At 38.3% G+C, this 57671-nt stretch carries 58 protein-coding genes and 3 pseudogenes (1 of these 61 running past the window's edge); 33 read left to right on the top strand and 28 right to left on the bottom strand.

Translation table 11 applies throughout. The features are described 5' to 3' along the window. Positions 1-357 carry the start of an eIF2A-related protein gene (locus DSM106972_RS16365; RefSeq protein WP_127081695.1) on the bottom strand. It extends 3582 nt beyond the left edge of the window, so 357 of the gene's 3939 nt are visible here — the first part of the coding sequence; the start codon lies at positions 355-357; its stop codon lies off the left edge, out of view. Positions 358-799: 442 nt separating this feature from the next. Between DSM106972_RS16365 and DSM106972_RS16360 the strand changes: the two genes are divergently transcribed. From DSM106972_RS16360 to DSM106972_RS55355, 8 genes and pseudogenes are all read left to right on the top strand, one after another. Beyond that, the gene (locus DSM106972_RS16360; RefSeq protein ID WP_127081694.1) at positions 800-1147 is read left to right on the top strand and encodes a sigma factor; all 348 of its coding nucleotides are present in this window, start codon (positions 800-802) and stop codon (positions 1145-1147) included. Positions 1148-1491: 344 nt separating this feature from the next. After that, positions 1492-4551: a type 2 lanthipeptide synthetase LanM family protein gene (locus tag DSM106972_RS16355; RefSeq protein ID WP_158632829.1), complete on the top strand. Its 3060-nt coding sequence runs from the start codon at positions 1492-1494 to the stop codon at positions 4549-4551. 5 nt (positions 4552-4556) lie between these two features. Next, positions 4557-5882, top strand: a complete 1326-nt coding sequence (locus tag DSM106972_RS16350) for an MFS transporter (RefSeq protein WP_201800737.1) — start codon at positions 4557-4559, stop codon at positions 5880-5882. 272 nt (positions 5883-6154) lie between these two features. Then, positions 6155-6259: pseudogene (locus tag DSM106972_RS16345) on the top strand (transposase); the annotation flags it as partial. Positions 6260-6787: 528 nt separating this feature from the next. Beyond that, entirely contained in the window at positions 6788-7258 is a 471-nt protein-coding gene (locus tag DSM106972_RS16335) for a hypothetical protein (RefSeq protein WP_127081692.1), read from the top strand. Between the two features lie 26 nt (positions 7259-7284). Beyond that, positions 7285-7932: a hypothetical protein gene (locus DSM106972_RS16330; RefSeq protein WP_127081691.1), complete on the top strand. Its 648-nt coding sequence runs from the start codon at positions 7285-7287 to the stop codon at positions 7930-7932. Between the two features lie 94 nt (positions 7933-8026). Beyond that, positions 8027-8365 carry a DUF433 domain-containing protein gene (locus DSM106972_RS16325; RefSeq protein WP_127081690.1) on the top strand — a complete coding sequence of 113 codons (339 nt, stop codon included), beginning with the start codon at positions 8027-8029 and terminating at the stop codon, positions 8363-8365. 11 nt (positions 8366-8376) lie between these two features. Continuing rightward, positions 8377-8568 (top strand): DUF5615 family PIN-like protein, encoded by a 192-nt coding sequence (locus DSM106972_RS55355; RefSeq protein WP_325052189.1) that lies wholly within the window; start codon positions 8377-8379, stop codon positions 8566-8568. Positions 8569-8855: 287 nt separating this feature from the next. Here DSM106972_RS55355 and DSM106972_RS16315 read toward each other — a convergent pair whose 3' ends face one another. After that, the gene (locus tag DSM106972_RS16315) at positions 8856-9062 is read right to left on the bottom strand and encodes a hypothetical protein (RefSeq protein ID WP_127081689.1); all 207 of its coding nucleotides are present in this window, start codon (positions 9060-9062) and stop codon (positions 8856-8858) included. Between the two features lie 198 nt (positions 9063-9260). Here DSM106972_RS16315 and DSM106972_RS16310 point away from each other — a divergent pair, with 198 nt between their 5' ends. The 8 genes from DSM106972_RS16310 (at position 9261) to DSM106972_RS53505 (ending at position 15577) form a co-directional block, all read left to right on the top strand. Beyond that, positions 9261-11360: a RecQ family ATP-dependent DNA helicase gene (locus tag DSM106972_RS16310; RefSeq protein ID WP_127081688.1), complete on the top strand. Its 2100-nt coding sequence runs from the start codon at positions 9261-9263 to the stop codon at positions 11358-11360. A gap of 9 nt (positions 11361-11369) precedes the next feature. Beyond that, positions 11370-12536 carry a DNA-processing protein DprA gene (locus DSM106972_RS16305; RefSeq protein WP_127081687.1) on the top strand — a complete coding sequence of 389 codons (1167 nt, stop codon included), beginning with the start codon at positions 11370-11372 and terminating at the stop codon, positions 12534-12536. Between the two features lie 270 nt (positions 12537-12806). Then, entirely contained in the window at positions 12807-13622 is an 816-nt protein-coding gene (crtW, locus tag DSM106972_RS16300; RefSeq protein ID WP_127081686.1) for a beta-carotene ketolase CrtW, read from the top strand. A gap of 262 nt (positions 13623-13884) precedes the next feature. Then, on the top strand, positions 13885-14142 hold the full coding sequence (locus DSM106972_RS53525; protein ID WP_233787086.1) for a hypothetical protein: 258 nt from the start codon (positions 13885-13887) through the stop codon (positions 14140-14142). Between the two features lie 49 nt (positions 14143-14191). Continuing rightward, the gene (locus DSM106972_RS55790; RefSeq protein ID WP_411675314.1) at positions 14192-14332 is read left to right on the top strand and encodes a DEAD/DEAH box helicase family protein; all 141 of its coding nucleotides are present in this window, start codon (positions 14192-14194) and stop codon (positions 14330-14332) included. A 267-nt stretch (positions 14333-14599) separates the two neighbouring features. Then, a complete protein-coding gene (locus DSM106972_RS53515) occupies positions 14600-14890 on the top strand; it encodes a hypothetical protein (protein WP_233787087.1) in 291 nt (96 codons plus the stop codon). Further along, entirely contained in the window at positions 14880-15203 is a 324-nt protein-coding gene (locus DSM106972_RS53510; RefSeq protein ID WP_233787088.1) for a hypothetical protein, read from the top strand. Before DSM106972_RS53515 ends, DSM106972_RS53510 begins: the two co-directional genes overlap by 11 nt. Beyond that, positions 15170-15577 (top strand): type I restriction-modification enzyme R subunit C-terminal domain-containing protein, encoded by a 408-nt coding sequence (locus DSM106972_RS53505; protein ID WP_233787089.1) that lies wholly within the window; start codon positions 15170-15172, stop codon positions 15575-15577. Before DSM106972_RS53510 ends, DSM106972_RS53505 begins: the two co-directional genes overlap by 34 nt. A 56-nt stretch (positions 15578-15633) precedes the next feature. Here DSM106972_RS53505 and DSM106972_RS16285 read toward each other — a convergent pair whose 3' ends face one another. Then, the gene (locus tag DSM106972_RS16285) at positions 15634-16758 is read right to left on the bottom strand and encodes a DUF3800 domain-containing protein (RefSeq protein ID WP_127081685.1); all 1125 of its coding nucleotides are present in this window, start codon (positions 16756-16758) and stop codon (positions 15634-15636) included. A gap of 606 nt (positions 16759-17364) precedes the next feature. On the opposite strand from DSM106972_RS16285, the gene fosX reads away from it, so the two are divergent. Further along, on the top strand, positions 17365-17766 hold the full coding sequence (fosX, locus tag DSM106972_RS16280) for a FosX/FosE/FosI family fosfomycin resistance hydrolase (RefSeq protein WP_127081684.1): 402 nt from the start codon (positions 17365-17367) through the stop codon (positions 17764-17766). A gap of 61 nt (positions 17767-17827) precedes the next feature. Here the strand turns inward: fosX and DSM106972_RS16275 are convergent, their stop codons facing one another. The 5 genes and pseudogenes from DSM106972_RS16275 to DSM106972_RS55785 form a co-directional block, all read right to left on the bottom strand. After that, complete coding sequence (locus tag DSM106972_RS16275) at positions 17828-18679, bottom strand: HEAT repeat domain-containing protein (RefSeq protein WP_127081683.1); 852 nt, start codon at positions 18677-18679, stop codon at positions 17828-17830. A gap of 16 nt (positions 18680-18695) precedes the next feature. Further along, positions 18696-19328, bottom strand: a complete 633-nt coding sequence (locus tag DSM106972_RS16270) for a restriction endonuclease subunit R (protein ID WP_127081682.1) — start codon at positions 19326-19328, stop codon at positions 18696-18698. A gap of 133 nt (positions 19329-19461) precedes the next feature. Then, on the bottom strand, positions 19462-19740 hold the full coding sequence (locus DSM106972_RS53500) for a hypothetical protein (RefSeq protein ID WP_233787090.1): 279 nt from the start codon (positions 19738-19740) through the stop codon (positions 19462-19464). Continuing rightward, positions 19733-20056 (bottom strand): hypothetical protein, encoded by a 324-nt coding sequence (locus tag DSM106972_RS53495; RefSeq protein ID WP_233787091.1) that lies wholly within the window; start codon positions 20054-20056, stop codon positions 19733-19735. Before DSM106972_RS53495 ends, DSM106972_RS53500 begins: the two co-directional genes overlap by 8 nt. Before the next feature lie 5 nt (positions 20057-20061). Further along, positions 20062-21313: pseudogene (locus DSM106972_RS55785) on the bottom strand (AAA family ATPase); the annotation flags it as partial. A 225-nt stretch (positions 21314-21538) separates the two neighbouring features. On the opposite strand from DSM106972_RS55785, the gene DSM106972_RS16255 reads away from it, so the two are divergent. Beyond that, positions 21539-24751 carry a HEAT repeat domain-containing protein gene (locus DSM106972_RS16255; RefSeq protein WP_127081681.1) on the top strand — a complete coding sequence of 1071 codons (3213 nt, stop codon included), beginning with the start codon at positions 21539-21541 and terminating at the stop codon, positions 24749-24751. On the opposite strand, the gene DSM106972_RS16250 is transcribed toward DSM106972_RS16255, so the two are convergent. After that, entirely contained in the window at positions 24748-25062 is a 315-nt protein-coding gene (locus DSM106972_RS16250; protein WP_127081680.1) for a hypothetical protein, read from the bottom strand. The genes DSM106972_RS16255 and DSM106972_RS16250 overlap by 4 nt on opposite strands. Positions 25063-25529: 467 nt before the next feature. Here DSM106972_RS16250 and DSM106972_RS16245 point away from each other — a divergent pair, with 467 nt between their 5' ends. The 6 genes from DSM106972_RS16245 to minE all read left to right on the top strand — a co-directional run bounded on the left by DSM106972_RS16245 (position 25530) and on the right by minE (position 30568). Continuing rightward, positions 25530-26195, top strand: coding sequence for a hypothetical protein (locus tag DSM106972_RS16245; protein ID WP_127081679.1), 666 nt, complete (start codon positions 25530-25532; stop codon positions 26193-26195). Between the two features lie 7 nt (positions 26196-26202). Next, a complete protein-coding gene (locus DSM106972_RS16240) occupies positions 26203-27519 on the top strand; it encodes a four-carbon acid sugar kinase family protein (RefSeq protein ID WP_127081678.1) in 1317 nt (438 codons plus the stop codon). A 23-nt stretch (positions 27520-27542) separates the two neighbouring features. Next, complete coding sequence (locus tag DSM106972_RS16235) at positions 27543-27878, top strand: hypothetical protein (RefSeq protein WP_127081677.1); 336 nt, start codon at positions 27543-27545, stop codon at positions 27876-27878. A gap of 361 nt (positions 27879-28239) precedes the next feature. After that, a complete protein-coding gene (gene minC, locus DSM106972_RS16230; protein WP_127081908.1) occupies positions 28240-29301 on the top strand; it encodes a septum site-determining protein MinC in 1062 nt (353 codons plus the stop codon). Between the two features lie 130 nt (positions 29302-29431). Then, positions 29432-30238, top strand: coding sequence for a septum site-determining protein MinD (minD, locus tag DSM106972_RS16225; RefSeq protein WP_019491362.1), 807 nt, complete (start codon positions 29432-29434; stop codon positions 30236-30238). 30 nt (positions 30239-30268) lie between these two features. Next, positions 30269-30568: a cell division topological specificity factor MinE gene (minE, locus tag DSM106972_RS16220; protein WP_127081676.1), complete on the top strand. Its 300-nt coding sequence runs from the start codon at positions 30269-30271 to the stop codon at positions 30566-30568. Positions 30569-30633: 65 nt separating this feature from the next. On the opposite strand, the gene DSM106972_RS16215 is transcribed toward minE, so the two are convergent. Beyond that, complete coding sequence (locus DSM106972_RS16215; RefSeq protein ID WP_127081675.1) at positions 30634-30783, bottom strand: PsaJ protein; 150 nt, start codon at positions 30781-30783, stop codon at positions 30634-30636. 305 nt (positions 30784-31088) lie between these two features. On the opposite strand from DSM106972_RS16215, the gene DSM106972_RS16210 reads away from it, so the two are divergent. Together DSM106972_RS16210 and DSM106972_RS16205 are read left to right on the top strand one after the other, a co-directional pair. Beyond that, on the top strand, positions 31089-32336 hold the full coding sequence (locus DSM106972_RS16210) for a CheR family methyltransferase (RefSeq protein ID WP_186538411.1): 1248 nt from the start codon (positions 31089-31091) through the stop codon (positions 32334-32336). Positions 32337-32452: 116 nt separating this feature from the next. After that, complete coding sequence (locus tag DSM106972_RS16205; RefSeq protein WP_127081674.1) at positions 32453-33166, top strand: rubrerythrin family protein; 714 nt, start codon at positions 32453-32455, stop codon at positions 33164-33166. Positions 33167-33270: 104 nt separating this feature from the next. Here DSM106972_RS16205 and DSM106972_RS16200 read toward each other — a convergent pair whose 3' ends face one another. From DSM106972_RS16200 to DSM106972_RS16160, 9 genes are all read right to left on the bottom strand, one after another. Beyond that, a complete protein-coding gene (locus DSM106972_RS16200; RefSeq protein WP_233787892.1) occupies positions 33271-36777 on the bottom strand; it encodes an ATP-binding protein in 3507 nt (1168 codons plus the stop codon). Beyond that, positions 36747-37088: a type II toxin-antitoxin system PemK/MazF family toxin gene (locus tag DSM106972_RS16195; RefSeq protein WP_127081672.1), complete on the bottom strand. Its 342-nt coding sequence runs from the start codon at positions 37086-37088 to the stop codon at positions 36747-36749. The genes DSM106972_RS16200 and DSM106972_RS16195 overlap by 31 nt, the downstream gene beginning before the upstream one ends. Next, positions 37088-37345, bottom strand: coding sequence for a hypothetical protein (locus DSM106972_RS16190; protein WP_127081671.1), 258 nt, complete (start codon positions 37343-37345; stop codon positions 37088-37090). Before DSM106972_RS16190 ends, DSM106972_RS16195 begins: the two co-directional genes overlap by 1 nt. A 117-nt stretch (positions 37346-37462) precedes the next feature. After that, a complete protein-coding gene (locus DSM106972_RS16185; RefSeq protein WP_127081670.1) occupies positions 37463-38095 on the bottom strand; it encodes a class I SAM-dependent methyltransferase in 633 nt (210 codons plus the stop codon). A gap of 47 nt (positions 38096-38142) precedes the next feature. Then, positions 38143-38502, bottom strand: a complete 360-nt coding sequence (locus tag DSM106972_RS16180; protein WP_233787094.1) for a type II toxin-antitoxin system PemK/MazF family toxin — start codon at positions 38500-38502, stop codon at positions 38143-38145. After that, positions 38480-38728: a hypothetical protein gene (locus DSM106972_RS16175; RefSeq protein WP_127081669.1), complete on the bottom strand. Its 249-nt coding sequence runs from the start codon at positions 38726-38728 to the stop codon at positions 38480-38482. Before DSM106972_RS16175 ends, DSM106972_RS16180 begins: the two co-directional genes overlap by 23 nt. 51 nt (positions 38729-38779) lie before the next feature. Beyond that, positions 38780-39109 (bottom strand): YnfA family protein, encoded by a 330-nt coding sequence (locus DSM106972_RS16170; RefSeq protein ID WP_127081668.1) that lies wholly within the window; start codon positions 39107-39109, stop codon positions 38780-38782. 8 nt (positions 39110-39117) lie between these two features. Next, the gene (locus tag DSM106972_RS16165) at positions 39118-39729 is read right to left on the bottom strand and encodes a hypothetical protein (protein ID WP_127081667.1); all 612 of its coding nucleotides are present in this window, start codon (positions 39727-39729) and stop codon (positions 39118-39120) included. Positions 39730-39837: 108 nt separating this feature from the next. Beyond that, positions 39838-42420: a GAF domain-containing protein gene (locus DSM106972_RS16160; RefSeq protein ID WP_127081666.1), complete on the bottom strand. Its 2583-nt coding sequence runs from the start codon at positions 42418-42420 to the stop codon at positions 39838-39840. Positions 42421-43017: 597 nt separating this feature from the next. Here DSM106972_RS16160 and DSM106972_RS16155 point away from each other — a divergent pair. Next, positions 43018-44583 (top strand): HlyD family secretion protein, encoded by a 1566-nt coding sequence (locus DSM106972_RS16155; RefSeq protein ID WP_127081665.1) that lies wholly within the window; start codon positions 43018-43020, stop codon positions 44581-44583. A 75-nt stretch (positions 44584-44658) separates the two neighbouring features. On the opposite strand, the gene DSM106972_RS16150 is transcribed toward DSM106972_RS16155, so the two are convergent. Further along, the gene (locus tag DSM106972_RS16150) at positions 44659-46245 is read right to left on the bottom strand and encodes a tetratricopeptide repeat protein (protein ID WP_127081664.1); all 1587 of its coding nucleotides are present in this window, start codon (positions 46243-46245) and stop codon (positions 44659-44661) included. 316 nt (positions 46246-46561) lie between these two features. On the opposite strand from DSM106972_RS16150, the gene DSM106972_RS16145 reads away from it, so the two are divergent. Then, positions 46562-47086, top strand: coding sequence for an O-acetyl-ADP-ribose deacetylase (locus DSM106972_RS16145; protein WP_127081663.1), 525 nt, complete (start codon positions 46562-46564; stop codon positions 47084-47086). A gap of 175 nt (positions 47087-47261) precedes the next feature. Continuing rightward, positions 47262-48437 carry a formate-dependent phosphoribosylglycinamide formyltransferase gene (gene purT, locus DSM106972_RS16140; protein WP_127081662.1) on the top strand — a complete coding sequence of 392 codons (1176 nt, stop codon included), beginning with the start codon at positions 47262-47264 and terminating at the stop codon, positions 48435-48437. A gap of 287 nt (positions 48438-48724) precedes the next feature. On the opposite strand, the gene crtH is transcribed toward purT, so the two are convergent. Further along, the gene (crtH, locus tag DSM106972_RS16135; RefSeq protein ID WP_127081661.1) at positions 48725-50227 is read right to left on the bottom strand and encodes a carotenoid isomerase; all 1503 of its coding nucleotides are present in this window, start codon (positions 50225-50227) and stop codon (positions 48725-48727) included. Between the two features lie 332 nt (positions 50228-50559). Between crtH and upp the strand changes: the two genes are divergently transcribed. The 3 genes from upp to DSM106972_RS16120 all read left to right on the top strand — a co-directional run bounded on the left by upp (position 50560) and on the right by DSM106972_RS16120 (position 52028). Further along, the gene (upp, locus tag DSM106972_RS16130; RefSeq protein ID WP_073621743.1) at positions 50560-51210 is read left to right on the top strand and encodes a uracil phosphoribosyltransferase; all 651 of its coding nucleotides are present in this window, start codon (positions 50560-50562) and stop codon (positions 51208-51210) included. Positions 51211-51295: 85 nt separating this feature from the next. Further along, positions 51296-51631 (top strand): ssl2009 family thylakoid membrane protein, encoded by a 336-nt coding sequence (locus DSM106972_RS16125; RefSeq protein WP_127081660.1) that lies wholly within the window; start codon positions 51296-51298, stop codon positions 51629-51631. Positions 51632-51737: 106 nt separating this feature from the next. Then, positions 51738-52028: a YggT family protein gene (locus DSM106972_RS16120; RefSeq protein ID WP_411675313.1), complete on the top strand. Its 291-nt coding sequence runs from the start codon at positions 51738-51740 to the stop codon at positions 52026-52028. A 57-nt stretch (positions 52029-52085) separates the two neighbouring features. Here DSM106972_RS16120 and DSM106972_RS16115 read toward each other — a convergent pair whose 3' ends face one another. Next, positions 52086-52520: a biotin carboxylase gene (locus DSM106972_RS16115; RefSeq protein ID WP_186538468.1), complete on the bottom strand. Its 435-nt coding sequence runs from the start codon at positions 52518-52520 to the stop codon at positions 52086-52088. A gap of 139 nt (positions 52521-52659) precedes the next feature. Here DSM106972_RS16115 and DSM106972_RS16110 point away from each other — a divergent pair, with 139 nt between their 5' ends. Beyond that, on the top strand, positions 52660-53268 hold the full coding sequence (locus tag DSM106972_RS16110) for a hypothetical protein (RefSeq protein WP_127081659.1): 609 nt from the start codon (positions 52660-52662) through the stop codon (positions 53266-53268). Here DSM106972_RS16110 and DSM106972_RS16105 read toward each other — a convergent pair. The 6 genes and pseudogenes from DSM106972_RS16105 to DSM106972_RS16080 all read right to left on the bottom strand — a co-directional run. After that, positions 53263-54174 carry a glycine betaine ABC transporter substrate-binding protein gene (locus DSM106972_RS16105; RefSeq protein ID WP_127081658.1) on the bottom strand — a complete coding sequence of 304 codons (912 nt, stop codon included), beginning with the start codon at positions 54172-54174 and terminating at the stop codon, positions 53263-53265. The genes DSM106972_RS16110 and DSM106972_RS16105 overlap by 6 nt on opposite strands. 33 nt (positions 54175-54207) lie before the next feature. Continuing rightward, positions 54208-54627, bottom strand: a complete 420-nt coding sequence (locus DSM106972_RS16100) for a response regulator (protein WP_127081657.1) — start codon at positions 54625-54627, stop codon at positions 54208-54210. A 148-nt stretch (positions 54628-54775) separates the two neighbouring features. After that, a complete protein-coding gene (locus DSM106972_RS16095; protein WP_019490978.1) occupies positions 54776-55417 on the bottom strand; it encodes an ABC transporter permease in 642 nt (213 codons plus the stop codon). A gap of 172 nt (positions 55418-55589) precedes the next feature. Further along, the gene (locus DSM106972_RS16090) at positions 55590-55823 is read right to left on the bottom strand and encodes a Nif11-like leader peptide family natural product precursor (protein WP_127081656.1); all 234 of its coding nucleotides are present in this window, start codon (positions 55821-55823) and stop codon (positions 55590-55592) included. Positions 55824-56122: 299 nt separating this feature from the next. Then, a pseudogene (locus tag DSM106972_RS16085) lies at positions 56123-56251 on the bottom strand (RNA 2'-phosphotransferase); the annotation flags it as partial. Between the two features lie 121 nt (positions 56252-56372). Next, positions 56373-57671: IS200/IS605 family accessory protein TnpB-related protein (locus DSM106972_RS16080; RefSeq protein ID WP_201800736.1), on the bottom strand; the 1299-nt coding region annotated here is incomplete at its 5' end.

Below are 57671 nucleotides of genomic sequence, written 5' to 3'. Positions count from 1 at the left end.
CCGACCTGTATTTAGGTTAATAACTTCGGTATAGTCTGCCACTGCTGCTTTGTAATTACCAAGTTGCTGGTAAGAGTTTCCACGCTGATAATAAGCTTCTTCATTTTTAGGGTCAAGACGAATTGTTTGCGTTGCTTTGGAAACCCCATCAAGTGATGCTTTTTCACATTCCTGCTGAAAACGTTTTATGCTTGACAAATCTTCTGGTGTATTTTGACGTGCTAATTCAAGTGAACTACAAGCATCAATATTCTCAGAAGCGAAGATTGGTGTAACCATCGGCGCCGAGAAACCCAGCAGTAACATAGCAGCTAATGTATAAGCTCCAGAAGAAAATGTAGGTAAGGCTAATTTCATAACTATATATAATGAGTTTTAGTTTAAGCAGGGTTGGTTTGACCTCTGCTAAACTCATTCTTACGTGGCGCCTGTTGAGTTCACGCTTGAGTATATCGAGTTCGTATCGACTTTGTATTGAGATTAAAGCATGGCATTGCGGTCTTGTAGCATAGGCTTATAGCCTGTGCAGTCAAGTCTTTTTACCACAGGGGCGCAGAGGACATGGAGAAGAGAGGAATAAACCACTCTCGTCACAAAGGGCACAAAGAAAGAGAAATTAAGATCAATATAGGACATTTCTCCGTTTGAGAGAAAAGAAACTTCTTCAAAACTGGCGCCACGGGAAGCCTCCTCAAAAAGTCAGAATGTAAATTTTTGTAAACTTTGCCATACATTTAGATAAAAGCCACGATGACCATCCGATAGTTTTTAGAGAAATACAATTTTCATAAATGGATATATGAACGAGCAACAGCTTCAAGAGCTAGCTCTACAAGCAAAACAAGACTCGCTCTTGTCAGCTGCTAGAGGAATAACCTTATCAAAACTAATCGATGGGATATACCGCTCAGGCAAACTTTGTCACCCGTATAGAGGTCAATTCCAAGGAGCTTACGAACAAATTTATCAGGAGGCAGTACAAGACCTATTTTTGTATATCTGTAAGAATCTCGACAAGTACGACCCAGAACGGGGTGCATTTATGACTTGGGTTAATATGTTATTGAGTCAAACCCAACATACACAAGTTAAATGTTTGCTTTATAAATCAACTCTTACTGTGCTTATAAAGGGCAGAATTGCCTAATAATTATCAAAATAATTAACGAACTGTTCAATTAATAGCAAAATATAGTTAATTAGCAAACTCACTTTTACATAATATTATTTTGATTAGGAATTAGTCAGAGGCTTAATCAAAAAACCGATTATCTAAGAAGTAATATATGAAAAATAAATTTGCTATAATTTTCGCTGGTGCAACCTTAGTTGTAACAAGCACTGCTTTACCTGTGCTAGCAAATTCGTATACGGTGTTGCTAAATTTAGTAATGAATTATGTTTGCTCACAGATTTATCATTTTCACAATTTTTTCTATTAGACTGTAAATCACTTGATTATAAGAAGCTATCAAAAGCGGCACCCGATGGTTGCCGCTTTTTCTGTGGAATACACAAAAACTTGATCAAACTGAAACTTACGATTTACAAATTAAAACTCCCAATGACTCCGAAGAAGCACTAGCTTTTGAAGATTTATTTTTACCAATAATTCAAGTAGCAAGACAAAAATTATTAATTTACCTAAAATCGTCAAATTTGTCATGTTATCATTCACGTTTAGAATTGCTTTCCGAGTCAGCTTACTTAGCAATAGAACACCGTTTATTATCCCAGCTTGTAAATCTTTGTGAAAAAACTTTAGAATTTGAATTTTCTCATTTTCGCCCCTTTAAATATAATCTTTTAAATCTTTTGGGAGTAGAAGCTGATTTTTCAGATGAAAAAACTCATTACCAAGCATTTGTACAACAAAATTTGCAAGATGGTTTGCTAGCTTTCTTCCGAAAATATCCTGTTTTAGGTAGATTGATTGCTACTCAAATTGATTTTTGGGTAGAATCAACAGCAGAGTTTTTGCAACGTCTACAGAAGGATATAATTGATATAAGTAAACTATTTCAAGTACAGCAAAATAATAAGGAATTCACTAATTTTCTAGGGAAAGTGACTAAAGTTAGCCCAAACTTATCTGACCGTCACAATCAAGGAAGTTGTGTAATTGCACTGACATTTGAATCAGGATTAAAGCTTATTTATAAACCCAAAAATATGGGTTTACAAGTTGCCTATAATGAACTTTTAGATTGGTGCAATCAGCGAAAAGTATTTTTACCTTTCAAAATACTGAAGGTACTCGAACGTCAAGACTATGGTTGGATTGAATACGTTGAACAGACACCTTGCCTTTCAAAGGAAGCTGCCCAAAACTTTTACAAGAGAGCAGGAATGCTGCTATGCCTTATATATGCTTTGGGAGGAAACGATTGCCACTGTGAGAATTTAATTGCCAGTGGAGAATATCCGGTGTTAGTTGATGTAGAAACACTACTGCATCCGGATGTAAAACAGGTAGAAAATGATGTTGAAAAAGCAGATTTACCTCTAATTAGTCAACAGCTTTTTGATACAGTAGTTAATACTGGGCTTCTACCTTGCTGGGAACTCAGTCCAGATAAACGCACTGCTTATGATATTAGCGGCTTTGGTAATCTTGAGCAACAAGAATTGCTGTCACGTATACTGCAATGGAAAGACATCAATACAGATAAGATGCACCAACGCTATGAGAATGTGATGATGCCTGCCGAAAAAAATATCCCATTTTTGAAAGAAATGTCCCTGTCTCCAAACGATTATCTTGGGGAATTAGTTGAGGGTTTTCAGCAAATGTATCATTTTTTAGTTGAGCAGAGACAAAATCTCCTAGCAGATTCTGCTCCTTTAAGAAAACTGCAAGAGCAGCAAGTACGCTTTCTTTTTCGTAATACCAAAGTCTATAATACTATCTTAAAAAATACTTTTATACCAAAACTTCTCCAAAATGGGATTGATTGGAGTATTGAGCTAGATATTTTAGCTAGAGCTTTCCTTATAACTCAAAATAAACCCAAAGACTGGTCAATATATCATTCCGAGTTAGCTCAAATGTTACAGTTAGATATTCCTTATTTTATTGCTTGTTCTAATAGTGATGATTTGACCATCAAACTAGATAAGCCAATAAAAGGATATTTCAAAGAACCTAGCTATGGACAAGTAATTTCACGCTTGCAAAAGCTAAATAAAATTGATTTAAATTTGCAAGTATCAATCATTCAAGGGACTTTTAGTGCGATGATAGCTAACCTATCTGCAAATGAGTATTCCGAAACTGAAAAAAAATTAACTTTAGATTCAGTTGATTACTCAAATTGCAATGTTCAGGATCAGTTGCTCTCGAAAGCTCAAGATATTGCCTCTGAGATTTGCGCTAATGCGATACAGATAGAAAACTCTGGCATCACCTGGCTTGGTTTTAGTTATCTCCCCAGCGTTAATCGTTTCCAACTCAAATTCTCAGATAAAGATTTTTACGAGGGTAATTGCGGCATTGCTTTGTTTCTTGCAGCTTTAGATTATGTCAATAAAAAGAGTCAATTTCGCGATTTAGTTTTAGAAGCATTGCAGTATACGCGCAGAGTAGTACAAATTTGCGATAGCGAATTAGCGCACAAATTTGTAAAGATAATTGGGGTAGGAGGCGCCACCGGGATTGGTTCGATTATCTATTCCTTAGTGCGAATTAGTAATTTTATCCGAGAACCAGAACTTGTAGAAGATGCTTTAAAATTTTCTGCCCTGATAACACCAGAAATAATAGCTGCCGATAGAAAATTGGATGTAATTGACGGAACCGCAGGAACAATTTTGGCGTTATTAGCACTTTATCGTGAAACAAACAATATTACGGTACTTGAGAAAGCAATCGCATGTGGTAAGCATTTACTAAACCATCAAATTAGTATCGATGGACTTCCCAAAGCATGGAAAACTAACGAAAATCAGCCACTTACAGGATTCTCTCACGGCGCCGCTGGTATTTCCTATGCTCTTTTACGTCTTTATGCAGTAACTGACGATGTTGCCTATCTAGAGGCAGCCCAGGAGGGAATAGCCTATGAAAATAAATTCTTCTCGTCCGACTCTAAAAATTGGTCTGACTTACGCTCTATAGCTTTAGAAAATGGACAACCTGGATTTCCAGTTAGTTGGTGTCATGGAGCTGTTGGAATTGCTTTAGCCCGTTTAGGAGGAATATCAACTTTGGCAACAGATGAAATTTATCAAAATATTGAAATCGCATTAGAAACTATTCAAAAATCCACTTTACACTCTGTTGATCATCTTTGTTGTGGAAATTTAGGTCAGTGTGAAGCACTTTTGGTCGCAGCTCAAAAACTTTCTCGCCCTGAATTATTTAAGATGGCACAACAAAAAATTGCTGGGGTAATACATAGAGCGGAAAAAAATAGAGGATATAAACTTTTTGCTAACCTACCAACACAAGTATTAAATCCTGGTTTTTTTCAAGGAACTCCTGGTATTGGCTATGAATTTCTACGATTGGCATACCCAGAAGCACTACCCTCTGTGTTGCTGTGGGAGTAAAAAATATGACCAAAAATCTCACACATCTTGGAATGAGAGTTTTCATTCTCATCTGGTTTGGACAATTAGTATCCCTAATCGGTTCCTGTCTCACTGGTTTTGTTTTAGACATCTGGGTATACCAGCGCACTGGGTCAATTACCCAGTTTACCCTTGTTACTGTATCGAGTGTCCTACCTATGATTTTTATCTCCCCCTTGGCAGGTGTCTTGGTAGACCGATGGAATCACCGCTGGACTATGATTATCAGTGATTCAGGTACTGCTTTGGCAACTATCGCAATTGCTCTTTTGATTGTCACCAATCATCTTGAAATCTGGCACATTTACCTGGCAAATGCTATCAGTTCAACCTTCGGTTCTTTGCAGTGGCCAGCTTATAATGCTGCTACTATCCTGCTGGTTCCTAAACAATATCTTAGTCGTGCCAATGGCATGATGCAATTAGCGGGTTCTGCTAGTCAATTGATTTCACCGATACTAGGAGGCGTACTACTAGAAATTATCCAGATTGAAGGAATTATTCTATTAGACTTTGCTACATTTTTTGTTTCTTTAATAACTCTATTGTTCGTTAGATTTCCGGAAATTCATATTGTTAAGAATAATGATAAAAAACAAGTTGGAAAAAATTTGCTATTGCAAGATTTTACCTCTGGCTGGACTTACATTACTAACAGGCAAGGACTCCTAGCATTGCTGATTTTCATGGTTACTAACAACTTCTTCTTCAGTATCTTTAGTGTACTACTTACCCCCTTTGTACTGTCGCTGACCTCAACTCATGTCCTCGGTATTATAGTATCCATCGGTGGCATTGGTTCATTAGTAAGCGGTCTATTGATTAGTACTTGGGGAAGTTCACAAAAACTAATGTACAGCTTATTCGGCTTTCAACTACTGGCTGGACTGTCTATTTTATTTATGGGATTGTACACCCAAATTCCACTCATTACCCTTTCAATTTTCCTTTTCTCCTTTGGTTTACCAATCATTTATGGTTGTAATCAAGTTATTTGGCAAAGAAAAGTCCCACCTGATTTGCAGGGAAGGGCTTTTGCTCTAAGAAGTATGTTTTTTAGTGTGTTTCGTTTACTAGCTTATCTAATCTCTGGACTATTAGTAGAAAAAATCTTTCAACCCTTAATGATTTCCAATAATTTAATCGCAGCTAGTATCGGAAAAATTATCGGTACTGGTTCTCAAGCGGGTATGAGCTTGGTATTTGTTGTCTTGGGTTTTTGCACTATACTAATGACCATTGCTGCCTACCAGTATCGCCCCTTACGGTTGCTTGAGGATGAATTACCTGATTTATTACCGACGATATAATTACACCCATGAAAAGTCAGATTTTTGATAAATTATAACTAACTACAAATAATTAGTTATCACTTATATAAATACCTAAAAATAGTTAATTATTAATTTTGTCAACAAGTAATAGCATTAGTATTACTAAATGCGCGAAAAATTTGTTGTTTTTTGTTAAACCGTTCCGAGTCCAGGTTGATACCCAACGAGCAGAAAGTCTGGGAGGGAAATTAAAATTAATAAGTCAATCAGAAGAAGGTTGTCGAGTAACAGTATATTTCCTAGCAGGATACTTTGATAAAAAAACTACCAATGGAGTTGTAGAAGGAATTAATAATAAATTGAAGCTAATAAAAAGAAGTGAATTTGGCTTTACAAATTTTCGTAATTTTTAAATTAGAGCTTTACTTTCTTGGCATTATAATGTTAATTTAGCACGTTAATTCCGGAAGAACCGCTATTTCAGGGAAATCCTGAATATAGACAAAAGTGTTTTCAAGGGCTACAAGTAGTACAAGGTTGGATACCTAAAATTGTTGATGGAATTGACTTACTTGCCTCAGATTTTGATTTATCTAACACTCAAAGACTTTTTAAAGAACAACACGATTAAAGATATTTACTATTGTTCATCGTTTAACGCAATATCTAATTTGTATCTATAATTACTAGCTCCCTTCGCGTTTGTACTGAGTATAAGATTCTTCAGGGGAACGGCGCCCTCCACCACTCTAAACAAAATTCTTATGTAATAAGACTTTTAAGCGATTACCTCGTAAAGGAATGTCCTAATGTCATACCCCTAGTTTTTAAAAAATTCGTTGTTTTTTCGTTGTTTTACCGTCGGTTGTCATATAATATATTTATAAAGGTGTCTACAGAATGTCTATAAATGAAAAAACTCACTATTACTTAAGTATTTTATGAATTCACTGACAAAAAAAGAACACAAAGAGCTTGGATTTAAAGTTGGACTAACCTGGCGCTCGTTTGAAAAATTTCGTCAAGAGGGAGCAAAAGCATTAGAGTCTATCAAAGACGGTATTGTAGGTATTCTTCATACAAAAACAGGACAGTACCGTATTTTAGAGGAGAGAGATTTTCAGAAGCTTTACGGTCTTGCTCGTGATGTAGACCGCTTGCAAGGTGGGTTAAGAATAGTCGTTAGTGCTGCTCGTGCTTTAAAAAAAGACCCGGATAACCCAGATACGATGGATGTATTACTTCAAAGTATTACTTTCTTAGGCAGCTTACCCGAACTTCCAACACGTGAAAAGTTTGAACCTTTATTGGTTGAGACTACTGAGTTAGATGAAGATGATGAAGTAATACTGAACTCTAAGGAGTTAGAAAAGTTGATTAAATCCGAATCTCTTACCCAAGAAAAACACTAACACTAAAAAGCATAAATTTACATTCAATGCTGGAAAGACTAATAGAGCTTGAGGAAAAGCTTAAGCACCATTCACATGACCAAACAGCCATAGAAATTGTCCAAGAATTTGCTAAAAGTCTTGGTAAAACACGAAACAAGCAAATACTTTTTGGTTCAGATGGTGTTCTTTTACGTGAACCACCAATTACTTATCAAGAAGTAGTCGATAAGGGTCTTATAAGTCAAGACGAAGACCCTTTTTCTTTATTACAGGGTGATATTGTTAGTACAGATGCTGCTTACTTTTTTGGCGAGCGTCTTTTAGGGATGAAGTTTATTATAGCTAGTTCTACTTGTGATTTAGTGGAAAACCGTAGAGAAAACGCAGTGTTGTTTCGTATACAACCAATTACTGATGATGACAAGACTGCCGCATCCACAATTAGTGAGCTATTGAGATTTAAATCAACCAAATTAATGTACTTACCACGCTTAGAATCTGATAGTACAAATATAATTGCCAATTTGATATTACTGGATGGAGTTGTACAAATTCGCCTTGATGATTTGCACCTAGCGACCCGTCACGCTAGTCTTGGTTTAACTGGTTGGCGTATTTTTGGCGCCTTACTAAAAACCGTAATGGCTAGAACAGGAGAAAGTGAAGTAAAAATTAGAACTTCAATACCTTAACATTTTTCTGGCTAAAATTATTTGCAGATTCCTGTGAAGAGCGTTGCTTGTACTCTTGTAGCTCAATATAGCAAGTGATTATCAATTAATAATTATGACTTTGAAAGAGCTAGAAAAACAACTATTAGCATTAACAACGGCTGAAAAAGCCCAAGCCATACAAATATTAGTTCAAAGTTTAACCAATATGTGGCAGGGAATTGAGAAAACACCTGGCGTATGTGGTGGTGATGTTTGTATACAAAATACTCGTATTCCTGTTTGGTCGTTAGTAAATGACCGCAATTTGGGTATGAGCGATGCTGAGATATTAAAAGCTTTTCCTGATTTAAGTGCCGCTGATTTAGTAAATGCTTGGGCTTATGCACATGCTTATGCGGCTGAGATTGAGCAAGCAATAAAAGAGAATGATGAAGTAATGTTAGAAAATTAGGATGTTTGAATTTGATAAGCTTTTATACGGATGAAAACTTTCCATTTCCGGTAGTTGAGTTTCTACGTGCTTTTGGTTACGATGTTTTGACCGCTAAGGAAGCAGGAAATGCAAATCAAAAAATACCAGATGAAAATGTTTTAGCTTATGCCATATCAAAGGAACGCACAGTTTTAACACGTAATCGCCGAGACTTCATTTGATTGTACCGTATTAACCCTGAACATTTTGGTATTGTTATTTGCACCGAATGGTCTAACTTTGAGGGTCAGGCGACACTTATTCATCAAACTGTTTGTGCTGAGATAATTTGAAAGGTAAATTAATAAGGATTAATCGCCCCTCAGCATAAAGTGCCAATAAATACTAATGTATGCCTTAGATGTTTATAGGGAGCAGCTACACAATAAAAAGATCACAAACACTTAATATCAACTTTAGCGGCGCCACTTATTCTCGGTGATAAAACAGGGTTTTTTCTTGCCCCCTATTACTCCCCAAAATTATCATTACTCTGCCGTTGTTCTATATCTACCAGGATTTCATCCATTGTTAGAGAGTCGAGCCATTGATGACGCTCAGTTGTATAATCTCCACTCCCAGAGTCAAATTGACGAATAAACCGGATAGCATCGGCATATCCTAAAGCATCTACCAACGCCTTAAATCCTTTTCTGTATAATTCAATTGGAGTCATTTTCTTCTCCTTCTCCTTCTAAAATATATGATTCATGTTTCCACAACAGAGAGCAGGTTTTCTATATTACTGAGTAATTCGTCTAACTGCTTGTGTAAGTGTGGGGGAGCAAAAAGATTTACAAACACTTAATATTAACTTTAACGGCGCCACCTATCCCGGTGATAAAACAGAAAAATAACCGGGTGTTAACCATATATGGCAACAAATCTTAACAAACAGGCTTTATCACTTCTGCGTCAAGCACTCAATGACTCTACCGTAAACTTTCGCGCAGGACAATGGGAAGCTATTGACAAGCTAGTTAATACAAAAGCGCGTTTACTCGTAGTTCAGCGTACAGGTTGGGGAAAAAGCATAGTTTATTTTATAGCTACTCGTTTACTGCGAGATAATGGCGCCGGATGTACTCTCCTCATATCACCACTACTAGCTTTGATGCGAAACCAAATTGCTGCAGCGCAACGTATTGGCGTAAAAGCCGCTACGATTAATTCTAGTAATAAAGATGATTGGGAAGTTGTACAAAAACAATTGTTAGCAGGGCAAGTAGATATTTTACTCATTTCTCCTGAAAGATTGGGAAACGATGAATTTAGAGAAAAAATCCTTTTACCAATATCGCAACGTATCGGTTTATTTGTAGTTGATGAAGCTCATTGTATATCTGACTGGGGGCATGACTTTCGACCCGATTATCGGCGAATTGTCAGAATTTTACAAGCACTTCCCCAAAACATCCCAGTTTTAGCCACAACTGCTACAGCGAATAATCGAGTCGTTAATGATATAACTGCTCAAATTGGTTCTAATTTGCAGGTATTAACAGGCACTTTAACAAGAGAAAGTTTGCATTTGCAAAATATTCATCTTCCTAGTCCAGCCGAAAGAATGGCGTGGTTAGCTCTTCAAGTACCGAAGTTACACGGAAGCGGTATTGTATATACATTAACCGTTCGAGATGCAGACCGAATTGCGGGTTGGTTAACATCTCAAGGTATCAACGCAAAGCCTTATCATAGTGAATTAGAAAGCGCGCTTCGTGAGGAATTAGAAGAACAGCTTCTCAGAAACGAAATTAAAGCATTAGTTGCAACAACTGCTTTAGGAATGGGTTTTGATAAGCCAGATTTAGGATTTGTGATTCATTATCAGCGTCCTGGTTCGGTTGTACACTATTATCAGCAGGTAGGACGAGCAGGTCGAGCAGTCGATAAAGCTTATGGTATTCTTTTGAGCGGTAATGAGGATGATGATATTAGTAATTACTTTATTAATACAGCTTTTCCTCCCGAAGCTCATACACAAAGTGTATTAAATGCTCTCGAACAAGCTGCAAATGGTCTTTCTGTCCCTCAACTCGAACAAGAACTCAATATTTCACGTGGACAAATAGATAAAGTTTTAAAGCTATTATCTCTTAATTCCCCGGCGCCAGTAGTTAAACATGATTCAAAATGGTATCTTACCTCTGTAAATTATCAACCAGATACTGCCCGCATTGAGCAATTAACACAAATTCGGCACCAAGAGCAAGCTCGAATGCGGGACTATATGCAAAGCAAACAATGCTTGATGACTTTTCTCGCGACTGAATTAGACGAACCAAATCCAACTAACTGTGACAAATGCGCTGTATGCTTAAGTAAACCTTTATTACCACAAACTTATTCCTTGGAACTTGTTAACCAAGCAATTCAATATTTACGACGTAGCGACCAAATTATTGAACCGCGTAAAATGTGGGTTTCGCAGGCATTCCCAATTTACGGATTTTCTGGGAAGATTAAAGATGATTTAAAGGTCGAAACAGGAAAAGCCTTATCTTTATGGGGTGATGCTGGTTGGGGTGAGTTAGTCAAACATGGTAAATATCACGATAAATATTTTGACGATGCACTAGTAGATGGGGTTGTGGACATGATTAAGCGCTCTTCATTTCAACCTTACCCAACTTGGGTAACATGTGTTCCCTCATTAAATCGTACAGAACTAGTTCAAAATTTTGCTAAACGTTTAGCAGAACGGTTAAATTTACCGTTCATGCCAGTTGTGCAAAAAATCCGTCTTACTAATTTACAAAAGGAAATGAGCAACAGTTTTCAACAAGCTCGTAATTTAGACGGCGCCTTTGCTGTAGATTATTGGGATGGTATAAGTGGTTCTGTTTTCTTAGTTGATGATATGGTTGACTCTCGTTGGACTTTTACTGTTATAGGGGCACTTTTGCGTCGCGCGGGTTGTAAAGCAGTTTTTCCTATAGCGTTAGCACTAAATATATTAAGCCAAGGAGATTAATTAGATATTATGTTCAATCATGTGTTGGCGCCAGACACTCAAGCTATTTTACTTTTATGTGGGAGTTTTGGACAAAATCGTCTTTGTCAACCACAACCTTTGACTTTGAGCGAATATAACTCTTTGGCAGAATGGTTACGAGAAAACCAAATGCGTCCTGCAGATTTACTGGCGCCAACAACAGAAGAACATTTACAAACAACTTACAACGGCAAACTTGATATTAACAGGCTGTTAACTTTACTACAGCGAGGCGCCATGTTAAGTTTAGCCGTTGAAAAATGGACGAATCAAGGACTTTGGATACTTGGACGCAGTGACGCAAATTATCCCAAACGTCTCAAAATGCAACTCAAACAATCGGCACCTGCTATTCTTTATGGAGTTGGCAATATTGAACTACTATCGATGGGGGGACTAGCAATAGTTGGTTCTCGCGATATCGATGAAGAAGGATTGAACTATACACAAAAAATCGCACAAACCTGCTCTGCTCAAAGTATACAAGTTATTTCTGGTGGCGCCCGTGGAGTAGACCAAGCTGCCATGTTCGGTGCATTAAACGCAGGTGGAACAACTGTTGGTGTACTCGCAGATAGTTTAGCGAAAGCAGCAGTTAACAGTAAATATCGACCTTATATCAAAGACGGTAGACTTCTCTTAGTTTCGAGCTACGACCCTGAAGCTGGTTTTAATACTGGCAACGCGATGGGACGAAATAAATATATTTATGCTTTATCAGACTATGCACTTGTAGTAAACTCCACAGTCGGTAAAGGTGGTACTTGGGCAGGTGCAACAGAAGCTTTATCCAAATTCAAAGATATTCCCCTTTTTGTCAGGTTAGATAATACTGCACCAGAAGGTAATCAAGAATTATACAACAAAGGCGCCAAACCTTTTCCACCAGAACCTTGGAATTCTCTACACGAACTTTTATCTATTACTCAAGAACCATCTAATACTGAAGACATTTACGAAATAGTACTACCTGTTATCCTTCGTCACTTACAACAACCCAAAGACGCAAAAACCCTTGCTGAATCTCTAAATGTAAGACTACCACAAATGCAAGATTGGTTGAATCGAGCCGAGAAAGAAGGTACAGTCAGCAAAAGCAAGGCGCCTGTCACTTATGTAGTTAATCAAACCGCAACCCAATTATCACTACTATAAGTAAGAATTATTATTCCTAACACCGTATTATATCAGGTACGGAAAACCGAACCTTTTATTTCGGTTATATGTCATTAGTTACAATTCTTAACAAGAAGCCGATTATATGTTAATATTTGTAAAGTGGCATGTACGTCAGCGTATGTATAAACTCAAAAGTATATACAAGTTTATTGATAAACAATTTTTATAAGTTTCATTGTATTCAATTATCCAACGTTACTTTAATCACTGTTTTTATTTTTAAATCAGTGATTATTTTATTGTGTCATGGCTAAATTTTATGAATTATCGTCAGCTAAACTAGGTGTTCACGTGCTAGAAACTACAAAATATTCAAATTCCCAAATTGAACCTCTTCCAGACACAGGAACATTGACATATAAATCATTGTTAATTCCTATATCTATAATAATTACTTGGGCAGTGAGCTTAGTTTATTTATTATCGATAGATATACACACACTCAATCCTTTTAGTTTTGTCGCTGCTATTTTGTGGCAAACCTTTATTTATACAGGTTTATTTATTACGGCACATGATGCCATGCATGGGTCAGTTTTAACGAGCAACGTTAAAATCAATCACTTTATTGGTTCATTATGCTTAATACTCTACGGTTGTTTATCATATAAAAAACTTCTCAAAAAACATCATCAACACCATAAATACCCAGCAAGTGAGTTAGACCCAGACTTTCATGATGGTCAGCGCAAAAACTTTTTCGCTTGGTACTCATATTTCATGAAGCGCTACTGGAGTTGGCGCCAAATAATTATATTAATGGTCATCTTCAACGTTATTACTCGTACACTTCACATTCCAGAAGAAAACTTGAGATATTTTTGGGTTATTCCTCCCATTTTAAGTTCACTACAATTATTTTACTTTGGTACGTTTGAACCACATCGTGAACCAGTAAACGGTTACAAACAACCGCATCGTTCACATACTATTGGGCGCCCAGCATGGTTATCGTTTATTACCTGCTATCACTTTGGCTACCACGAAGAACATCACGAATATCCACAGTATCCTTGGTGGCGCCTGCCCAAAGTATATCAGTATAGACGCACAGTCGCGTAGGTTGGGTAAAGGCAATAGTAACCCAACATCAGGAAAATATACTTATGCTTGTGTAGCTTTTTTTAGATGCGATATGCAAATTAACTCTGGTTTCTGAGTTTTTTATAAGCATTAGCACAGTACGTTGTGAGGTTTTCATTTATCCGGGTTGTGGCAGTATAATCTACCCGCAACCCTTTTTGTAAGGGCGCCGTCAGGATTTAATCACAGCGTTTTTGGGACAACAAGCTTACACTAAGCTAACGCTCACGACAAAGTACTGATGTGTACGGCGCCATTGATCTTCGCGTTGCGTTATAGTCGCGGTTATATAGTTAGAGGTAATGAGATATTACCAGGTGCCCCGTGGGGTGAGTATAAAGTGCCGTTTGTATTTGCGACAAATGGGCGCCCGTTTTTAAGACAGTTGGAAACTAAAAGCGGTATATGGTTTTGTGATGTACGCAAACCGTCGAATATTCGCCGTTCCCTGAGTACATTGGTATTCACCACAGGGTTTACAAGATTTATTAGCTGTTGATACGGAAGCTGCACATCAGAAGTTACAGGAAGAAGGTTTTAATTATAATTTGACGCTGCGTGACTACCAAATTAAGGCTATACTCTTAGTAAAAGCTGCATTGTCAGATGATGCTAGAAAAATATTAATTGCAATGGCAACCGGGACGGGTAAAACTAAAACTACCATTTGCCCTTGTATAATATGGTAGCGTTGAAGATGATGCCGTTATTAAAATAACGGGCGCCGCAGATAAACCATTACAATTAATTAGACGCTTTAGAAACGAACAAAATCCTAAAATAGCCGTTACTGTAGACTTACTCACCACCGGGATAGATGTTCCAGCTATATGTAATGCGCGTGTTTATTCGTCGTGTTAATTCCCGGATATTGTACGAACAAATGTTTTGTTGGGCGACACGAAGATGTGATGATATAGGTAAAGAAGTATGCGCGAATATATGACGCTGTAAATTTGTACGAAGCATTGAAAGATGTTTCGACAATGAAACCTGTTGCGGTAAGACCGAATATTAGTTTTACTCAATTGGTAGAAGAGATTATTACTTTTGTTGATACTAATACTGTTGTTGACCAGCTTATTGCTAAATTGTGGCGCCGGATTAATGTTTCTAACCTCTCCCCTAACCCCTCTCCTGCGAGGAGAGGGGAAAATGCGAAGGTTGGTGAAGAAGGTGTAATATATCAAACTAATAATGATGATATTAAACGACGATTAGAAATATCGCTACTGAATGCCATTTGAGGAATTAATAAACTACTGGCGCCAATCTTCACCGCAGCAACTCAAAGAATGGTTTAACCAACGTAAAGGAATAGCGACTATATTAGACGCTAAGGATGGAGGTAGAAAGACTGTACTTATATCTCGACATGCTGATGAACTGAGACGGGTAAAAAGAGGTTATGGTGGCGCCCAAAAACCCGAAGATTATCTAGATAGCTTTACAGCATTCCTGCGGGATAACCTTAATGAAATACCAGCTTTAATAGTAGTTACAAGGGCGTCCACGGGAACTTACGCTTGGCACAACTTAAAGAACTACGCTTACTATTAGATGCATCTGGTTACACTGAACGTAACTTACAAGTAGCTTGGCGAGAAGCAACCAATGAGGATATAGCAGCAAGTATTATTGGTTTTATTCGCAAAGCTGCTATTGGTGATGCTTTAGTACCTTATGAAGAAAGAGTGGATAAGGCTCGGAGGAAGATTATGGGAATGCAAAGCTGGGCGGCGCCTCAGCGTAAATGGTTGGAGAGGATAGGTAAACAGTTGAAGAAAGAAACTATTGTTGATAGGGAAGCACTTGACCAAGGAGAGTTTAAAACCCAAGGTGGTGGTTTCCAAAGGTTGAATAAGACGTTTAATGGACAATTGGAGAATATATTGGTGCAGATAAATAAGGAGTTGTGGAAAGATGTTGGGTGATTATGTGTTTGTGTTGAGGGCGCCTGCCTTGGCTGGGTAAGCAGACCTCGAAATATCTATTTATTTCTCATTTGAGATAATAGTTTTAATTTTGACTTTTCTTCAAAACTGTCTATTGAGTGTAAAAAAGCAAAGTTTTTACTCTCAGATTTTTTGATTAAATCTAAGTATATATCAAGGGTTTCTAATTGATAAGTACTCAAATTTTGAATGCTGCTCTCAATATCTGCTGGTGAGTTTGTGTTAATGAAGAATGAAAATTTCCCTACCAAACCTATAAAAATATCTGAAGCTTGAATGTATAAATTATCTTTTGAGTTTTCAAAAGAATAAGATTGTAATACCTTATCTCCATCTTTAAAAACGAATTTGCTTAATAGACTTTCAATTGAATCTTCTTTGTCAAAGATATGAGTGGAGTTCTTAAACAAGTAAATAGGTCTTGAGTAGAAATCTGAGAAGTTCTTTAAGAGAATGTAATCTTCTTCGTCCATTATGAATGGCAAGGATTCTTCTTTTTTAGATTCCTTAAGAATTTGTTTTAATGATGTTAGCCCAATATGAAACTCAATTGTATCTTCATAGTCTTCAAATAGGTCAAGAAGTGCATCTATAAAAGGTAAGACAGACTCTTTTTTGATATTAGGATACTCAAAACTATAAAATAGATTTACAACCGAGTCTATTTCTAGTTTAGCAAGTTTGTAAAGATTATCTTTTAAAAAATTTGAAAAATCAAGCCCTAATTGTGTAGCAGCTTCCGAATTTACTAAGGCAGAATCCACTATGTCAACCATAGAATAATATAATAAATTAATGTTAGAGTAATGAATATAAATATTATTTTCTAATAAATATATTAAAAAATAATTCAGCTTCTGCGATTTTAGACAAGACAGAAAGTCTCCTTTGGCTAAATATTTTAATTTTACTTCCTGTATTGATCTTTGAAGATTTAGTGAACTAAATAATTTGCTAATATCCGGCTTAGACTCATGATAAACCACACCACCGAGGACAAAGTTTGATTTAAATGAAGAGTTGAAATCCCTTTCCTTTACATAAAATTTTCTAATGTTGTTTGTTTCATCATAGTAAAAGGTAAAGGCTGAGTCGAAATCAGCATTTGGTACTAGTAGTTTATGAAAATATCGGATTTGATTTACGTCAAAATGTGCCATATAAATAAAACCTCGTAATGTTACGCCTGACTAGTTTCTCTACGGAAAATTTTTGTTTATCATACTAATTGATTAAGATAGAGAAAGGATTACAAGCATTTTTATGATAATATCAATAATTTTTCCGCATATGGTCAATATTTAACTATAGTTATACATAATATCTCCGCATAACTACAGTTTGCTAAACATTACTTAATAATGAGAATCAATTTCTTAAGGGGAGGCGCAAGTTTTACTTACCACTCTCCTTGGTCTTTAGATTATTATTGTTCTAATACTGGTTTATTTATATAATTGGGTACATTGACATTCATTACAGTTACTTTTACCTGTCATGAATGCACGCTCAACAGGCACCGTTGTATATTAATTTTCGGTGGTGCTATTTCATGTCATACCCTTAAAGCATCAAGTTGCCTTAACATCATAGATATAGCATTCCTAGATGATATGTAAAAATTATATCCACGTAGAGACGCGATTAATCGCGTCTCTACAACGTGCGTAAACCGGAGGTTTTCCCGAAGGGAATTTTACAAATGATTTAGGACTGCTATATAATCAGTCAATCATGTTCAATTTTAATATTGATGGGATTTGGGAATGATTCAAGGAATTAGCCATTTAACATTTATTGTCAAAGATTTGCAGAAAATGACAAACTTCTTAAAGTATATATTTGACGCTGAAGAAGTTTATTCTAGTGAAGAGAAAACTTTTTCTATATCAAGAGAAAAGTTTTTTGTTATAAATGGCTTGTGGGTTGCCATTATGGAAGGAGAGCCTTTAACAGAAAGAACTTATAATCATATAGCATTTAAAATTAACGAAGAAGATTTTGAAATGTATGAAAAACGAATTAAAAATCTTGGAGTAGATGTTAATGTTGGTCGAAGTCGCGTTGAAGGTGAGGGAAATTCTTTATACTTTTACGACTATGATAATCATTTGTTTGAATTGCATACAGGAACTTTGAAACAGCGTTTACAAAAGTATTGTTTATAGAGGTTGGAGCAAGTTGGTTGAGGAAGTAGAGTAAAGAAAGTATGGGGTATATAAACTATTCTTAAATACTGACTATAGTTGCTTGGGTCATATCCAGAATAAATATTTCAAGTTCAGTTACAGAATATTGCGTTAACTTCTTGGTATACAAGTGATTTGTAAATGCACTCGATATACCAGTAAAACAAAATGCTGGTTTATACTGCCGTTCTAGGTCTTTACGTTTCTTTTTGCGCTCTGCTCTCTGTAAATTATATGTCGAGCTACGAAATTGTAATAATTGATACTCATACTCTGCCTCTGACTGAATAAGAATATTTGAATCTTGTCGCAGTTGCTCAGTAAACCTTAATTTGCTTTGAAATAATTCATCTTTTACCTGTGGATCATCACCAACAAACTCAGATAGCACAGCGAGAACCGCCCACCGAGTCATGTAAACTTGACTAGTCATCATTGAGTCAAGAAGTTCCCAGAAATTTTCGGCGCCAAGCCAACCCATCTCACCTATTAATCTAGGTAGTAGAATTGGGTCAGTGTCTCGATATATATTAAAGGCTTGATTCAATACTCTAGTACTGCTATAGCTACAAGCTTTGCCCAACGTATACACTACTTGCTTACGGGTAAAATGGTTTGGAGAAAAAAGAAGTTGTTCAAGATTTTTAACAATTAAAGACTCTGGATAACCTTTTACAAACTTCTCACGATTATGATGTCGAGAACCTAGAATTAGCAGTTCTCGAATGAAGAGACAAGTTGAGCCAATAATTTCATTATCCCCTGATTGTAAAAGTTTATTGATGATATCGCATAGCTCTGTGTCAGATACCGAGTTAACAATTGCAGCTAAATAATCTACATCTTGTAAGTGACTAAGGTAATGCAATATTTTACTTTCTATAGTTTCCATCGTTATATACTATTTGTTACACATCCGACGCTGTAAATAATTGACCAAAACGCTTTAATATTCTTAAAACCGTGTATAAGTCATCACCGCGTCTGATTGTAAATTCATCGGATAAAGCATAAACAGGCTGCTCTTGCTGTATCAATTTAATAAAAATAAAGTTACCACCATTTGTGACTAAACCAAGTAAATTTTTATCTGGTCTTAAATTAGCTAGCATATATAATAATGCTTGCGGGATACCTATTTCTAAAGAAAATCCTGCTTGTTTAGATTCAATAACTAAAACCCATAGTTGGTCTTGTAATACTAAGACATCGATTTTTCCTCGAATGGTTACTTCTCCATCTTCGGCAGTAATTTCAACTGATTCTTCGCTATCTGTATAAAAAGGTTCCAAGTAGAAACCTGCATAATTTAATAAGGGTGATAATATTGCCATCTTGACCATATTTTCAAGCATGGGACGTTTAACCAAGTTTAAATAACTTGCTTTTACTCTGTCTAATTCCTGTTTTTCGTAGTCTGTAAGTTCCGGTAAGTCCTGTTGCCATTCATTAAACCACTGTGGAGAATCTATGAACTTCAATTTAAACTTTTTCTCTAAGTCGTATAATTTGACTTTTTCAGCTTGAATTATTGTCACCATTTTCACGCCTCTTAATTATAATTATTCTACTTACTATACTTTATCGGCGCCACTTTCCATGCAATACCAACAAACCCAAGGTGCTATCGACCAACTCGACCAATCTATACTAGCGTAACCCGAAGCGCTAACGTTACGAAAAATATTGGCGCCACTTATGCTCCCTGCTGTTTTTTAATAGCACGGCAATAAGTGGCGCCCTTTTTTCTAAACCTTGCAAAGTAATATCTCCATCCAAATATAATTGATACCATGATTGACGCTGCCGCAATACCCGCTCATCATCCTGCAACCGTAACCGCTCTAGTGTAAATTGTGCCTTTTTACGTTGTTGGGGAGGAACTTTATCTGTTAACACTAATTGTAGAGAAGGCAATAAAACTTCAAACCAGTCTTCCCCTAAATCACGCATGGTCAAGTACTTGGTCGTCAAGAGTGCCTTTTGTACTATTAATCCAAGCAGAAGCAAAGCGTAAATTACTCCATTCATAAGCTAAACTACGATAATTGTCACGGCTTAAAAAATGGTCTACTGTACCAACTGGTTCATACATTACTGAATAGCCACAAAGATTTTTGAAACCATCGGCTAAAATACTTTTAAATGGCGACCAATAATCCTTAGTTCCTTTTTTTGGGTCTGGATTTTTTAATAGCCAAGCATTTCCTGGTTGCCGCACTTGTTTATCAAAATCAGGCGGTTCCGGTGGAGGGTTAAATGGTATCATCTACGTTATACCCCTGATAAATCAGAATTTTTTCTTTCTGATGTTACTATCCAACGAGGCCAAAATTGGTCGTGCCCAGGTAAAACTCTTAGCAGTTCTTGATGTATTTGTGCTTGTGTTCTCAAGTTTTCGGGGAAAGCGCTCATATCTGAGTCGCGCATCCACGCTTCTGCTGCTTCAATAGCAATTTCAGCTTCTTGAGAACGCGCTTGTTTTAACCCAAAAATTTCTGAGGTTAACCATCCTACTGTATCTCCTTGTTTTGACCAAGGTATTTCATCTAGGGTAACTTCTCTATTCTCTAATTTAAATAAAAATAATCTATCTTCTGATTCTTTAAAATTTGGTTCTAAGGAAGCAAGTACTAGTGGAGAATGGGTAGTTATTAAAGCTTGTATGTTAATATTGTTTTGTAAATCACATGCTACATCTAAAATAGCTGGTAAAATTACTCTTTGCCAGCGAGAATGCAGGTGAGATTCTACTTCATCTATTAGTAAAACTATGTGATTTAGTGGGTCTTGCTGTCGCAGTTCTGAAGCTTTTGTATGCTCGCTCCCTTGTCCAAACAAGTAAATAAGCAAGTCCCAAAATGCGTTTCATTCCGGCAGAAGCTTGAGTTACAGGTACATTACCATAAGGAAGGTTAACTGTAGGGATATCGCGTACATCTTCTACAGAAACCCGTGTTGGTTCTCCAATTTCTATCCATTCCGATGGATGAGGCGCCAGTTTTTTGATAACGTTAGAAAATAATTTAAATGGATATTTTGATGGCTGATTTTGCCATGTAATCCAATCTTGAATTAGACCGTTACAAACTACTTTACCTCTTAATCTCAAACCATTCCAAAGGGTATCTGGATTAAAGTTATAAGCATTATCCCGTTGACGTGCGGGGTCAAATACTGAAAATCCGCCATCAACGCGAACATAAATAACCAAACCTTTTGATAAGTGATCTGTTGACCAACTCCCCTGCCATTTTTGTTCAGAAAAATTAAAGTGACTGTCAAAGTCTATTTCTGGAAAAATTATTCCCCAATTTTTTGTATCAATCTTAGAGATAATTTTTGGCACTTCCGTAGTATGACTTTGTGGATAAGCAGGTTGGTCTAACCAATTTCCAGTTAGTACCCACCAAGCGACATCAAGTAAAAAGCTTTTGCCTAAACCGTTATCGCCCGTAAATATATTTAGTCTATCAGTAAATTCAACATCAAAGTGACTAGATAAACCAACTTGTTGGAGGTGAAGTTATTTTAACATTTAACTACTACCCTTACCTTCTGTTTTAATCAATATTAACTTAAAGTGGCAGTATCAATTTGCGTGCAACCCTTTTCTATGTCTTTTAAGACGGCGCCTTTATCGCAACGAAAAGCGCAACCCATCCCACAACAATACGAAAATTTACACTGTGCATTCAAGCATATAAAAGCTTATAACGGATAAGTAAGCACAAACTTACTCCATACAAATATGACTATTGAGCAACTTCTTCAGCAACTAGAACCTCTAACCTATCAAGACAGAGTGCGTCGTATGATAGAACTTGGGCGCCAATCAAAAACCGATGTTCAAGCAAACGATGTTTTAGACGCTTTAGAAAAAGGTGATTTTTCTGACCGTATTCTTGCTCTACACTCTTGTTATGGAAGTTATGATGGCGCCAGAGCGTTGCGTGCTTTTGGTGATGTTTCACAGGGAGTGCGTTCTCTAGCAATGCGGTTGCTGGTTTTAGTTGCCTCGGACACGCAAGTAGAAGTTGCTCTTAATAATGCTACATTCAAACAACGTCGTTGTTTACTCAAACGGTTATTAAGGCGCCGTCGTCAAAGTTGTATCGATACCTTTATCAACCAGCTAGCTAATACAGATAATGATGATAAGTTTGGTCGGTTATTGCCATATGCTTCATCTGAAGTTGTTGAACGTTATATAGAAGCAGCTATCGACCTTTACGGAATTCATGAATGGTACGTTTTGGCACGCTTGCATCCGCAAATTGTTAGTGAGTTGCTACGAAACCAAGCTCAGGCAAACAGTGGTTATGACCCCAGACTAGTAACCCATGTAAATGCAGTTTTACCCGTACTTTCTGAACTTTTCTCAGAAACAGCGCTTTCTATCTGTCGTGTGGTATCTCCTACTATTCCATTATCAAAGCTAAATTTACAACCTTTAGCCGAGCGTTGCCCAAAACTTGTTGCTGATTTAATTTTAAATTCAGACGATACAGCTAAAGTCAGCTTTGACAAAGTTGCTCACAAGTTAGAAACACAGCAACTTATTGCACTAATTAATACACGCAAAAATACAATAAACCAACAATATATATTACATTTACTGGCGCCGCAGCAGCGAGAAATCCTCTACAATACTTTTGCAAACAGTTGGCGTAACAGTGAAGGTTGTTTAACAGCAGAAATTATCTCATATTTACCCCGTCACATTCGTGATCTTGAAGCACGATATCATTTAAATTTACCAGCACTTATTACTGCTCCATATCAACGTCTACCGTATGCAGCTTTCCTACCCAGTGAGGATGCGCGTGCGTTTTTGGATGTGTTTATTCGTGACCCAGACTCTGAATTACGCAAACTCGCACTTTCTACACTAGTTTCCGCAACTCGTTATAATCGTTCCTATACTTCTGAGATTCTCAATATTGTAAAACAGAGGCGTAACGAACAAGACCCCATACGCGGCGCCATGATAGGAGAACTATCTGCTTTACCTCCAAGTATTTGGCATTCTCAGCATTTAGAAGATTTAAGTCAAATTATTAACGATGCTCTTAACGCTGCTGACTTATCTCACACTACAGCCCGCACAACCGAACGTTTGGTTATTCAAATTTTACCATTCCATCCAGCTTGGTCTGCACAGCAACTAGCTTTTTTCGTACAGCAACGGGGACAAGTTAGTTTTTATAACTTAGGTGAAAGGCTTGCTGATAACGATATATTAAGAATTGCTCCCTCTCTACTTCCGGTACTACAATCTTGGCAAACACGCGAACGTGAAAGTAATATTATTAGTGCTGCACGAAGTATTGGGCGCCGTTTAAAAGTATTTGATGGTTTAGTTGAAATATTAGAGCATATAATCAAGGATACGAAAAACAATTCGGTTGCATCCCAAGCACTTGATTTAATCGCAAAACATCGACGAGATAAGTTAAACGAACTTATTCCTGAACTATTACAGCAAGACCCCAGTTGGATAACTCAATACACAGTTTACGATTTTTTACATCGGCGCCGTCAAGATTTAATCACACCATTTTTAGGACAACAAGCTTACACTGGTCGTTTCAGCACTGGCAAAACTCGTTATATACTGCCTTTAACAAAGGGGTTTTATCGTTGGACAACACAACAGCAAGAAATTTTCCAAAAAACCCTTGAGGAAATAACTCAAGATAATGACCGCGATATTCCAACTTTAATACGTGTCGTCAATCAACTTGCTGCATTGCCAGCAGTACAACCCACAAGGTTACTAGAATTAACAAATCAAGATAATTCAAAAATAGCCGTTCGCGATGCTGCATTACAAGCACTTCCACATTTAGATATTCCTCACGGTATTCCCATACTTATCGAAGCAATGAACGATGACCGCGCGCGTATTGCTATTTATGCGCTGCGGAGTATACTTTTACAAATGCCAGAAAACCAAGCATTACAAACCCTACGCGCAATACCTTTAAATAAAGTCACCGTTGCCAAAGAAGTAGTACGCTTATTAGGTGAGTTATCTTCAGAAGAAGCATATACTGAATTACTTAGTTGGAATGAACGTAATTTACACCGTGACGTGCGCGTAGCGTTTTTACGAGCATTATGGAGTCATTTAGAACGCTCCGACACATGGTTAATATTATTTAGCGCCGCAACTTCATCGGATACAGCTATAGCAAAAGCAGTTGGGCGCCTTCCTACAGATAGACTCTCACAAAATGCTCAACGGCAACTATTAGAATTACTTTCAATACTATTAACCCACCCTGACCCCCTAGTTCGTATGAACGTACTTGAACGCTGTCGTGATTTACCTGTTAATGATAGTGAGCAAATACTTTTACCAACTCTACTACAAAAGATAAATTCGCCTTTATTTCAAGAATCATCGGCTGCAATACATGCAGTATTTACCACCTACAAAAATTCTGCTGATATAATTGGCACCACTGTTAAAAGCGTAATATCTAACCGTCGCACTTTACTAGATATAGGAAGGCATCTTTCACGCACACTATCATGGGAACGACAACAGATGTTACCAACAGCGCGCGCTATTATTAAAGCTATGCGAGAAGACCCGCTAACTGTGACTTTACAAGTTAGTTTAGCAGTATACGCTTTACCTTGGGAAGAACTAGCAACATTCTTTCAACAGCTAGCTCTGGAAGGGAAAATGCACTATGAAGTTTTATTTAGAGCAGTACAAGCTCTAGAAAAAATTACTAGTAGAAATGATATAAATGAGCTAGTAAATTTAGAAGAACTGTTGGCGCCAAGCGATGATGAAAAGTTACGTCGTATTGCACTTACAGCACTAATTACTCAATCAAAAGTTCAGGGTTGGAACGATGAACTGAAACAGAGATTATATGCATTTCGCAATGACCCTTCCACAATGGTTGCTGAAAAAGCACAATTTACTTTATTGTTTGATACTTAATTTATAACAACTCCTAATTCAATAAATTTGGCTTTCACATCCTCCTGATTATTACCACAATAGTAATATTTTTTATCAACGAGATTAGCCAGATAATACCCCAGCTTACCACCATTAATCCTAAATAGCTCTGTAACAACTGATGCTTTAGTGGCGCCAAACATACCTTCAATGTCTGAAATATCAGATATGGAAAAATTAGTAGGATTAAAGAAAACCTCTACTTTCTGAAAAAACCACATTAGTTTAGAATTTTTTACACCACGTCTAATTACTCTGTACCCAAGCGGATAAATTAAATGTGTTTTCATTTGCTACACTCCTAAAATTTTTATACCATGAATAATCCCCCCTAGCCCCCCCGCGATTTCGGGGGGGGACAAGAGGTACTTTTAGCATTAAAAATTTATCTAACTTTCCTCTCTGTGTTCTCTGTGACCTATGGTAAAAATATTTACCATAAAGTTGATGAAGATACAGGCAGGGATGCCTGTTCTACAAGATTACTGAAATTAATATATACAAGGATATTACTAACCATCCGTTACATCCGTTATATCCGTTGCCAATGTTCACGAAATAATGTTTTTGCTCTTGTAGTCTCTTAATAGATGCGACATGCTAACCAACGTATATCGCATTCCTACAGTACGTAAGTTGATTAAGGTGCATTTTCCTCATGCATCCAAGCATTCTACCTGGGTTGTGAATGGAGTTAACCTCTATACGCAACCTTTTTTCCATTTAGAATTAAGTGTGCTACATAAGGAAAATTATCGTGGAAACAGACTTACTTGGTTTAGAAATTAGTAAGGGGGAACTCAGACGTTTAACAGGGTTTGACCCAGATGAGGTGTTTCGACCCTCAATAATGCGCGATAAAAAGAAGCGCTTAGGATTTATTGGCAACGAGCTAATGGTAGCTTTAGCGTTAACCCCCCTAATAGTCGGATTTATTTATGCTTTTCTAATATTACCTACCATCGGTACATCTATACCGTTGGGATTGGCTTTGATAATTATTGTACCAATAGTTGTACTAATTACACGCTGGTTTTGGCGCCTAAAAACATGTCCAAAAGTGGTAACAGTGCTTTTAGATGAAGTCGATAGATACCATGCAGTAATCCAATCAATTTATATAAACGATCAACTAGCAACGTCAGGAAACAAAACTTCACATATCGAAGACCGGGAAAAAGTAATCTCAGGACTACAGCTAATTCGCGAAGATTTGGTACGGGCATTAAAAACTGAACGTATTTTGCGGGATAATAAAGAACTGCTTGCCAATAATCAAGAATTATCTATAAATAATTTATCTAACCTGCAAGCTTTGCAAGTTAGCACAGAAGCGAGCGAATATGCTCAAGTTCTTAATCAATCATTACAGATTGCTATCGACGTGCAAGCAGAAATTAGAAAACTACAGTCGCAGCGTTGAGTAAAAAATGACAACCTTACCTAAAATAATTGTTCTCGATGATGACCCAACGGGTTCGCAAACTGTCCACAGTTGCCTTCTTTTGATGCGCTGGGATGTGGGCACTTTACGTCTTGGTTTGCGCGATGATTCACCGATATTTTTTGTGTTAACGAATACTCGTTCTTTAACTCCCGAAGCTGCTGCTGAGGTTACAAAAGAAGTTTGTCATAATCTTAAAATTGCCATTGAGGCAGAAAATATTGAAGATTTTTTAGTCGTCAGTCGTTCTGATTCTACATTACGGGGACATTACCCTATCGAAACTGACGTTATTGCCTCTGAACTTGGCCCCTTTGATGCTCACTTTTTAGTGCCTGCGTTTTTTGAAGGTGGTCGCATTACTCGTGAAAGTATACATTATTTGATTATTGATGGAGTTCCGACTCCAGTACATGAAACCGAATTTGCGCGCGATTCGGTATTTGCTTATAGTTATAGTTATTTACCCAAGTATGCTGAAGAAAAAACCAAGGGTAAAATACCAGCAGATTCTGTAGAAAGGTTTTTACTATCTGATATTCGTGCGGGTAGTAAAGAGCGCTTAATGAATCTTCATAATAATCAATGCTGTGTTGTCGATGGTGAAACTCAAGCTGACTTAGACAAGTTTGCCCAAGATATTTTATCCGCAGCAAGTCAGGGAAAACGCTTTTTGTTTCGCAGTGCTGCCAGTATATTAACCGCACTCGCAGCTTTACCACCCCAACCAATCGGCGCCCAAGATATGGCACAGTATGTACGTGGAGGTAAACCCGGTGCTGTTATTGTCGGGTCACATGTAAAAAAAACAACTCAGCAATTAGAAAAATTATTACAAGCTGAAGGTATTACTGGGATTGAAATAGATGTCGCAAAGTTAATTAATAATGGAAACGAAGCGGCACTTTTGTCTGATACGCTCAAAACTATAGGCGCCGTACATTCAGAAGGCAAAACTCCTGTAATATATACTAGTCGTACTGAACTGACTTTCCCTGACGTTAAAACTCGATTAGACTTTGGCGCCAAAGTTTCCAATTTACTAATGGATATAGTCAGGGGGCTACCTTCCGATATAGGATTTTTAATTAGTAAAGGTGGAATTACGTCAAATGATGTTCTAAGTAATGGTTTAGCTTTAACATCCGCACGGTTACTTGGTCAAATATTGGCAGGTTGCTCAATGGTGACAACTCCAAACGACCATCCACGTTACCCAAATCTACCAGTTGTGTTGTTTCCTGGTAATGTTGGTGATGACTCAGCTTTGGCTACAGTTTATCAAAGACTTACCAAAATCTAAAGAAACCAGGTTTCTACGCCAAATTGTCATTTTTATTACAATACCTTAAAAAGAAACCTGGTTTCTCAGGCGCCTTTAAAAATCTACAGAAACCAGGTTTCTATGGCAAATTGTCATTTTTATTACAACACCTTAAAAAGAAACCTGGTTTCTCAGGCGCCTTTAAAAATCTCCAGAAACCAGGTTTCTATGGCAAATTGTCATTTTTATTACAATACCTCAAAAAGAAACCTGGTTTCTCAGGCGCCTTTAAAAATCTACAGAAACCAGGTTTCTATGGCAAATTGTCATTTTTATTACAATACCTCAAAAAGAAACCTGGTTTCTACTATGCTAGTAGCAGGATGCCTCGAAGTTAAATAGAAGTGTTTTTTGGCTGGTGTTAATATGACTTATGATTCTGCTACTCCTAATTTAGAATCAAATTCTAATAATTTTGAACCAGCACAAGTATATCAAAAGGAATTTGATGAAGATATAAATCCGGTTCTCCCAGAAGCAGAACTAAATACTGTGCTGCATTTTATTTCTAGTCCAACTATTGATGACGGTAATCACTTTATCTCTAGTTTGGCAAATCCTGAAACACTTGTAGCTTCTGACTACGAACAAAAGTTAGAAGATCAGGGCATTGTTGTGGAAACAAGTATTCCAACATACCTGTCTACCCCAGTTGCTGAGTATAAAGTAGATTCACTACTTGATGATAGAGAGGTAAGGATGACGAGCGACGTAAATTCTGATGTTGTTTATAATACACAAATACCATTAGAAACAGAACAACAACAATTAGATACTCCCTCTCAAAATATAACAATAGTAGAACCCGAATTACCTGCCGAAGACCTTCCTATTACAGTATTCGAGCAAAAACAATTACCTCCTCCTGGTAGTGAAGAAGTTGTGCAAGCAGATAGTACCGAAGAAAAATCGGAATTACCTGTTGAAAAGACTGCTGAAGAAAGTATTATTTCAAACTTGAATCTCGATGAAGATATTACATCGTTAGATTCGTTACCAAAACCTGTTCCCAATCGTAATGTTCAGGTACAGTTTAAAACCGAAGCCGAACGACTGGTAATAATTTTGCCCAACTCATCGCAAATAAGTATTAGTGAGTATAGTTGGTCAGAAATTTGGCAACAGCTTAAGCAGCGTTTAAATGGTGGAGACCGTTTGCGTGTAGCTAATACAAGTGTACATTTAGTTGCTGGTGATAGATTACTCGATGCGAGACAACTCCAAGAGCTTGCCGAATCTTTAAAAGAAGTAGAACTTCAATTAAAATCTGTAGCAACGAGTCGAAGGCAAACTGCTGTAGCTGCTGTGACTGCGGGTTATTCGGTGGAACAACTGCAACTGGCGCCTAAAATTTCTTTTTCGGAGGAGAAAAATGTTGTAACTCCTTCAGCAGAACCGCTATATATGGAGATGACAATCCGTTCGGGTGTAGAAATTCGTCATCCTGGTACTGTTATTATCTTGGGAGATGTTAATCCTGGTGGTATTGTAGTAGCTTCGGGCGATATTTTAGTTTGGGGTCGTCTTCGTGGAGTGGCTCATGCTGGTGCCGATGGCAACAGCGAATGTTTAATTATGGCGTTACAAATGGAACCAACACAGTTACGCATTGCCGATGCTGTGGCACGGGCGCCGGAAAAAGCACCAACACAATTTCATCCCGAAGTTGCATATGTTACATCAGGAGGTATTCGTATCGCCAAAGCTGGTGATTTTTCAAGATTGAGTAAGATTAGTCAACAGCCATTAAAAGTAGAATAATAAAAAAAGAAAAGGATAATCAACAGGTAAAAAATTAATACTTAATGATTATCCTTCGTGCTTCTTGTTTTATACTTCTTATTCATACTTCGGTATATTGTTTGAGTCTTAAATCGAGCGCGCTTTTATCATGACTCGGATTATTGTTATTACCTCCGGCAAAGGAGGAGTGGGTAAAACCACGGTTTCAGCTAATTTAGGGATGGCAATAGCCAAAATGGGACGACAAGTAGCACTCGTCGATGCTGACTTTGGGCTACGAAATCTCGATTTACTCCTTGGCTTGGAAAACCGTATTGTTTATACTGCGGTCGAGGTATTGGCACGTGAGTGTCGATTAGAACAAGCTTTGGTCAAAGACAAACGTCAACCAAATCTTGTACTTCTACCTGCTGCACAAAACCGTAGCAAAGAAGCAGTTACACCCGACCAAATGAAGTTGTTGGTGAATGCGCTAGCACAAAAGTATCAGTATGTAATTATTGATAGTCCTGCTGGTATTGAAAACGGATTTAAAAATGCCATAGCACCAGCAAAAGAAGCTTTAATCGTCACAACTCCAGAAATTTCTGCCGTCCGTGATGCTGACCGTGTGGTCGGGTTATTAGAAGCACAAGGCGTTAAGCGGGCACATTTGATTATCAATCGCATTCGTCCTGCAATGGTACGAGCAAATGATATGATGTCTGTACAGGATGTTCAGGAACTACTAGCAATTCCTTTAATTGGTGTAATCCCTGACGACGAGCGCGTAATTGTCTCGACTAATCGCGGTGAGCCTCTTGTGTTATCTGATACTCCATCCTTAGCTGCAACGGCGTTTGAAAACATCGTTCGTAGATTGGAAGGAGAAACCGTCGAGTTTCTTGACCTAGACTCGCAAAGCGAAAACATCTTTGCCCGACTCCGCAAGCTGTTGTGGACAAAGATTATTTAATACTTCCACCCTTGCACTTTCGCAGATGCAATGATTCTCGAATTTATAGAACGTCTTTTTTCCCGCAGTAACGATACCAGTCGCAGTGAAGTCAAACGTCGCCTGCAACTGGTAATTGCTCATGACCGTGCTGATTTGAGTCCTCAAATGATAGAGAAAATGCGACAAGAAATCCTTGAAATTGTTTGTCGCTACGTGGAAGTAGAAACCGAAGGCTTAGAATTCTCGCTCGAAAGCAATCAACGCACTACTGCTTTGATTGCTAATTTGCCTATCCGTAGAGTCAAAGACCCCACTTCTGAAGAAGAAGCCAGTAGCGAGAAAGTTTAAATTAATTCTAAAATTTCTTATTTTTAGCCCCCCTTATCAAGGGGGGTTGGGGGGATTAAACTTCTTTACGGTAAAGGATGAAACAAAAGGTCAGGAAAGAAGTTATTAAATACCGCCCAAATAGTAAAAGCTACTGATACCGATACTACTGCCAGAACAGGCGCCAAAGATAAATAGCGCGAAAAGAATGTTTTTTGTTCGTCTGTCTTTTGCATAAGTTTTCCTTTCTAATTCAATGCTTAAATTCAGTGTAATTATTTACACAAATCAAAAATATTTAAAGCATTAAATTAAGATAATTAATTTACAATATCTAGATTAGCTATTAAGTTTTGACGTTACCTCTAACTTCAGCCGTGAGTAAAAATATATTTATTGATTTTTTTGTATCTATAAATATATCTATCGTAAACTAGATAATAAGTCTTTAGAGTGAAGAATACTTTATTTCTACTAGCCTCACTGTCAAGTTGCGTTAGTCTTTAGGGAGAGTATAAAAAATGACGAAAGCTTTCTATTAATGATTACATCAATAGCTTCTAACCCAGACTTTGAAACTTTGTTGGACTACCTGAAGCAAAAGTGCGGTTGTGATTTGACTTTTTACAAGCGTGATTCATTGATGCGACGGTTTGAACGCCGGATGCAGGATTTAAAAATTGATAATTATACGAACTACTTACAATATTTGCAGGGACATACTGAAGAGTATACTTCCCTGCTCGACACCATCTTAATCAACTTCTCTGGTTTTTTTCGCAACCGTGATTGCTGGGATTATTTAGCTAGCACAATCATTCCTCAAATTATCAACAATAAAAAACCGCAAGAAAAAATTCGTGTTTGGAGCGCAGGTTGTGCTTACGGACAAGAAGTTTATACGTTGCTGATGTTATTGGTGGAAGCTTTGGGCATAGAGCAATATTTACAAAGAGTACAAATTTTTGCCACGGTTGTAGACAGTGCCGCACTCAAACTTGCGCGAAAAGGTAGTTACAGTCAAGACGAGGTAGTGGGAATTCCAATCGAGCTACTTTCTAAATACTTTGAGAAAAACGAAAAACGCTACATTTTTGACTCAAAACTACGCTCTACAATCGTTTTTGGGCGCCATAACCTGGCTGTTGATGCGCCAATGTCCAAAATAGACCTGCTGATGTGCCGCAACGTCTTAATCTATTTCCACTTTAAAACCCAAGCAGCTGTTTTTGTTCGCTTTCATTTTGCAATAACAGATAAAGGCTTTCTTTTTCTAGGTAATGCAGAAAACTCAACAAACAAAAAGATTTTTATCCCTGTTAGTTTAAAGCATCGTATTTTTGCTAAAGGGGAAAAGCTCACGTTAGAAGACCACCTATTGATACGAACTCAAACTTCTCGAACAAAAGTACTTGACCCTTTAAATATCCAAGTCTTTGTCTGGCAAAGAGCCTTTGAGAAAAGTCCATTTGCCCAGTTGGCAATTAATCTCAAAGGTTGCTTGATTTTAGCTAATGACCAAGCTAACGCGCTGTTTAGTTTGACTGACGGCGATTTAGGCGCCAAACTACAAAATCTACAGATAGGGCAAATAATAAAATCATCGACTTTGCTCAAACAGCTTTGGGATGAGCATCGCGCGCTCTACTTGCAAAATATAGAATGGGTAACTGAAATCGGTATCACTTATTTAGATATTCACATCAAACCAGTATTTAATGCAAGTGGTAAGCTCCTTGGCGCCAATCTCACTTTTGTTGATATCACCCATTACAAGCAGCCAGCGTAGGAACTGATTGCGATTTTTGTAAACAAGCGTTGGTTTTTCGGAGTAAACTAAAATAATATAGTTAAATCATAGTCATTACGATTATGATTTATTGTCAAATGCTGGGAAGTAAGGCTATGGACTTGACAAACTCGAATACCGCAAACAATTTGGCTGAAGCTTTTGGTGGGGAATCAATGGCTAATCGTAAATACCTATTCTTTGCGGAAGTGACACGTCATTTAGGTATGCATGAACTATCAAAGTTATTTCGTGAAACGGCACAGCAAGAAACGGAACATGCATTTGCCCATTTTAGATTAATGCATCCAGAGTTAGCTGTAACAGATGCTGCATCATTAACACCCGAACAGAAAAAAGCAATTGCTGCGCGTTGTTTGGAGCTAGCAATTGAGGGTGAGACATACGAGTATAGTGTTATGTACCCAGGTTTTGCAGAGCAAGCCCGCACAGACCGAGATGGAAGTGCAGTGGTTGAATTTGAAAAGCAGCAAGTTGAATCTGTAGAACATGCTCAAACATTTCGTAAAGCAGCACATAACTTTGGCTTGCTAACACATATTGAGAATCATCATGCTCAACAGTATAGTGAAGCATTACAAGCATTAGATGGAGCGGCGCCTGCTACTAAAGCTAAAACAGGAAACCCAGCAACGCAAAAATGGATTTGTCGTCAATGTTCAATGATATATGACCCAATAACAGGCGACCCAGACTCAGGTATTGCACCTGGTACACCGTTTGAAGCAATACCCGACGACTGGAAATGTCCAATTTGCGGCGCCCAGAAAAAGCTCTTTGTTATATACGAAGAAGCAGTGGCAGCATAATAAAGAATAGACATCGTGTAGAGACGTTACATGTAACGTCTCTACACGGGTTTCACGTGTTGCAATTTCCTTAACCGAGCAGTATTGGATACACTGTACATTCTTCAAAACGAGCAAAAGTGCTCTTCAGTAGCAGCATTTTTATCAGGTTCTATTTGAGCAAGTGGAAGCACTATAGTAAAAGTAGCTCCTTTTCCAACTCCGGCACTTGTTGCTTTTACAGTTCCTCCATGAAGCTCAATAATTTGTTTGACAATTGAAAGTCCCAACCCCAAACCACCTGCATTGCGTCTAATAGAAGAATCTTCCTGCCGGAAACGATCGAAAACGTAAGGCAAAAAATCAGGCTTGATGCCAATTCCTGTATCACTGACTGTAAGGGATACGCGCGAGTCTATCTTAGAAAGTGATACTTGTATCTTTCCGCCTTCAGGGGTAAATTTTATCGCATTGGAAAGAAGATTCCATACTACTTGTTGTAAGCGATTGGAGTCCCCTGTTATATAATCATTTAGGTCATCTATAACTGTTTGAAGTTGTATATTCTTTGCTTCCAAAGTCGGAAGGAAGGATTCGATAGCAGTTTCGATTACTGAGTTAAGATTAATTTCCTTAAAGTCGAGTCTAATTTTTCCCGATATTATGCTACTCATATCAAGTAGGTCTTCGATAATTTGCGCTTGCGCTAGTGAATTTCTTTCAATTACCTCAAGCCCTTTTTTGAATTCCGCAGGAACAGTCTTTTGCTTACGTAGAATTTTTGCCCAACCAAGGATCGAATTAAGCGGTGTCCTTAGTTCATGAGAAACGGTTGCTAAAAATTCATCTTTGAGGCGCCCAATTTGCTCGGCTTGTGCGCGGGCAACCTGCTCACTTTCTAAAAGTGCTTCACGGCGTGCCTCTAGCTCTTTACGCTCAGTAATATCACGTAAATTAACAGAAAGTCCATCGACAGAAGGATAAGCAAACACTTCCACCCAACGATTAGAAAAAGGGGATAATACTTCAAAGTACACAGCTACCTGCTCACGCATAGCTTTGTAATACTGCTCTTCAAAAGCACTTCCCTTGACCATCTCAAACTCTTCCCAAATAACTTTGCCAAGTAGCTCAGAGCGGTTTTTACCCAGATATTCTTCACATCGACTGTTTACATAAGTAAAACGCCACTCTCGGTCAAGCCCATAAAAAGCATCGGTTACTCTTTCAAGAATTGTTGCCCGAAGTTTCACTGCTTCAACTTCAATTCTTGAATTTGCAGCTTCCTGCCGTAACCGTGATGTTTCCAAAGTTGCTTTTACACGAGCCAAAAGCTCCCGCGCGCTAAAAGGTTTTATTAAATAATCGTCTGCTCCCGATAAAAGTCCCTCGACACGCGACTCTTCACCCGCGCGAGCCGAAAGCAGCACAATTGGTACACAATTAGTACGTTCATCTGAGCGCAACTGAGCAAGAAGACCAAAACCATCGAGTTTCGGCATCATCACATCACTTAGTACAATATCTGGCAAATGTTCACGAGCATATGCTAAGGCTGCTTCCCCATCTGCCACAGCAATAACTTCATATTGTGTACATAGAAGTTTTCGCACATACTCACGCATATCTGCATTATCGTCCGCCAGAAGCACTTTCGCTCGTGGTAGCTGTATTTGATTAAATTCTGCTTCTTCGATATCCTCTACATTATCTGTCAACCACCCAAGCGCTTCAGTAACAAATGCGTCTGACCGAATGTTTGTTTGGTTAAGTACACTCTCACGAATAAGCTCGTTATTTTTAAAATGTTGCTTACCGCATGGAATTGAGACAGTAAAAGTACTTCCTTGACCATACACACTTTGTACTTGTATGGCGCCACCATGAAGTTGTACTAGTTCTTGTACAAGCGCCAGTCCAATTCCAGTTCCTTCATGTGTTCGACCTTGCGTTTCCTCAATGCGGTAAAAGCGCTTAAACACATTTTCAATTTCAGACTCAGGAATACCACAACCTGTATCTTGAATCTGGAACTCAACGTTTTCCCCAACTATGTATTGTTTAACAGTAATGTGTCCAATTTGAGTAAACTTAAAAGCATTTGAGAGTAAATTAAGAACAATTTTCTCCCATTTATCTTGGTCTATATACACATGTTGTTTTAAAGGTGGACAATCAACTGTAAGCTGTAATCCTGCTTTCTCAATTGCTGACCGGAACACGCTTGCAAGGTCAGTAGTCAGTGCCGCTAAATCTGTAAGCTCATAAACAGCTTGCATTCGGTTAGCTTCGATGCGTGAAAAATCAAGAAGCGTGTTAACCAGTTTAAGTAACCTTAAACTATTACGATGAGCAATATTAATTCGCTCTCTTTGAGTTGGTGTAGTTTCTGGGTCTTGGAGAGCATCCGACAGTGGCCCCAACATCAACGTTAATGGAGTTCTAAACTCATGGCTAACGTTCGAGAAGAAAATAGTTTTTTCCCGGTCAAGTTCGGCGAGCTTCTGCGCGCGTTTGTGTTCTTCTTCGTAAGCTTGAGCATTTCGCAAAGCGACAGATACTTGACCTGCAAGTAGTTCGTAAAACGAAGTATACCCTTCATCAAGCGCGCGGTTAGGACTAATTCCAGCAATTATAACCCCAAGAGGCGCCGCAGTACCTGACGAAGCGATAGGCATTACAAGTGCTGCCTGGGTTGGCTCGTTCCAAGGCCCCCCTGGTAACAATTGATGCTGGTCTACATTTTCAATTAAAACAGTTTCACCTTTATAAGCTTGTCCAAGCGACCATATATCATCTTTTTGAGGCGCCGAGATATCAAAAGTAACCGGGATAATATGCTCGGAAGAAGCAACCCTTACCGTACTTTGAAGCGTGAGAGTTTTGCCATCAACAGAGCGAAGGTAAATTAGCGCAAACGGCACATCAAGCGGGTGTTCTGTTATCGCTTGAGCAACAGAGCGACACGTTGTTTCTACACTTTGTGTCTCACCAGCTTTAGATGCAAGGTCACGAAGCAATCTTAACCTGCGGGCGCCTAATACCTGCTGAGTCACCTCACTACAAACGCAGAACATGCCGACTACTTGCCCGTCAGAGTCCGACTCTGGAGCATGAGAAAGGCTAAAATAAGATTCTTCACGGTAGCCTGAGCGCTCCAAAACCAACATTTGTGCCTCAACCCAGTTTGCCACCCCCGTTGTCATTACTTCATCAATCATGGGACCGAGCGTATCCCACGCTTCAGCCAACGTAATTCTTATATCAGTACCGAGAGCAGCAGGGTGTTTATCACCGATAAGCTTTGAATAAGCATCATTATAAAACTGAATTAAATGAGGTCCCCATATCAAAACCATTGGGTAGCGTGAAGCCAAAAGCGTTTTAACAGTGCTTTTAAGACTTTGCGACCACGTTTCAACCGCACCAACAGGTGTACTATCCCAGTCGAAAGCACGCATACGCGCCCTCATCTCGCCTTGTCCTGGGAAAAAGTTTAATTGATGCTCATCGTTCATATAATATATTGGGGTGCGTTGCGCGCGTCGCGTTACTAACCAACATGTAACAATAGCTAAATAAATTATAATATCATAAAATGCTAACTTTCTGGAGGCTTTAACATTCTCCAAATTTCCATATCAACCTCTGCTAAATACTGTGGCTCTAACTCACCTATCTTTCTAATTATACGTTTTCTATCAATTGCCCTCATTTGAAATACCATTGCAACCGAAGCAACAGTTAAAGCATTAGCCTCGGAAGGTTCAATCCTAACTGTAAATGAAAATCGCAAGGCAGCTAATGATGATGTGAGCGGAACTATCATCAGCATTGGAGAAGTTTCAACATCTGTTTGTACTGCAATAGATGGACGATTTCCTTTTTCTTCACGTCCATCAGACTCTGGCAAACCAACTATAAGAATATCTCCTCTTGCCATTAATTCTCATCTCCAATTTCCGAAGTATTACCATCTAGTGATGCTAAAGTCTCTTCCATCGCTAGCCAATCCTCATCGCTTGCTGCCTCCCAAGCTTTAATTTCCTCGGCTAGCTCTGGAGGCATTTGCACTAGTAGAGGAGTTAGCAACGCTGTAACTTCACCGCTTATAGAATTACCATGCTCTTTCGCCTGCTCGGCAAGTAATTGATACAGTTCAACAGGCAATGTAATTTGAGTATCAATAGTTTTAGTCATGTGTAACAAGTTACGATTACATCAACTATTTTAATTCTAACTTATCACAAGTTAGTTTACTATATATTTATATTAGTTGGTTTCGTTGAAATTATGTATAACGATAGCTTCACCAACTTACAATTTCATTTCCACAACCATCATGCCCCAAATTACATCAAAATTAAATTTTGCTGCACGCTGAATATTAAAATTTGCGGATGTTAGTAACTCGTGAAATTCTGCTTGAGTGTAGCAGCGTTTATGAGCAGAATTAAATATTTTTAGATATAGGTCAATTAAACGGCAAAAAAAGTAGTCTTTACACCAATCTAAAATAAATACTTTTCCATCGGGTTTCAATACGCGCTTCATCTCAGCTAATGCGGCAACTGGGTCATCAAAAAAATGAAATGCGCTTGCAGAGAAAATTATATCAAAGCTGTGATTTGCAAATGGTAAACTAGAGGCGCCTGCTATTTGAAAATAAACATTAGGATATAAATTAGAATTCGCTTGAAATTTGTTTTTCGCAACAAGTAGCATCTGCTCAGAAATATCCACACCTGTAATATGCTGCTTTGCATTATCACGTAGTATTAAACTTTCAAACTCACCTGTGCCACAGCCAACATCTAACACTGTAGCTTGTGGCGAAATATTAGCCCAATTTTTCAGATAAGTTAGCGTTTTAGTAATGTAGCTATTCCAACGCTGGTCATAAATATTCGCTATTTTATCGTATTCTTGACGAACTACATTATCATCCATACACATCAAATGAAAATAGGAAAATGAAGTTGCAGTAACTAAAATTATTATATATTGATTTTTAAAACTACTGACAGGGCTTTGCTAATATCCTGCATATATTCATCTGATAAAACTCCTAATTTACGAATTAATCTCTGGTAAGAAATTGAACGAACTTGAAATGTATCAGCAGCGGAAGTTTTGCTTAAACCGTTTCCTGAACTAGGTTCCAATCTTACTAGCCACTGAATTTCAGAAAAAGTATCATTCCAATTAGTAATTGGAACAACAACTTTTAAACGTAAATTACCTATTTCATCATTACTAACAATAACAGCAGGACGAGTTTTAGCAATTTCGTCACCAATGGTTGGGTCAGAATTATAAAGCCAAATTTCACCTCTAAGCATAATCTTCATACTCATAGAAGTCTTCAATTTCTTGGTCTGCAAAAGCTACAAATTCACTTCCTTGCTCATAAAATGGACGCATTTTCTCAGCGGCTTCCGCTAAACTAAGTTTTTTGTGTGAAGAAATTTGAGAATTTTTAGCAATTTCTTCGCGTATTAATTTTGATGCTGTTTCAATCACTTCTAAGCGTTCTTCAGCAGTCATGCTTTTTAATGCTTCTAACACTTCTAATTTGCTCATAATAATTATCGTTCTTAACAAAGTGCATGAAATAGCATTTTAATTATAACTTTACTGGTTTCGAGGTGTGTACATCATGATTAACACGCCTATAAGTACAATACTAGCACCCAACCAATCAAACTTGTCCGGCGCCACTCCGTCAACTTTCCAACCCCATATTATAGATAAAATAATAAAAACACCACCATAAGCAGCATAAGCACGTCCGAAATTAGCAGGTTGTTTTGTAGCAACAAACCCATACACGGTGAGCAATGCTGAACCAAGCAAAGCGAAAACAGGACTTTTACCTTCGCGCAACCACAGCCAAACTAAATAACCTCCACCTATCTCACATAATCCAGCGATAATAAAATAAAAAACAGAATTAATTAGCATTGCTATTATTAACGTTTTTTAATAAACCACGCAGCAGTTCCCACAACACCCAATCCTATAACAACAGGTAAAGCAACTGATAGAACATTAGTTCTCTCTGCTTTAGTTGAAGTACTGGCGCCACTTACTTTCTGTGCTTGTTGTGGAGATATTTGAGGGGAGGGTGTTACAGCTTTTTGTCCGGTCGCGACTGTAGCATCATAACTCATGGTGAACGGGCGAAAATCACCTTCGGTTTTGGGAGTACAGCTTAACTCTAACTGATAAAGACCTACTGAAGGAAAAATAATATTGGCGCCGGGGATACCTTGATATTTTTCTGCGTTGATGGCTTGAACGGTTGGTTGAAGGATAGGTTTGTCATTAGGTTTGCGAGGTTTTGAGAAAACTGCCATATTACAGTTTGCTTCATTTAGAGGTAATATTTTTCCTCCTTTGCGAGTCAGTGCTACCCAAGCTCTTGCTGTCTCTCCTGCTTTAGGACTGTGGTTTGGTTCAATATGCCAAAGACCTGCGATGTCTCCTTTTACTTGAATGTTGTGGGCAGCAGCGGGAGAAATTATGGAAGCGAGAATAATTATCCAGCTTAGATTTTTGGTTAATTTTGGTAGAGGCAACATAAGATTTTATTTGAAAAATCTCACATGCCAAGGTTTGATGTCAAAAGACACGCTGTCATAGTTGTAGAGACGTTACATGTAACGTCTCTACATACGGGTAATGTAAATTTATTTGTCTTTGAATGTCCAAACACCTTCGTCCCAGTCAGCATCTGAAGGTGGACTTTGTAACCAGTGGTTACAGCGTCGCACATGAAGCATTGCTGCATGGTCGTGTGGATTTAATTCTAAGGCTTTGCCAAATTCGGATTTTGCGAAGTGGAACTGACGATTTAGGTAGAAATGGCGCCCTTTATGATAGTGTTCTATTAAATTAAGCCTTTTACTATCAACTGGGTCAGTACGTAAACCAACTAGTTCGTATATTGCAACTGGTTCGTTTCGACCTTTTACACGAATGTAATCAAGTTCGCGTGCCCAAACATGGTCTTGACAAGGTTTATATGTATTATCACTGATAATAATGTCACAACTGTAGTGTTTACTAACACTTTCTAGACGTGAACCTAAATTCACACCGTCACCAATTGCCGTAAATTCCATTCGTTTACTTGAGCCAATATTACCGCTAATAACAGTGTCAGAGTTAATACCTATACCAATGTCAATACGAGGTTTATTGATGGCATGGCGCCGACGATTGAACTCGCGTAAACGTTGACGCATTTCTAACGAGGTTTGCACTGCCATCCAGGCATGTTGTTCGAGCGGTAAAGGTGAACCAAATACTGCCATTATCGCATCACCGATATATTTATCAAGAGTGCCTTTATGCTTAAATACTGCTTCAACCATTGACTCGAAGTATTCGTTCAACATACTCACGACTTCTTCAGCTTCGAGGTTCTCTGTTAAAGTCGTATATCCGCGAATATCAGAGAATAGTATCGAAACATCTTTTCTATCTCCTCCTAACTTCGCATCATCAAGTTTGAGTAATTCTTCCGCTAGTTCTTGTGTCATGTAGCGGTACATCGTACTCTTGAGACGCTTTTCATCGCTGATGTCTTCCATAACTACCAAGGCGCCTCGAACTGACGAATGGTCGGTAGCATCAGCAATAGAATTAATCGATAAGTTAATACTATGTTCTTCGTTATCACCCATTACTAGGGTCTGGTCTGGGTAATATTGCTGACTTTGCTTTCTATCGTCTGCATGTAAAGCATCGTGACACCACTTGCTAAAATCTCCTTTTTTGATACTAATAACGTCGGTAACAACTCTTCCTTCTAAGCGGTCAAGAGTATCAATTCCCAGTATCTTTTTAGCACTTTCGTTTGCCGCAATAATATTTCCGGCTTTATCAGTGGAAATTACACCGTTAGAAAGACTGCGTAAGATATCGCGCTGCATTTGCTCTTGCTGTTTAACGGTATCAAACAACTTCGCGTTTTGTAGTGCTACCCCAGCTTGGATATTAAATGCTTCCATAAATTCTTCGTCATTACGGTCGAAGCTAGCTTGGAAACATTCAGGAGCTTTGGGCCAGTCTGCGGGGTTATAGTTGGGAAAATCTCCTGATTTTTTTTTATTGACTAACTGCGTAACCCCTATTAACTCTTGGTCAGCGTTAAATACTGGCATACATAACAAGCTACAAGTACGATAACCATTTTGTTGGTCGAGTTGCTTGGCTGTACTAGAGTCAGGATGTTCATATAAATCGAACATGATATTTAAAGTCTTGCCACTCGCAGCAACTTGTCCAACAAACCCCTTCCCAAAAGGAACGCGCAACTCTTTCGTTGATCCGTTAGCTTGAGAAATTTTTGTCCATAGCTCGCTCTTCTCACGGTCTAATAACCACAGCGTGCTGCGGTCAGCGTTCATTAACTCTTTTGCCTCATCCATTACCCGTTTTAGGGTTTCTTCTAAATCTAAACTGCTTTGACTCAGTGATTTTATCGCTTTCATCAATGCTGCTGCTGCACGCTGTTTTTGTGTTGCCACATAGAATGAGCGCGAAGATTCTAAAATTAACCGGATAGACAGGGCAAACTCTTGAAATAGTTGTTCAGATGCGTCTGTAAACCCGCGCATATCAATTCGCTCTGATAGAGGCGCCGTTTCGCGCTGAGAAGGTTTTAATTTATTTAGTAACTGTACTACAGCAACTAATTGTCCTTGCTCGTTGAGTAATGGCAATGCCAACATTGTGTAGGTACGGTACCCCGTGCGCTTCTCTTGTTGCTGTGCGAAATACGAGCGCGGGTCATCATAAAAATCAAAAGGGATATTAATAACTCTTTTATAGGTGGCAACTTCTCCAGCAATACCTTTATTTGCAGGAACTCGAATTTCTAACGAACTGGCGCCATCACCTTCAGCAACAATAGACCAAAGTTCTTGCTTTTCTTCATCTAATAAAAATATTGTCGTTCGGTCTGCCCCCAATAGCTCACCTGTTTTGAGCGTGATAGAATGCAACATCTCTTTCAAGATTGTCTCAAACCCCTGCGAATCAAGCATCGATAGAGTTTGATTGACAACCACTAGCTTTTGCTCAACCTCTGTGACAACCTGTTTAAAAGTGTCTTGAGTTAGTGGCGCCAAAAAGGTAGAAATTGTTCCCTGCCGTTTAGCAAGGGCACCCACAGCAGCATTTTCTGGCTGCAAGTCGCGGTCAATATTGTCAACACCAATTGTTAAATCGGCGGTACTACCGCAACTAAGTTGTTCAACAGACATAGTTAGCTTTTGATATAGGATTTGATAATTAGAAATGTTTAACGGGTTGTTTTACTATTTGATTTCATGTATACGAGTGTTGTTTTTAGCAACAAGTACCAATATCCACAGTGTAATCTCTCAAAATCCAAGCGTCATTACTTAAGTAGGGTACTCATTATGAGCATATTAGTACCCAAGAACTAACTCGTATTGCTAAATTATCATGATTTGTTGACATTTGGGTTTGTGCCTCCCTAAAAAAATAAATAGCTTGTCACCTCGAACTGAACACCGTTCTAGTAGATAGAGTTGTAGACTCAGTAAGTCAATATTTGGTATTTTGGCTATATTTACAGTGTTCCCAACGCCAAAGTAAAACTAACGCTCGAAGTGCATTTTTCTCTGAACACATAAATTAAATTGCACTTTAGCTGTATTTAGGAGATACCCATTTTTTGGTAGAGATATTAATAGTAATATCGTTAATAACCTTTATTTTTCTTTGAAAAAAGCTTTAAATGCGTACTTTTACTCACACTTGCTTTTCTTGTTATTGTGAATCACCTTCGGACTCCGTAGGTTAATTTGTGTTTTGAAATAGTACCAGGTGTAAAAATGGAGTACTCTGATTCTTCGGGTAATGTGGAACAAGCAGATCCAAGCCAAAGCATAACTAACACTTCTAACTCTCAAATTGTTGTTGCAGAGCAAGGTGTGCTTGTTGTCCATCCTCAAGAAATATCACATCTACAAGTATTATCGAAGCCAAAGTCACGTAAGCTGCTGCTTATGAGTTTACTCTCTACTGGCGCCGTTGCCGTTTTAATTGGAGGCGCCGTTCGGTGGCAATATGCTTTAACTCACGAAGTTACTGATAGAGCATATGTAGCTACAGATACATATGCAGTAAATACAAGAATTCCCGGTCAAGTAGTCAGCGTTGCTGCCACCGAAAATCAGATTGTCAAAAAAGGTTCAGTATTAGTCAAACTTAACCCTTTAAAATATCAAGCCAAAGTTAAACAAGCCCAAATAAGTTTAGAACAAGCTCAACAGCAAGTAAAAAAAGCTACAACAAACCGAGAGGCAGCAAAAGCCAAAATTAAAAATCAATCGAAAATACAAGTACCAGGTCAGAATGACGCAGTAGTCGTTGCGGCACGCTCACAACTCAAAGCTGCTCAATCTAAGTTAAAGCCTGTTTTTGCAGCTTTTGCGAAAGCCGAACTTGATTACGAGCATTTTGTCAAGCTCCACCAATCAGGAAATACACCCCTAAAAACCCTTCAAGACTCTAAAACCAAGTATGACAATCTATTCAAACAACATAATTCCTCAATCGAAAAAGTCAGACTTGCGCGAACAAAATTAACAACAGCACAACAAAACTATCTAGATAGACAAATAAAGTCAGCGCAGCAGAAAGTAGAAGATGCTCGTAAAAGCTCTCAAGAAGCAAAAGCTAAATTACAGCAAAAATTGGAGTTATATAGAAAAAAGGTACTAGATAATCAAGCCAAATCACAGCAGAAAATAGAGCAATACAGTAAAAATGTACTGGAAGTCCAAGCAAAAGTAAAGAAATTAAAAGCTGACCATCAAAAAGCTGTTATTCAGCTAGAGAAACAATTTGCAGCAAAACAAGAGCAACAAAATAAAGCTATTACACGGTTAACAACACAAAAACAAGTAGTTACACAGCAAGCAGAAACAGAGTCACTGGTCTTAGACTACGAAAAAAGTCAAATCTACTTAAAAACGGCACAAACTAGACTAAAGCAAGCTCAAACGCAATTAAAAAACGCGGAGTATCAGCTTTACTACACCAAAATAACTGCTCCCAACAATGGGCAAATCAATATTAAGCGCACACAAGCTGGACAAAAAGTTGAACCAGGACAAACTTTAATGTCGCTTGTACCGCAAAAACCTTGGATAGCTGCTGACTTTGAAGAAGAACAACTAAAAAAAATCAAACCAGGACAGTCAGTGCAAATTCAACTCAAAGCTTTAACAGATAAAACCTTTACAGGCAAAGTGCAATCTGTACTACCACCTTCCAAAGCTCAATATAATCACCTGCGTCCACCTGTGAAAATTTCATTTGACCCTAAAACGCTAGGCAAATACAAGTTACTCATTACACCAGGAACTCCTGCCTCTGTAAAAATAGAACTTTAGGAATGCGCTCGTAGTAAGCACTTCAGTGCTTTCCTAAGTGAAGCACTGAAGTGCTTATTACGAACGGGGGGGGGACTAGAAATTTAAGCTATCTATAGATGCTTCGATTTCTATATCTAAAATTCGCTCACGTACATTCCTGTATTCAACCAACTTACCTTCACTATAATACAAATCTACTGCCTTTTTAAAATCTTCTACAGCAGCTTGCTTATCACCTAACTCACTATTTACATCACCGCGATAAAAATAAGCTTCTGCATCTAAGGGATTAATTTTAATAACTTGAGTGTAATCTTCAACGGCGCCTCTAAAATCACCATTCTCATATTTTGCATTGGCACGGTTAAAGTAAGCATCAGCATCACTGATATTAAGCTTAATAGTTTCAGTATAATCAGCGACTGCTCCAGTATAGTCACCGACTTCATAGCGAGAATTTCCACGGGTTTTAAATTCTTCTGAGGTATTAGGAGTTACTTCTGTTGTCGTAATTGGAGTTATTTCTGCTGGCAAATTAATATTGGCATCTGGATTTAACTTAATGGCTTGCGTATAATCTTCGATGGCGCCTTGATTATCTCCAAGATGTGAACGCGCATAAGCACGGTTAAGATACGCAAAGGCATCGTGTGGATTAATACGAATAGCTTGAGTAAAATCTACAATAGCGCCTTCACAATCTCCAATTTGATAACGTGCCAATCCACTCCTCTGATAAGCTTTTAAATAGTTCGGATTAATGTTAACCGCTTGCTGACAACTATAAATGGCGCCTTCATAATCACCAAATTGATACTTTGCCGCAGCAATCTTATAATAAACCTCAGCGTTATTAGCATCTATTTTTAAGGCGCCGTTATAAGCAATAATTGCCGCTTCATAATTCGCACGCTGAAAACTATCATCACCATTTTGGATGTACAAATGCACTAAAGATTCTGAACTATGCTGTGAATCTGATTCGTGTTCGTACTTACCCTGTTCGCCGCTAGATATATATTGATAAACAGGTAACTTATCGCGGTTAGAGTGATAAGTAGCTAAACTAGAGCCAGAATTTGAAAGTAACTGTTCTAGATAACATACCAAACCACCACCATACATCAACTGTTGGATACCAAATGAAATTCGCCCAGTTTTGAGCTTAATCATCGCAGTAGGCAAAAACCCAGCTAACACCAAATTATATTCTGACTGTGCCTCGTTAATTTTCTCTTGAATCAAAACACAGACAATAACCGCATTTTTTGCGACCTCTTCGGAAGTTACCGACCACTTCACCGAATCAAAGCTACCACAACGAGATTTTACCTCCACACCAATTAAAGGGTTAGCAGTCAAAGTAAAATCAACATTCCCATCTCCACCCAAATGCTGCTCGTAGTCAACCTCAGTAATAAAACCTGCAAGTCGTTCCTTGACAAGCTCTTCACCCAGCTTCCCTTTCAAAAAACTTGTAAAAACATCACGAACAGGAGACACTCGCTTATACTTCTCTGCCATTCTCCAACAAAAATTCCGCAGAGAATTTAATCGAGTCCCATCAATTTTTGTCAACTCGCTATGTTGTCCATCATTGGGACAATGCAGCAGCGAACCAGATGATAACCTGTTAATAAAATCAGATTGAAGCCATCGCAGTACGGTAATCCAATCCATTAGCGAGTTTTGCGATTTGGGTCTACTGGTTATTTTATTAACTAAGCAAACAAATTAAAAGCCATTTTACGGATTTTTTATTAAGTTTGTAGCACGACCCAAGGCGCCTGTGCAGTAAAATTAATTATTTTTACCTTATTGAGCAAGCTTACGTACCAATGTACCAAATTAATCAGTTTTCTGATGGGTGGGAACAAATTGTTTCCAAATCCCTATTTACAGTCAGATATTATTCTGACACGTATTATTGACTTTGAGATGTTGATTAATGGTGTGGTTCAGTGTTATAAAAAACACTAAAAAATTGGTAAATTTTATGATTTCACATCAAGAGCGCATTATAGTTGTTCAAAGTAACATTACTCAACTACAAGTAGACGCAGTTGTCAATGCCGCAAATAGTTCTTTACTTGGGGGTGGTGGAGTAGACGGTGCCATCCACAGAGCAGCAGGAAGTGAGCTACTTACAGAATGTCGTAAACTCAACGGATGTAAAACAGGTAATGCCAAAATTACTAAAGGATATAAATTACCAGCAAAATGGATAATTCACACTGTTGGGCCAGTCTGGCAAGGCGGGAACCATAATGAAGATGAACTCTTAGCTAGCTGTTATCTTCGCAGTTTGGAATTAGCTACAGAGTACGAAATTAAAACTATCGCGTTTCCTGCCATTAGTACAGGCGCCTATCGTTTTCCAATGGAACGGGCGGCAAAAATTGCTGTAACAGAAACAAGCAAGTTTCTCAAATCTAATAATTCACTTGAACAAGTAATTTTTGTTACATTTGGTCAAGAGGCTTATGATTGTTATCTAAAAGTAATTCAGATGAACGAATGATAATACATAGTTCTTTTATTAAGTAATATATAGGAACGGGCAAGGATGCCCATTCCACAATAATTATTATTCCACAATAATTATGTTGTGTAAATAATCATATATATTTTGTGCTTAAGCGCGCGCTCTATTGATTTAATGTCTACTTGGTAAAGATAATTAACAATTGGCGCCCATGAATACTTCGATTAAGTTGCCCAAAAAGTTGATGTTACTTGGTTCGGGAGAGCTGGGTAAAGAGTTTGTGATTGCTGCACAAAGACTTGGTAACTATATAATAGCTGTTGACCGCTATGAGTCGGCGCCTGCGATGCAAGTGGCTGATGTGTGTGAAGTTATATCGATGCTGAGTGCGGATGATTTAGAAGCGGTTGTTAACAAGCACAAACCCGATTTTATTATTCCAGAAATCGAGGCTATTAGAACTGAGAAATTAGTTGAATTTGAACAGCGTGGAATTACGGTTATTCCAACAGCAGCAGCTACAAATTACACAATGAACCGTGACAGAATACGTGAACTAGCTCATACAAAGTTAGGTGTAAGAACTGCAAAATATGCTTATGCTTCAACATTAGAAGAGTTAATAGCTGTATCTGATACTATTGGATTTCCTAATGTTGTTAAACCTGTAATGTCATCTTCTGGAAAGGGACAGTCGGTTGTTAATGATAGAATAGATGTTGAAAAGGCTTGGAATTATGCTATTGCAGGTTCACGGGGTGATAGTCAGAAGGTAATTGTCGAAGAATTTATTGACTTTGATATCGAAATTACCTTACTTACCATTAAACAATGGCAGGCGCCTACTATTTACTGTGTGCCAATTGGTCATCGTCAAGAACGTGGTGACTATCAAGAGTCGTGGCAACCTGCTGATATTTCTGAAGATAAAGTTACCGCAGCGCAAGAAATCGCTAGAAAAGTGACTGATGAACTTGGTGGTGCCGGAATTTTTGGTGTTGAGTTTTTTATTACCAAAGACGAAGTTATTTTCTCTGAACTTTCACCTCGTCCCCATGATACAGGTATGGTGACATTGATTTCACAAAACCTTAACGAATTTGAGTTGCATCTGCGCGCGATTCTGGGTTTACCTATTCCAAATATAGAACAACTCGGCGCCTCTGCTAGCGCTGTGATATTAGCGTCAGAAAAGTCTGAGTCGGTTTGCTTTGAAGGTGTTGCCGAAGCTTTATCTGAACCAGACGTAGATATCAAACTTTTTGGTAAACCAACTGCACATCCTTATCGTCGCATGGGAGTTGCTTTAGCTAAAGCTGATAATGTTCAAGATGCACGCGCAAAAGCAATGAAAGCAGCAAGAAGCATCAAAATTACGGACATATAAAACTAAACACCGCTAGTTTGAATTAAACAAAGCGGTGAAAGTTGTGTCCTACGTAATTAATCTTAGTTTGTTTATTACAAACTAACTAGCCGTAATTGCCTAGACACTTAACGAAATGGGAACACACTAAACACCGTATATATGCTTATATCTAAGCATTCTTTATAATATAACATCATAATAGTAGCATGTGTAAAGCTACGTTCAATACCTATTGCAATTTGTCATCTATCTTAATAAGTATTTTTTTTGAAATTCGTTGCAAATAAATTACTACACACTTCTGCTTACCCTAATCGCAAATCTACACCAATGCGATGCGCGCAAGCGAATCCAGAAAAAGCAACTGCGTTTAAACCTTGACCAGGAAAAGTGCTGTCTCCTACACAATAAAGTCCGGGTACTGCTGTACGATTGAATGGCATACCCAGTAGCCCTGGCAATTTGCGACGTGGTATTGGCCCATACGTACCATCAGAGCGTCCTAGAAAACGGCGATGAGTACGGGGTGTTCCAATTTCTAGGTAATCTAAAGAGGCATCAAGTCCTGGAAAAATTTTCTCTAATCTTGTAATTATCCTATCTGCTGCGGCTTCTTTACGTGCTTCGTAGTCTGATTGTGATAATTTATCCCACTCATTTAACCAGTGTGGTGTAAAAGCGTGAATAATATGATAACCGTGCGGCGCCAAATCTGGGTCTAGTAATGTAGGTATCGAAACAAAAATTGTTCCTTCAAGTTCAGCCATTTTTTCCCATTTTTCGAGCAAAATATGGTGACATTCTGTATTATTCGTCAAAATATCCGATTTCACTCCCATATGTAAACTTAAAAAGCTAGGAGATTTTTGATATCTTTGTTGCCATTGATTTTCATTTGTTAGCATTTTTTCCTGAGTAAGCAACTTACCAAAGGTATCCCAACGAGTCGCATTCGAGACAATTATAGAAGCCCGAAAAACATCACCTGAAGCTAATTTGACACCAATAGCACGACCCTTTTCAAGCAATATTTTTGTGACGTGTGCGCTGGTAATAATTTTTCCACCAGCTTTTTCTAAACCTTCAACAAGCGATAGTGCAATTTGTCCAACACCACCTTTAGGATAATTCACTCCACCATAATGACGGTCAGAAAAAACCATTCCTGCATTTATCATTGGTGTCATATCTGCTGGTACAACCGACCAACAGTAACATTCCATATCGATAAATCTTAATAACTCAGGGTCTTTGATATATTTCCGCGCAATATCTCCAGCGTTGACAGGTAAATATTTTGCTAAACCCAAACATGACTTTGGATGCTGCAAGAAGGTTCGTAGTAAGTAGCGAGGTTCTTCTAACGATAGCAAGTCCATGCTGTTGAGATAGTTAAATACTTTCCAACATTCATCATAAAAGCGGCGAATTCCCAAACGTTCGTCAGGAAAATATGCCGTAATATTTTCTAAAAATGTTTGATAATTTCTATCTACTTTAACGTCTAAATTATTGGGTAAATGATAGTGAATTTGTACTTGATCTGGAATTGTTTCAAGGCTGATATTAACTGCATCTAGCGCGCGGGTTAGTAAATTTGTAGTACCTTTTTGTCCAAAACCAAAAATCATTGAGGCACCTACATCAAATTTATATCCTTCGCGTTCAAAGTAACCTGCACTTCCACCAGGTATAATGTAGCGTTCCAAAACAAGTACAGACGCACCTTTTACGGCTAATTGAGTGGCTGTCACCAAGGCGCCGATACCAGAACCAATAATAATTACATCAAAAACATCATACGACATACAGTACGGGCGGGTTAACCAAAATTTTTCATTTTCTACCAGGATATAGCTAAACCCGCCCCTCCACCCCTCCCACTTTCAACTAAAAAAAGAGGGATGAGCCTGCTTCTTGCCGACCAATCCCGTCTGCCGTTCCTTAAAGAGAGGAGAACACTTAAGGGACAATATAACTTTGATTGAGAAAGAATGTCAATAAATATTGAAATATTTTTTCAATAAGTATGAAGGTGCTAGTTTTAGCTACCAGGAATATGCTTGAGGGAGTATGATGTGTTTCATTCAGCCTTATACTCTGTCTTAATACAACTAAGGAGGAGCGCTTTTATCTAGCTATGACGCTACAACTACGTGTTTACGTCCCACCCCACCCATTAATCAAGCATTGGTTAGCTGTAGCTCGCGATGCTTCGACGCCTTCAGTGTTATTCAGGAGCGCCATAACCGAGTTAGGTCGTTGGTTGACTTATGAAGCAGCACGCGAATGGTTGCCTACGATGGAAGCCACAGTTCAAACTCCATTGTCCACATCACCTGCGACTTTAATAAATCCAGAAATCCCAGTGGCAGTGGTTCCGATTTTACGAGCAGGTTTAGGGCTATTAGAAGGAGCGCAAACTCTGCTTCCGCTTGCATCAATTTATCACCTTGGTTTGGTGCGCGATGAAGCGACGCTGGAACCTTTGTGCTATTTGAATAAATTGCCAGAAAAACTTAATCCTCAAACACGAGTATTGATTACTGACCCAATGTTGGCTACAGGTGGGTCAATTATGGCAGCAATGGCAGAATTAACACATCGAGGTGTAGACCCATCTTTAACACGAATAGTGAGTGTAGTTGCGGCTCCACCCGCTTTACAAAAATTAAGTGCTGCATATCCTGGATTAATAATTTACACAGCTTGCATCGATGAGGGTTTAAATGACAAAGGGTTTATTGTGCCCGGTTTAGGAGATGCAGGCGACCGCATCTTTGGGACATAAGCTACTATGCAGCTATGGCTATGGTGACTATCTAGTTTGATAACGTGAGATCAGTCGCAGTTTTTTGTAAGGCGGTAAAGAGATTATGAGTCAACGTGATGGTTTTGCCGGTGGGTTTTTCGCCGGAGCAATTGTCGGTAGTGTTGTTGGTGGTGTTCTTGGCGCCTTGGTAGTGTCACGGCGCGACGAAATGCCCTCTGAAGAAGTTCAGCAACTTGCCGAAACAAGAGAGGCAAAGAAAAAACATGCTGCACGCCGTCAACAAATTAAATTGAGCGATACTGAAAGCATGGAAACTGCTAGACGTTCGCTTGAAGACAAAATTGCCCAACTTAATGCCACTATCGACGAAGTTAGACAGCAGTTAGGTAATGTAAACGGCGCCTCGACTTCAGGGGAAGCGTCAGAAAGGGCAGGGTGAAAAGGTGCTTCATGAGTAACCAATGGTAAATGACTAATACTGATTGAGTCGTTTACAATCGATTACAGGAATATCTGTTGACATATCATAGGACAACGAACTACACATGAGTTCTTCAATTGCATTACTCACCCAAACACTGTCAGTATTTATCCAAATATACAGCTACTTACTGCTGTTTCGGGTTCTTTTAACTTGGTTCCCCACTGTAAATTGGTATAACCAGCCTTTTTCGGCGTTAAGCCAAGTTACCGACCCATACTTAAATTTGTTCCGTTCTATCATTCCTCCTCTTGGTGGAATGGATTTCTCGCCGATTTTAGCCTTCTTGGCACTTAATGTTATCGGTAGTTTAGTTGGCAGTTTGGCAGTTAGCGCTGCTGCTGGAGCTTTTTAGCATGTACTGTAGAGACCAAAGAAACCGGGTTTCTACTTTGAAACCCGGTTTCTAATATCATTTTCGTACTTGGGCGCCGAACCCAGCAGCTTTAAACTGTTTGAGTTTTAAAGGTTCAGGTTGGTTAGCAGCTACCGTAATTCTCATCTCAAAATCGCTAACACCAGGTGGAACTTCTGGAATAGAACCAAGACGAGTTCTGTTTTGCATCACAGGGTCATTGTTTGCATCATAAATACGCCCAAAAATATCCGCATCATAGACATACTTGTTTGTAGAGTTTTCGGCTTTGCCTGTAACTAAAAAGCAGTTTGCTGCCATAGTAGTACCACCGCTTGTTACAGAACCATCTCCGACTTCAGGAGGGCATTTATGGTAATCAACATCAAATAGGCGAATTTGTGTTAGTGCAATAGCTCCAGGACTAAAAGTCCACGATAGGACTGTAAATACACAGGTAACTAAAATAGCAGCGAGTGAGCGATATAGCATAAAGGGCACCATAAATAAATCCAACCATAGGTAAATTTTACCTTTAAAGAAGCTATCAAATTTATTCCTTTGGTGTTGGATACTACTGTTGCAGTTTTGTAAGATTTAGTAAAATCAGAACCTCAGTTATTATTAACTTATGACACCTTCGGAGATTGAGTCAGCCCTTATTGAAGCTTTTAGCCATTGTGATGCTTCTGGTATCCCGCTTTGCTATGAGCAAAAGCAAATTCTACTTCAAGTTGCTCTTGCTTCTAAGGAATCTCCCAAGGACGGTTTTGACGATAACCCGCTATATGAATTATCTCAAGAGGAATTACAAGCTTTATTAAGTTTTATCAAATCTAAAGAAGCTCAAAATATATCTTGGAAAGCTTTGCTGCTTAATGATTGGTTAAATGGGCAAGATTCAGGGGAAGTACATTTTCTTCGTCAGCGTTATGGAGTACAATGGCTAAATCGCTTACAACCTCATCATTTTGAGAGTCTTGAAGTTACACAGGCGCCTAAGTTAAAAGTTGGCGATAGTATCGAAGTTTGCAACGCACTTTGGGAATGGGTACAAGATAGTGGCCCATGTCAACGCGAATGGTTCAATTGTACTGTTATTTATGTCGATGAAACTATAAATTTAGAAGATACATCTAATGGTTGTATTATTCGCTTTGAAAACGGCGCCGAATATCATATCAGTGGTATTTACGATTGGAACCGATATAATTGGCGTTGGAATAGGGGCGGGTTATAGATTTTTGGTTTTGCGGAATTGGGTTACTACGTCTTTGATGTCGCGTAATTCTCCTTCGACTAAATTATTTAATTGTCGCATTTCTGATGCTGTGATTTTTCCGCTTATTTGTGATATGGCTGTTTTTAATTCTGGATGTTCTTTTAATGTTTCTTGACGAATGATGGGTACTGCTTCGTAAGGTGGAAAGTATTTTTTATCGTCTTGTAGTACTATTAGACCTAGACGGTTTATTTGTCCGTCTGTGGAATTTCCTGCGATGAAATCTACTAGTTTCTGAGTTAATGCGCGGTATATTAAATCTAAACTCATTACACTTGGTCTTTCTCGAAACTCTAAATTATAGGTTTTGGATAAACCTGGGAAACCGTCTTCACGTTCTGCAAATTCATACCCAAATCCAGCACGCCATTGTGATGTATATTTTGCTGCTTCTGAAAGTGTTTTTATATTGTATTTTCTGGCATCTTCTCCGCGTATAATCATTGCAAAAGTATTCTCAAATCCCAAGGAGTCCATGACTTCTAGCTTAAATTTTTCAGCATACCCTTGTTTAAGGCGCCGATAAACTTCTTTTGGGTCATTAATTACTGGTTGTTTTAGAATACTAGTGAAAGCAGTACCAGTATATTCAATATAACCATCTATTTTACCTGCTGTTAGCGCTTGGTGGCAAACAAAAGAACCACCTAACCGAGGTTTACGTTCAACCTTTAAATTTGTTTTTGCTTCAATTTGTTGTGCGAGTAGTTCACCTAATATATCTTGTTCGGTAAAATCTTTTGAAGCAATTATTATATCTCTGGCGCCACTACTGTTTTGATTAGGGTTACAACTAGTTATAATTAAAATTAAACAGCAAGTAAAAGCACAAATAAATAAAAAGTTTTTAAACTTCCAATTCATTTATAATCCTAACTCCGGAGCGTAAAGGGTAAATTAGTGTTTTTGAAGTAGTTGAATAATGGCGCCAATACATTCAACAGGGTCAACAGGTTTAGCAATGTGCTGCTGAAACCCTGAAGATAACGCTGTTTCTTTGTCTGCTTCTGCTGCATAAGCTGTTAAGGCAATAGCTGGAACTTCACCCCCCTGTTCTTTGGGTAAATTTCTAATTTGACGGATGAGGGTATAACCATCCATTTGTGGCATACCGATATCGCTTAATAGTACATCTGGTTGCCATTGTGTAACAAGACTTAATGCCTCTAATGCACTTGATGCGGTTTGTATTTCTGCACCTTCTTGTTCGAGCATAAAAGCAAGTAATTCCTGTGAATCTTGGTCGTCATCTACGACTAAGATTCTTCTTCCCTGTAAATTTGATAAGTCCGAGCTAATGGGGGGAGTTTGATTCATGTGCAATCTTAACGGGTATTAATGAAAGTTTTAGCGTAAACATGGCGCCGTTCGTTTTTCTATAGCCTCACTTCAACGTTACCACTTTGGGACGTAAACTTGATAGTATTTCTCTGATAAATACAAAAATACCTACTGTTCTCAAGCATTAGGAGCTTTTGGAATAAATACTTAAGCGCTTCTCTAACAAACCAATTGCAAAATCAGCTATAAAAGCAATTACGGCTGCGGGTACGGCGCCTGCTAAAATTAACTGGTTATTAACTACTGCAATTCCTCTAAATATAAATACCCCTAACCCACCTGCACCAATTGCTGCTGCAATAGTGGCAATTCCAATTGCGATAACCGTCGCTACTCTTACCCCAGCTAAAATAACATTCATTGCTAACGGTAATTCTACTTGCACTAACAATTCCCAGTCGCTCATTCCCATACCCCGTCCAGCTTCACGTACAGCGCTATCAACTCCAATTATTCCCGTATAAGTATTTCTAATTATCGGTAAAAATGAGTACAGTGTTAACGCTACAATTGCAGGAGTGGCGCCAATACCACCTATTATTGGTACAGGAATTAATAAACCGAACAGTGCCAAGCTGGGAATTGTTTGTAATATATTAGCTATACCTAAAATCGGTTGCCTTAATATCGCTTTGCGAGTAATCAAAATACCCAAGGGAATACCAATTAGCGTTGCTATCGTAATTGATATTCCTACCAAAACTAAATGCTCCCCTGCACGCTGTAGTATTTCTGAACCATATTTAATAAGAAAGAAGTCACCCATTGCGATTTTGATTTTTATTGGGTACTGGCGCCCATGACAATGTAGAGACGTTACATGTAACGTTTCTACATGTAACGCCTCTACCATGATATATTTTTTGGTTGTAAAACGCGCGTTGTTAAAACTATTGTATTATTGCACTCGTGCAGGCGCCGTTACTATTTTGATAAAATTAGTAAGCTGACACATGCTGTACTGCACCTGCACCACTGTCAAACAGAACGTAATCAAGCTCGCTTTCGGTAAAATTGAACCCAAGCGTTCCTGCAAAATCGACTATTTTTTTCTTGTCCCAACTCCAAACCCCAAACACACCACGAATGCAGCAACCGTTATAGTACTGTTCGTATATATCTTGGTGAGAAGCCACAAAATCATAAAAAGCGTTAACTTGTTCTAAGTGCATACCCTTGTCTCCATTTGTGCTATCTTGCGCTTACTATCAGCTACATCAGCTATCAGTGTAATTTCTGAATCGCTAACTCATTATCCAATGCAAAAACTTGTACTAAGGATAAAAAACCACAAGTAAACGATAATTTTTTGTTTCCAGAGTTAAAGTTGTTGGAATCTTAACAATTTACACTATATTCTAAGTATTCTGGCTGATTTTGGTGACGGTAGTTAATAAAGTTTTAAGATATAAATGATACTAACATACAATAGTTAGTGTGAAAACATACTTAGGGGTGTTGGCTGTTAAAGCTAAGTTAGACTCAAATACTGAGGCGCCACGCTATCAACTAGCCATACGCCGTTATCTGAGCAGTAAAAGCGTATTCCGTGTGAATGCATTTTTGCAGCATCAATTACAAGTACTACTGGTTTACCATGTGGTATGAGTAATTCGGGATAAACCGGACACTCGCTTTGTGATCCTGTTCGATACACCAATCGAAAAGACGACGGAACTAGCCGCTACTTTATACGATAGTATCTCGTTACCGATGTAACACTACGCACAAGACCAAGCAGGAATAACCACATTCCCTTTACCCACAGGCTTTCTTAGCCAAACAACACAACCTGTGGGTAAACCTGCATTTTTAAAAACTACAGGCTTTTCAAACTTCGCGGTCAGGTATTTTAAACCAATGTTCCGAGCCGCGTTCTCACCAGAACAGAATATTTTACCATCTGGTGTTTGAACTAATTTTCCTAAACCTGAATCACTCCACAAATAAAGATTAAGTGAGCCAACTTGTGAACCTCTTAAACATTTAGCACCACTGCGCGAATCGGTAATGCTGGTAAATGCTGGGTTAACTCTAACAGTATAAATAGAGTACCTGTTTAAAGCTTTCTGCTCAACTCGTTTTTGTATTTTCTTTGCAACCCAAAACGAACGTTTCATATTGCTCCGACGCGAGTACTTGCCACGTTGAGGCTTTAAACTTTTGAGGTTTTCAAATACAATTAAATTACAATTGTAGTCATTAGCAAATTCCACAATTGAGTGTGATATTGTCTCAATAAGTTCCTTTTCTAAATTTTTGATTCGCTTCCATAACTTGGAACAAAAATTAAGAGGAGGCAACACACCCAACTCTGTTTTCGTATTAGTTAAACTTTTAGCTTTGGCAATCTCACCTAGATAACGCTTCCTAAGATGATGGAGTCGATTGTTTCCTGATATCCGTAGATTGGCTAACTCTACAACAACGCTCGTATCTTCGTATCCTTCTAATACCTTACCCACAACTATCGGGTCATCTAAGTTGAGGTCAATGCTTAGAATTCGGAGCTTACCATAAGCTTTTATATGGTCTACTAACTTTCCTTTTGAGGGTATATTTTTCTGAATTACCCAAACCAATTTTAGTCTACTTTCATCATAAATTAAAGAAAAAGTTCCTTTAACGTAATCAAGTGGTAATTCTCGACACTTATAGCTAACTTTCTGGAATTGCCATACTTTTCCTGTCCACAGTTTTACAACTAGGGTTTCTCCAGTATCGTCTTTAAACATACCAGAATAAACCTGAATTGGGAAATTAGTGGATTGTGGTAAAACTGGTGGTTTACCTGCCTTCTTTTTTAATCTTGCACGTTTTTTGAGTGTATGACATGTCTTTGACCTTTCAATCCGTTTCATCCAGCGCTCAAAATTCGTGTACCAAGACTTGACAACCCCTGCGGCTTTTTTTATTGCAGCACGTCTAAGGTCTTGAGGAATGCGAGCAGCATTTAGAACAGGCTCGCTTATTATTCGTTTTTCATAAAAATTGTAAAGTGAATCTGAGGATGTGGAAAG

Origin of the sequence: Dulcicalothrix desertica PCC 7102, from assembly GCF_003991905.1 — a bacterium.
In the GTDB taxonomy this organism is placed as follows: Bacteria; Cyanobacteriota; Cyanobacteriia; order Cyanobacteriales; family Nostocaceae; genus Dulcicalothrix; species Dulcicalothrix desertica.
The sequence above is the reverse complement of the archived record's forward strand: the minus strand, read 5'-3'. Positions and strand labels throughout refer to the sequence as shown.

Coding starts and splice junctions, on each gene's coding strand:
- DSM106972_RS16305 (WP_127081687.1), top strand. CDS start 11,370: ATGTTCAATCATGTGTTGGCGCCAGACACTCAAGCTATTTTACTTTTA.
- DSM106972_RS53510 (WP_233787088.1), top strand. CDS start 14,880: ATGCCATTTGAGGAATTAATAAACTACTGGCGCCAATCTTCACCGCAG.
- DSM106972_RS16350 (WP_201800737.1), top strand. CDS start 4,557: ATGACCAAAAATCTCACACATCTTGGAATGAGAGTTTTCATTCTCATC.
- DSM106972_RS16170 (WP_127081668.1), bottom strand. CDS start 39,109: ATGCTAATTAATTCTGTTTTTTATTTTATTATCGCTGGATTATGTGAG.
- DSM106972_RS16095 (WP_019490978.1), bottom strand. CDS start 55,417: ATGGGTGACTTCTTTCTTATTAAATATGGTTCAGAAATACTACAGCGT.
- DSM106972_RS16190 (WP_127081671.1), bottom strand. CDS start 37,345: ATGACTAAAACTATTGATACTCAAATTACATTGCCTGTTGAACTGTAT.
- purT (WP_127081662.1), top strand. CDS start 47,262: ATGAATACTTCGATTAAGTTGCCCAAAAAGTTGATGTTACTTGGTTCG.
- DSM106972_RS16310 (WP_127081688.1), top strand. CDS start 9,261: ATGGCAACAAATCTTAACAAACAGGCTTTATCACTTCTGCGTCAAGCA.
- DSM106972_RS16210 (WP_186538411.1), top strand. CDS start 31,089: ATGATTACATCAATAGCTTCTAACCCAGACTTTGAAACTTTGTTGGAC.
- minD (WP_019491362.1), top strand. CDS start 29,432: ATGACTCGGATTATTGTTATTACCTCCGGCAAAGGAGGAGTGGGTAAA.
- DSM106972_RS16145 (WP_127081663.1), top strand. CDS start 46,562: ATGATTTCACATCAAGAGCGCATTATAGTTGTTCAAAGTAACATTACT.
- DSM106972_RS16240 (WP_127081678.1), top strand. CDS start 26,203: ATGACAACCTTACCTAAAATAATTGTTCTCGATGATGACCCAACGGGT.
- crtH (WP_127081661.1), bottom strand. CDS start 50,227: ATGTCGTATGATGTTTTTGATGTAATTATTATTGGTTCTGGTATCGGC.
- DSM106972_RS16255 (WP_127081681.1), top strand. CDS start 21,539: ATGACTATTGAGCAACTTCTTCAGCAACTAGAACCTCTAACCTATCAA.
- DSM106972_RS16315 (WP_127081689.1), bottom strand. CDS start 9,062: ATGACTCCAATTGAATTATACAGAAAAGGATTTAAGGCGTTGGTAGAT.
- DSM106972_RS16125 (WP_127081660.1), top strand. CDS start 51,296: ATGAGTCAACGTGATGGTTTTGCCGGTGGGTTTTTCGCCGGAGCAATT.
- DSM106972_RS16335 (WP_127081692.1), top strand. CDS start 6,788: ATGAATTCACTGACAAAAAAAGAACACAAAGAGCTTGGATTTAAAGTT.
- DSM106972_RS53495 (WP_233787091.1), bottom strand. CDS start 20,056: ATGATACCATTTAACCCTCCACCGGAACCGCCTGATTTTGATAAACAA.
- DSM106972_RS16165 (WP_127081667.1), bottom strand. CDS start 39,729: ATGTTGCCTCTACCAAAATTAACCAAAAATCTAAGCTGGATAATTATT.
- DSM106972_RS53500 (WP_233787090.1), bottom strand. CDS start 19,740: ATGCGTGATTTAGGGGAAGACTGGTTTGAAGTTTTATTGCCTTCTCTA.
- DSM106972_RS16090 (WP_127081656.1), bottom strand. CDS start 55,823: ATGCACTTAGAACAAGTTAACGCTTTTTATGATTTTGTGGCTTCTCAC.
- DSM106972_RS16180 (WP_233787094.1), bottom strand. CDS start 38,502: ATGAGTATGAAGATTATGCTTAGAGGTGAAATTTGGCTTTATAATTCT.
- crtW (WP_127081686.1), top strand. CDS start 12,807: ATGGCTAAATTTTATGAATTATCGTCAGCTAAACTAGGTGTTCACGTG.
- DSM106972_RS16155 (WP_127081665.1), top strand. CDS start 43,018: ATGGAGTACTCTGATTCTTCGGGTAATGTGGAACAAGCAGATCCAAGC.
- DSM106972_RS16185 (WP_127081670.1), bottom strand. CDS start 38,095: ATGGATGATAATGTAGTTCGTCAAGAATACGATAAAATAGCGAATATT.
- DSM106972_RS53525 (WP_233787086.1), top strand. CDS start 13,885: ATGTGTACGGCGCCATTGATCTTCGCGTTGCGTTATAGTCGCGGTTAT.
- DSM106972_RS16150 (WP_127081664.1), bottom strand. CDS start 46,245: ATGGATTGGATTACCGTACTGCGATGGCTTCAATCTGATTTTATTAAC.
- DSM106972_RS16330 (WP_127081691.1), top strand. CDS start 7,285: ATGCTGGAAAGACTAATAGAGCTTGAGGAAAAGCTTAAGCACCATTCA.
- DSM106972_RS16270 (WP_127081682.1), bottom strand. CDS start 19,328: ATGGTGACAATAATTCAAGCTGAAAAAGTCAAATTATACGACTTAGAG.
- DSM106972_RS16275 (WP_127081683.1), bottom strand. CDS start 18,679: ATGGAAACTATAGAAAGTAAAATATTGCATTACCTTAGTCACTTACAA.
- DSM106972_RS16105 (WP_127081658.1), bottom strand. CDS start 54,174: ATGAATTGGAAGTTTAAAAACTTTTTATTTATTTGTGCTTTTACTTGC.
- DSM106972_RS16175 (WP_127081669.1), bottom strand. CDS start 38,728: ATGAGCAAATTAGAAGTGTTAGAAGCATTAAAAAGCATGACTGCTGAA.
- DSM106972_RS16325 (WP_127081690.1), top strand. CDS start 8,027: ATGACTTTGAAAGAGCTAGAAAAACAACTATTAGCATTAACAACGGCT.
- DSM106972_RS16115 (WP_186538468.1), bottom strand. CDS start 52,520: ATGCTATATCGCTCACTCGCTGCTATTTTAGTTACCTGTGTATTTACA.
- DSM106972_RS16285 (WP_127081685.1), bottom strand. CDS start 16,758: ATGGCACATTTTGACGTAAATCAAATCCGATATTTTCATAAACTACTA.
- minC (WP_127081908.1), top strand. CDS start 28,240: ATGACGAGCGACGTAAATTCTGATGTTGTTTATAATACACAAATACCA.
- DSM106972_RS16100 (WP_127081657.1), bottom strand. CDS start 54,627: ATGAATCAAACTCCCCCCATTAGCTCGGACTTATCAAATTTACAGGGA.
- DSM106972_RS16195 (WP_127081672.1), bottom strand. CDS start 37,088: ATGGCAAGAGGAGATATTCTTATAGTTGGTTTGCCAGAGTCTGATGGA.
- DSM106972_RS16110 (WP_127081659.1), top strand. CDS start 52,660: ATGACACCTTCGGAGATTGAGTCAGCCCTTATTGAAGCTTTTAGCCAT.
- DSM106972_RS16120 (WP_411675313.1), top strand. CDS start 51,738: ATGAGTTCTTCAATTGCATTACTCACCCAAACACTGTCAGTATTTATC.
- DSM106972_RS16205 (WP_127081674.1), top strand. CDS start 32,453: ATGGACTTGACAAACTCGAATACCGCAAACAATTTGGCTGAAGCTTTT.
- DSM106972_RS16215 (WP_127081675.1), bottom strand. CDS start 30,783: ATGCAAAAGACAGACGAACAAAAAACATTCTTTTCGCGCTATTTATCT.
- DSM106972_RS16360 (WP_127081694.1), top strand. CDS start 800: ATGAACGAGCAACAGCTTCAAGAGCTAGCTCTACAAGCAAAACAAGAC.
- fosX (WP_127081684.1), top strand. CDS start 17,365: ATGATTCAAGGAATTAGCCATTTAACATTTATTGTCAAAGATTTGCAG.
- DSM106972_RS16250 (WP_127081680.1), bottom strand. CDS start 25,062: ATGAAAACACATTTAATTTATCCGCTTGGGTACAGAGTAATTAGACGT.
- DSM106972_RS16160 (WP_127081666.1), bottom strand. CDS start 42,420: ATGTCTGTTGAACAACTTAGTTGCGGTAGTACCGCCGATTTAACAATT.
- minE (WP_127081676.1), top strand. CDS start 30,269: ATGATTCTCGAATTTATAGAACGTCTTTTTTCCCGCAGTAACGATACC.
- upp (WP_073621743.1), top strand. CDS start 50,560: ATGACGCTACAACTACGTGTTTACGTCCCACCCCACCCATTAATCAAG.